Here is a 57,671-nt window from a genome sequence, read left to right on the forward strand (position 1 = left end):
GCCATATCGGATCGCAGCTTTATAGCGGGATCCAGATCACGACCGCGTCGGCCATTTGCGCCGTGCTTGACATGCTCGCGAACGGCGCCTTGCCACAGCAGGGTTTTCTCAAGCAGGAAGATATTGCGCTTGACGCGTTTCTCGCCAATCGTTTCGGCAAGGCCTATGCGCAAGCGGAATCGGCTGGGCGGCTGGTTGCCTAACCATAGCCAGAAACAAAAAGGCCACCCGTAGTGGCCTTTTTATTTTCATGAACTCAACGATCAAATCCATTCGCCCTTGCGCATCACGGGGACAGCGGAACCGTCCTTATTGATACCATCAACATCGATCTCGCCCGAACCGATCATCCAGTCGATGTGAATGAGGCTTTTGTTGCCACCTCGCTCCGCAACTTCATCGGGTGTCAGGATGCCGCCATTGACGAAGCATTTCGAATAGCATTGGCCGAGCGCGATGTGGCTCGCAGCGTTTTCATCGAAAAGCGTGTTGAAGAACAACAGGCCCGATGCCGAAATTGGCGAGGAATTTGGCACCAGCGCCACTTCGCCGAGGCGACGTGCGCCCTCGTCGGTGCCAAGCACCTTGTTGAAGACTTCTTCGCCCCGCGTCGCCTTGGCTTCGACAATCCTGCCGCCTTCGAAGCGGACCTGGATATTTTCGATGAGCGTGCCCTGGTGGGAAAGTGGCTTGGTGCTCGAAACATGACCATGGACCCGCAGTGCGTGGGGTGTCGTGAAAACTTCTTCGGTGGGAATATTCGGGTTGCAGGTAATGCCATTCTTCGCAACCGAAGCACCACCGTGCCATTCATGTTCATCGGCCAGGCCGACAGTGAGGTCGGTGCCGGGTCCCTTGAAATGCAAAGCCGAGAAAGTGTGCTCGTTCAGCCATTTTGTCCGTTTGTGCAAGGCGGCATTGTGATCACGCCAGGCACCGACAGGATCGTCCAGATCGACACGCGACGCCGCAAAAATTGCGTCAGCGAGCATGGTTATAGCTACTTCGGGATCCTGATCGGGAAATACCTGCTTCGCCCAGGATGGATTCGGGTACGAAACGATGTTCCAGTTGACTTCGAAATTGGTGATCTTTTCCAACGCAGGCTGATAGGCGCGTGACTGCGCCCGGTTGGCACGGGAGACTTTCTCCGGGTCCTCCGATGAGAGCAGCATCGGATTGTCACCGGCAACTGCAAGCCGAGCTGTATTGGCAGAAAAGGCTTTCGCCATTCCCTCAAACAGCCAGCCTGTGGCGCGATCGAAACTTTCGTCTGGCGCGTTGCGATAGCGCATAAGAGTGGCTTCTTCGTCGCTGTATAGCGATGTCACGAGACCCGCTCCCGCCTTGTAGGCGTGTTCTGTGATCCGACGCACCAGAGGAACTGCGACAAGCGGGGCCGTGATCAGGAGATCTTGTCCGGGCTGTAACTGCAAGCCAATTTTGATAGCTACTTCCGCCAGACGATCGAGCTTGACGGGATCGACGGCGGGGATTTGGGGAGATGAGGTCATTACGAATCCAACCTGGTCAATTAAAGGTTCTCGTCAGCATAGAACCGGATCAGTCTTGGTATCAAGCGACTGATCTGGAAATCGCTCTTGCAATTGGGGGGGCACAATATCCGAGACTGTGTCCCAGAATTAGCGGGTCAGATATCCTGATTAAGAAAATCAGCGAATTCGCTTTGATAGTCCGGATGCCAGCGCGACAAAGGTGGACGGTTCTTGATAACATCATTGGCTGCCCAGAGGATGCGCCGCTCATCGAGACTACGGGCTACATCGTTGTCCGGGCAAAGGATATAAAAATCACCGGCTGATACACGTTCCAGCATGAAATCGACCGTTTGTTCCGGCGTCCACGCGCCAGCTGGCTTTTCCGTGCGATCTCCTGCAGTCAAGGGCGTATAGACAAAACCCGGAATGAACAGATGAGCCGTTACGTGACAGTCCTTTGTGTTACGTAATTCATGCTGCAAGGCTTCAGTGAAGGTCTTCACGCCCGATTTCGAGACATTGTAAGCAGGATCGCCAGGCGGTGTGGTTATGCCCTGCTTGGAGCCGGTATTAATGATGAGGCCGGGTTTGCCTCGCCGGATCATGTCCGGGCCAAAAACCTGGCTGCCGCGGACTATGCCGAACATGTTTACGGCGATGATCCTGTCCCAGTGATCTGGATCGAAAACGCTGCTGCCAGGCTGGATGCCTGCATTGTTCATGAGGACGGCAATGCCGCCAAATCTGTCATTGACCGTCTGCTGCAGTTTGCGCAGATCTTCGACGTTAGTCACGTCTGTGGCGACAGCGATGACATCATCACCGGTGCTGGCGAGTTCAGAAACCACCGCATAAGCCCGGTCGAGTTTTTCACCTGCAAGATCAGCAATAGCGACCTTTAAACCCATGGAGGTGAAGCGTTTTGCAGCTGCAAGGCCGATACCCGATGCGCCTCCTGTGACTACGGCTACATGGGAAGGTGAAAAGGCAGGATGTACCATGGATTCGTCCTTTATCGTTACGTAGCGCTATCGCGGCAAGCTAACGGAACATGAGAACAGAAGTGTAACAATTAGCCGAAATTCGGAACACGCAAATAATGTGCAAGCGGTGTCACTTGTTCCTTCGAGTCGCGTAAGTCAGACTTTCGCTCGGCGAATGCATCCTTTTGCCGGCGGGCGTCGAGAATCTCCTTTTCCGAGCTTTCGCCCATACTGAGAGCTTTGAGCAAAACCATTCGCGCGCTGTCGGCGATACCCGAGCGATTTTCGTTAAGAGCAATGTCGAGAATGACCCTGCGGAAATCCGTCGGTCCAACAAGTGTTACTGCACGTTCGCGCCGCCCATTTTCGGCGTCGATAAGCGCGTATAGTTTGTCACGGAGATCAGCACCGACATTCTCGTACTGCATGGAGAGATCCGGTGCAGCCGCGGCAAGCTTTTGCTTCTGCCGCTCGCGGTGCCGTCTTTGCCTCTCTGCATTACTGAGTGCCATGGGTTAATGCCGTAACGAATGCGAATCACTTTACACGAACCTGAATAAGCATGCGTGCCGTAGCGGGCAACATTGTGGTTGCGTTACACACAATCTGTTCGCTGGCTTGTTACATAACTTGTTACCTCCAATCATAGCGTTCCACGCGGCATGACGGGACATAGCTGAACACATTGTTAGGAACCTTCGCCTTATCGTTGAGCGAATCAATTGTAAGCGCGGCGTTGCCGAACTTGGGAAGAGTATGAGTATGTTCGAAGCTGAATCCCCGATCCTATGCCAGATCATTGCGTTCCCACTGACGAAGCGTGTGGCGAAAATTCGCGACGTGGCGGCGAAACTCATGGAAAAGACTACGGATCGGCAGGCGGAAGCCTATCGTAACCAAATTGCCGATACGCTGTTTCGGCACCTTGAGCGGATTGGGCTCCAGGAGGACGAGCAGGACGAGCAGGTCGGAGCATTCTTCACAGCAGTCGAGCTGGAACTGTCGCGTTTATACGATCTCACCGAAGACTATGGCGATACATCAGCCTACTAATCTTACGGAACGGTTCGATTGCACTGCAGGCTTTCATTGACTGTGGGCGTGGAAAAGCCCGCCACCTGCGGCGACGGGCTTCTTTCGTCAGGTTGAGCGCCTATTCCACGGAAAGGACGTCACCAGTACGGCGATCCACACTAACGCGCATATCGTTTCCGCGGCGATCCATACCCTCAACGACGAATCTTGACCTCGTGCGCCTTACGTCGTCAACGTCGCGAAGACCTTCGCTTCTGGCGATACGCACCGCTTCGCGCTCACTGATGTCCGAAAAACGGCGATAATCCCGTTCCGGCCGTGGCTCTTGTAGCCGAACACCGTCAGGACCAATCTGAATGGACTGAGCAAAGGCTTGGGGAGCCGATGCTATGGCGATTAACGCCGTTGCTCCGACGATAAGGATTTTTTTCAACATAACAGTCTTCCTTTTTTCAAATCAAATATCCCGCCCATTTGATAGAGTTAACGTTCACCAAGGGGCGGGGTTCCAACTTTTGGGAAAATGCTGGATTGCGCCTAAGCCAAAATACTAGGCGCAATTGCTAACCAAACTTATCTGCAGCGTTTCAAGGAAAAGCTGTCGCCGCTCTCCAACGAATACCAGGTCAGGGTCCTCTTCGTCACGTCCCGCAGCTCGAAGGCATAACCATCGCTCAATTCAACCCGGTAATTGTTGCCATTGCGTTCGACATTCCTGATAGGCGTCCCGTCATACGTCCTGGTGTTGAAATCCCAGAGCCTGCCTCGGCAACTACCGTCAATCTGATCCCACCTGCCGACGAAAGTCATCTCTGCCGCCGGTTTGACCGCTGGCTTGATGGCAGGCTTTGCCATGTTTGCTGCAACTTCGGCAGCTCTTTTCGCGTCGGCGGCCGCGGCCGCCGCTTTTGCGTCGGCGGCTTGCTTTTGTTTTGCATCGTCAGCGCTTTTTTGGTCCGCGCGCAGTTCCTCAATTCGCGCGTCAACCTTTGCAATATTATCGACACCAAGCACGTCGGCACAGTCAAGGAGCGCCATGCGTTTAGAAACCAGGTCCTCAAGGCCGGCAGCGTCGGCGCTCGCCTGCAGGTCGCGGCAAGTAGCGGACCGCTTTTCGGCCTGCGCAGCCTTTTCCTCGGCCGCCTTCGCATCGGCGAACGTCTGCTTGATGGCCGCCATGTGCTGTTTTGAGTCCTCAATCGTCGCTACGACACCATCGACGAAAGTAGCGGCCGGCGCGCACGCTGATTGATCGACTTTCAAATGTTCTGCAGCGGAACGGTCGGCGTCTGCGATAATGTCCGTAGCTTGTTCGTTCCCATTCATTTCCTGGCGGAATTGCGCTTCTTGCGTGGCGGCATTGGCAAGGGATTGAGTGGCAAATGGATGATCGGCAAAGCAATACAGGTCAATGGCTTTGGCATAGGCGTTTGCCTTCGTGAATTTAAGCGCCTGAATGGCATCCCGCGTTTTGTCGTCAACGGCATATGCTGCGCTGGAAAAGGCGGCACAAATAATGGCTGCGGTAATGAACTTCTTCATGGTTGCAATCCTTGCTCGACGCCTGTTCGGCAGGTACGAATTGAAATGCGCTAACCATGAAAATGTTCATGGGTTGAATGATAAAATCCCGCTGAAATATGGTTTGATTTTGTTCGCGCCGCATGAGAGCAGCAACGATCTTTCAAGGCCCTGCCACGCGTAATCGGTTGCTGCGTGGATCAGCTTCACGCGGTATTGACAGATTGCGTGTGATGCTAATCGTGGAAGGGTGTAACGAAGACGCGTTTGCCGAGCATGAAAGAGTCGGCAACATGCCTAAGCGGCGCTAGATCGACATCGGATTCCCCATTTTTGATCAGACTGGCGAATTGACGGTAAAGTGCTGCGTATTCCGTCTCCGATGAAACTGGAACAACCGTATCGTTGATGGTGAGCTTTGAACCGCCTTCAGCCAGAACCATCTTTCCAGCAGACGTTTCGGCAATAATGTCCCACGTTTGCTCGCCTAGTTGCCGCCAATCGAATTCCGCGCGAACAGGAATATTGTCACTGTTCGTGAAATTAAGGTCGGCCGCGATAGGCGCATGTTTGTTTTCCGGAAATTCCAACGTCGCATTCCTGAGAAAAATGCCCGTCGGCAAGATATGCGTTATAATCGATAGCGCATTTATGCCGGGGTCGAAGACGCCGAGACCGCCGGCTTGCCATATCCAATCCTGATTGGGATGCCAGTGGCGGACATCTTCTTTCCAGATGACGTGGACGCTTTGGACATTCGTTGATGCCAGAAAAGACTTTGCAGCTTCAACGGCAGCAGCATATCGGGAATGCCAGCTGGCGAAAAGTGAAACACCCTTCTCAATGGCAATTGCTTCAAGGTCTGCGACCTCGCTCAGCGTTGCTCCAGGCGGCTTTTCGAGAAACACATGCTTGCCAGCGCAGATCGCTTTGTGGGCCGCATCGTAGCGGAACTGAGGAGGCATGCACAGCGAGACCGCGTCGATGAACGGGACGGCATCGAGCATCGCCTCTATCGTCGGAAAATTCGGAATGTTCTCGACCACGCCGTTACGGCTTGCCGCAGCGACAAGCTGCAAGTCGGGATTGCCGGCGATTGAAGGCAGGTGCTGATCGCGGGCAATTTTACCAACGCCGACAATTGCTAGGTTGATTGGTGGCATAGCAAATCCCCTTTTGGAGGGGTTTAGCAATCGAACATGCCCTTAACAAGAGGCACCGTGACGGCAAGCGAATCTCGAGAATGCTACCTGATGCCTCGCTATTGCTCGCGGAAGGCTCGGCTAAACTGATCGGCGAGCGGCTTGGACAGGAAGGACATCGCTGTACGCTCTTCGGTCGAAACAAAGACTTCCACGGGCATACCAGGCAAAAGCTTGCTGTCCCCGAGCTTTTCGAGCTCGTCCGATGGCACGACGACGTCGGCCAGATAATAGACCTGACCGGTCGAGGGATCGCTGCTGGTCGCCGCGGAAACATAGGCGATACGGCCATGCAGTTCCGGCGTTGTGCGCTGGTTGAAGGCCGAAAAGCGCAGTTTCGCCGGCTGTCCGACGAAAACCTGGTCGATATCGGTGGGTGACAGTTTCGCCTCTATCTTCAGCGCGGCATCTGCGGGGACAAGCGTCACCAGCTTCTCCGCCGGGGTGATAACACCGCCGATGGTGTGGACTGCGAGTTCGTTGACAGTACCCGAGAGCGGTGCGCGGATATCGGCGCGCGCGAGCCGGTCCTCGATCGCCACTCGCCGTTCTTTGAGTTCGGAGAGCTTTGGCTCGATTGCGCTCAGTTCACGCTGTGCTTCGGTGCGTGCTGTTTCATCGATGGCTATAATCTGCAGGCGGATTTCGCCCATGCGGGCTTTGGCGCGCGCGATATTGGCTTCAACCTCGCCCCGTTCGCCGAGGAGCTTCGCCATTTCGCGGTCTATGATATATTTTCGCGAGGTTTCGATGAGGCGTTTGTCTGTCAAGCCCTTGATTTTGCCGTGTTCGGTCTTGACCAACGCAATCTCGTCGATCTTGGCATCGCGCTGCGATTCAAGTCCCTTGATTTCCTCGCCGAGCTGATCGATGCCGAGGACCAACTGCTCCTTCTGACTCTTCCGATTCTGGCGATTGCCGTCAAACATGCGGTTTTCACCAAAGAAGACATGGGGGAAATCCTCGATCCGCGAAGTGAGCTCCGACGACATCATGATGGCGTCGAGATTGTCGCGCTCGGCCATCAGCCGCGCCTGCTTCGCCATCAGTTCGACCAGCTGGGTGCGAACAATCGAAAGTTCCGCGCGCGTTTCGGCGTCATCCAGCCGCAGCATGACCTGACCCTTCGTGACAAAGTCACCTTCCCTGACCGCAATCTCGCTGATGATGCCGCCGTCGCGGTGCTGGATCGACTTCAGGTTCTGATCGACCTTGACCATACCCGGTGCGATGATCGCCCCTGTCAGCTGGGCGGTTGCCGCCCAGCCGCCTGCACCGACGAAAAGGATGAGTCCAAGCGTAACACCCGCGATAACCCGAGGCCCTACAGCGAAACTGTTTTCAGAATCGATCTGAGGTCCCAAGCCCAAGTCTTTTTGTTTTTGTCGCCCTAACATGTTTCACTCCCACTCGCGTCACAACGACGTCTTTACTCAAGGGTTTTCGACGATCATCAGCATGTGATGACCCGTCAGATTGATAGTCATTTCGTAGTGTTCATTGCGGTCCATATCGACCTCGATCAGCGTTTGTTGCAGTTCATCCGTTCCTTCGTGACGAACGCGGATCGGCAACGGTTGCGCGTCGGCATCATCGCCGTAGGTTTCCTCGAATCGATCTTCCAGACTGTCGATGACATCTTCGAAGATCTCGTACCTGGACATCTCGATGCGATCACCAACCATGAAGTCGAGGATCTGGTGGATGACCTCGGCACTGGAGCTCCCTTCGGGGATATGAAATTCGAAAGTGTCCGCACCGCCGCCTCCCTCGAGCACCATTGCCGTAGTTCCGACGATCACCTGATCGTTGCCGGTGCTACCAACCACGTTCTCGAATCCGCTGATCACGTCGTGCCCGATATCGAAGCCTGTCGCCGCGCCCGAATCCAGATCGATCAGCACACCTTCCGCCGACTGCGAATAGTCAAGCGTGTCGGAACCCGCCTCACCCGAGTAAATGTCGTCGCTGCCATCAGCCGCCGCCTGCACGATGTCGTCGCCGGTGCCAGCCAAAACGTAATCGGCTCCTGCGCCATCTGAAATGACGTCATTGCCGGCGCCGCCCGATAAAGTGTCATTACCGCTTCCGCCGGAGATGACATCGTCTCCGCCGTTGCCGAAGATGCTTTCGCTGCCTGTGCCGCCGCTGATTTCGTCCGCGCCTGCACCCGCATTGATCACCTCAAAATTGGTAATGCTGTCCGTACCGATTTCCGCGCCGCTGGCGTTGGCCGCAACGACATCGATGACCACGGTCATCAGGGCGGCCGAATAATCGAGCGTGTCGATGCCTTTACCACCATCATAAGTATCATCGACTATATCCAGGGCGGCTGTGACCGTGTCATTTCCGGTTCCGCCGCTTACAGAGTCTTGCCCCGAGCCGTCAGACAGGTGATCATTGCCGTCGCCGCCCGCCACGATGTCAGCGCCACCGCCGCCGTCGATCACATCATCGCCTCCATTGCCATGGATCTCCTCGGCCGCATCGCTGCCTTGAATGTCATCCTGTCCCGCCCCGGCCAGCAGAATTTCGAAGTTCGAGATCGTGTCCTCACCAATCGCGTCACTGGATGCAGTGCCTCCTTCGAGATCGATTTCGCTGCCGTGCAGGACTGCGGTATAGTCGAGCGTATCGAGGTCAGCGCCGCCATCATAAACGTCGTCCGCCTGATCGGTATCAACTACAACTTTATCGTTGCCGTCGCCGCCGCGCACGATATCTTCGTCGTCACCACCACTGAGGAAATCATCCCCGAGCCCTCCGTCGAGAACGTCGGCACCGGCTTGGCCAAGGATGTTATCATTGCCGCCGCCGCCGTCCAGCCGGTCATCGCCGGCGTCGCCATGGATCGTATCCCGGCCGAGATCTCCTGCAACGCTGTCATTGCCCTCGCCGCCGAACAGCAGGTCGTCATCATTGCCGCCGCTGATCGTATCATCGCCGCTTTCGCCGAAGATGGTGTCGCGGCCTTCTTCGCCGAACAGCCTATCATTGCCACTGCCGCCAAAGACCTGATCGTCGCCAAGCCCGGCCAGAACGATGTCGTCGCCAGCGCCTGCAAAGATGAGATCATCACCGCTGCCGGTGATAATATGGTCATTGCCATTGCCGCCATTGACCGTGTCGTTGCCGCCCCGGGTGTCGATATTGTCATTGCCATCACGCCCGTCGACATCGTCGGCGCAGGCTGTTCCGACGAGGATATCGTCGCCTTGGGTGCCGATGATCGGCGGCGCCTTCAGCACAGAGAACTGGGCCGTCTGCAGGATCGACACCTTGCCATCGCTGATCTGATAGGTGACGGTGACCGGACCGAGCATCGCCGCATCGAAATACCAGCCACTTGCGGTCTGCGTCAGTGTTCCCGACGACACGGTAACATTCTCGATGCGGAGAGCATCACCGTCCGGATCGGATGCACCGCGCAGGAGATCGGAAAGCCCGATCAGGGCGACCGCACAGCCAAAGACATCGGCCAGATAGACCGGCCCGTTGACCCGAGGCGCGCGATTGACGGCTTTCTCCTCGTCCGTATCGTCATCCTCGTCGTCATCGATCTCCTCGTAAGGATCGATGTCATGCACCGGCGCAACCTGAACGTTTGAGCCACCGCCACCCACACCGCCGTTGCCAATATTTGATACCCGGCCACCGCGCCAGGCATTGTCGTTTGCCGCGTGGAAGGAGAACGAAACTCCACCGAACTTCTTCAAGAGGGCCGAGTTTGGCAGGTTGAGTTTTTGAAACTCGATCATAGGAGAATCGGAAAGTTCATAGCGCCAATCTCCGCTGCCGAACAATCGGCCACCAGAACCAGCCTTCTCCTTTGCCGCTTCTTCGAGTTTTGTCATCACTTCGGGAGCGCCAGCTGCTGCAACCTCAGGCGATCCAGACTCCTCCGGCGCTTGAGACTTGGCTTCTTCTTGCTGCTCGTCACTGCCCAGCCGCGGGAATGCGCTTTTCAGGTAAAGCGCAAGTCCGGTGAGAAACACCGTAAAGAACAGCGGTGCGTTGGAGCGTTTGTCCTGATTCTTCAGGGCATAATGTTCATGTGACTCATCCGTTTCCGGCTTGGTTGTTTTGGTACCTTTGACATCGATTATCATGCTGAAACCCTCGATGTGACGCGCGGCGCATTTTGTGCGGCAGGTGCGGGTCGGTTGACTGTTTCTGCGGGTGCGGACGATTTGAGAATTTCGTCTTTCGGTCCGAAAGCCACCATCTTGCCATTCTGGATGACGGCGACCATGTCCACTGCGGCCAAGGCGCTTGGCCGATGGGCTATGACGATGGCAATGCCGCCGCGTTCGCGGATGGCCTTGATCGTCTGGGTCAAGGCCATTTCGCCTTCACCGTCGAGATTGGAATTTGGCTCGTCCATGACGACGATGAAAGGATTGCGATAAAGAGCTCGTGCAAGCCCGATGCGCTGACGCTGGCCAGCGGAAAGGGAAGCACCCTGCGGACCAAGCGCCGTACGATAGCCATCCGGCATACGCACGATCATCTCGTGAATCCCGGTGATTTGGGCCGCCTCGACGATCGCTCGTGCGTCCACCTTGGGCTCAAGCCGCGAGATATTCTCTTCGACTGTTGCATCCAGCAGTGCCACATCCTGCGGAAGATAGCCCATGTATTGGCCAAGCTTGCTGTCCGACCACTGCGTCAGTTCGGCATCATCCAGTCGCACACTACCGCGTAGCGTCGGCCAGATACCGGTCAGGGCGCGCGCAAGTGTCGTCTTGCCGCCGCCGCTCGGTCCGATAATGCCGAGCGCCTGACCCGCATTGATCTCAAAACTGACATCGCTCAAAAGCACCCGGCCGGACCCTGGCGCGGCTACTGTGATCTTTTCAACCTTCAACGATCCAACAGGAGCCGGCAGATCCATCGGTGCCTCAATAGAAGACAATGCTACGACGGTTTCCTTGAGCCTGCCAAATGCCGTGCGTGCAGCGACGACGCTCTTCCAGTTACCAATTGCGAGATCGACGGGCGCGAGAGCACGGGCTGAAGCAACCGACGCGGCGATAATTGCGCCAGCGGACAACTCACCCTGAATCGTGAGCCACGCGCCCAGGCCCAGCACTGCAGATTGCAGGATCATGCGAAGTACACGAGATATCGCTCCAAATGTTCCACTGATGTCATTTGTGCGTGTTTGAAGTTCGAGGTGATCCTGATTGGCTTGATTGAAGCGATCGACCGCTCTTCCGGCAAAACCCATCGCCTTCAGAATATCGGCGTTGCGGGCGTTTGAATCGGCGATCCCGTTGCGGGCAATGGCGGCCTGATGGGTTGCGCTTGCCAGGCGGCGGGTCATCAGCTCGGTAGCAATCGTCAGCATCGACAGGATGAATGCGCCGGCAAAGGTGAGGGCGCCGAGATAGGGATGAAGCATATAGACGAAGATGAGATAGAGCGGCATCCATGGCAGGTCGAACAGCGCGACTGGGCCCTGGCTGCCGAGGAAGCCGCGTACCGTATCGACATCACGGCCACGCTCCAGTGCCTCGGCCGTCGAAAAACCAAAGCGTGGCATGTCGATAGCCACTTGATGCGCCATCGGAGCGATCCTGCTGTCGAGACGCGCGCCGATACGCACCAGCACTTGCGAGCGGATAATATCGAACATGCCCTGGAACAGATAAAGACCGATGGCCAGAGCCGACAAGGCGAGGAGCGTCGGAACGCTACCGCTGGTCAGGGCGCGATCGTAGATCTGCAGCATGTAGAAGGAGCCGGTCAGTGCGAGAATGTTGATGACGCCGGAGGTGGTGAAGAGAAACACGAATATCCCGCGAAAGCCTTGCGTCAGCTTCTCGGCATTTTTCCGCTTGGTGCCAGTCAATGGGGTTTTCGGGCGCATTTTTTCTTACCGTTTCTTGTTGAGGCTTTAGGCGGAGCGGTCACAGGTGGACCGCGCTCACCAGTTCAAATCCAATATGTTGGGGTCGCTTGTGGTTTGACACCCCGGTACTTCTTGGACGCCCTAGTAGCGAGGCGCCTCGTCAATACTTCAGCAGCAATCGTCATGACCGCCATGACCAACGCAGCAATTAGCGCCTGCCGGCCAAGAACTGGCAGATACGCACAGACTGCGAGGAGATAGAGAGGGAGCCAGGGCAGGTGCAGCGTCTTTATCAAGCTAGCGCCTTCCAGAACGCCGGAAACGCCGGTATTGCGACGCTTGAACGGCCTTTGGCGAGCCACGTTGCTCGCAGGGCTGGCAAAATCAAATGAACGCATTCTCGTGACCCCCCTTTTGTTATTTGTATAGGGCGGCGAGCCGGTTATTGCGGCTCGCCGTCAGTTCTCGGACTACAGATGGAAGTCCGAGTTGGTCAGGTCGTGGTTGCCCTTGATGCTCAAGCGCAACTCTGCCCCGCTATCGCCATCGACGCTGCCCTGGACGATCGTATATTCGCCGTCCTCGCGGGTTTCATGCGTGACAACCAGTTGTGCGGCACCGCTTAAAGTCGAGCCTGCAACCAGCGTGAAGGACTGGTTCCCGCCCGCGCCGCCATTGGCATCGATACCGCCAAGATCGAGCTTGTCTCCTGGCTGGAAGCCCGCGATCGTATCTCCGTCTGCATCGCCTGCGGAGAGGAAGCGGAAGGTGTCATTGCCTGCGCCGCCGTCGATGACATTGACGGCACTGCTTGCAGTGATCGTATCGTTGCCGGACCCGGTCACGACATTTTCGACATTCCACAGTGTGTCATTGCCCGATTGACTGCTCGATGCACTTCCCCGGCCGGCAAAGCCCGTTCCGAGGTCGACTGTGAGGTTGGCCGTGATCGCTGCCATGTCGAGCGTATCGCCGCCGGCATCGCCGTAATAGTTGTCATTCCCGTCGCTGGCTTCAGCGACGAACATGTCGTTGCCATCTCCACCATGCGCGGTGTCGTTACCGGAACCGGTGTTGATCAGATCGTTTCCAGCATCGCCGAAGATGCGGTCTGATCCGGCATCGCCGTAGAGCATGTCGTTGCCAGCCCCGCCGAGAACATCATCGCTGCCGGCACCGCCGAAAGCCATGTCATTGCCGTCTTGTGCACTGATGAAGTCGTCGCCTTCGTCTCCGCGGATGACATCTACCCCTGCACCACCCATCACCGTGTCACTGCCGCCAAGCGCGATGATCGTTTCGCCATTGACAGTGCCAAGCAGAACGTCCGCATTGGCTGTACCGACAACCGGAGCGCCTGGAGAGTCCGAACCTGGAGCTGGAACATCGTCATCATCGTCTACCGGATCCCCGCCGATCTGGGGCATACCATCGGGCGCAGTAAACGTGATGGTATGTTCAGCGCTGGTCATGGTCGTGACACCGTCTTCAATGGTAACTTCGTAGTCAGCCACTGTGGCACCATTTGGCAGTTCGACGACATCCTGCGGACGTAGCGTTCCGATGATGGTGTCGTTGCCGCCGTTCGATTTGAAGACGATACGGTGTGCCGAGCTCAGGGCCGAGATATCCACCGTGTCATCGCCTGTATTCCCATCAATGGTGATGGTGTTGAAGTTCAGGCTCGTAAACGGCGCATTGAAGTTGCCGATCACCTGGATCGTATCGCCGTTGTTCACTCCTCCATCCGGCGTGTTCGGATTGTTGCCGTTGTTGGCAGTGGTATTGAGGGTGTTCACGGAGATTTCTTCGATATTATCGAGTTCGGCAATGATGGTCGTCGTTAGCCCGACGGTGCGGGTAATGACGATCTCAGTGTTGGCTCCGGACACCGCGATACCGGCCAGGATAGCTTCTGCCCTTGCGTAGATCCGGAATGTCTCGGCCGTTCCGACCACCCCGTTCACGATAAAGGTGTCGATGCCACCGGCTTCGCCGTTGACCATGTCGAAGCCATCGGTAGCACCCGCCGCATTCCAGATGATGGTATCGTTGCCGGTGCCAGCGAGGATGATGTCGTCGCCCGTGCCGCCGCTGATCGTATCGCCGCCGTCACCGGCATTGATGTTATCGTTGCCACCACCGCCATTGATGGTCGTCCCATTGAGGTCACCGACGATGATTTCGCTGCCGGCGCCGCCGTTGATGGTCCCGACGACCCGGGTGACGTTCACCGTCGTTGTCGGATCGGTCAGCGTCCCATCACTGGCGACATAGTTGAAGCTACCTCCGGGGGTTACCCCATCGGACACGGTTACTGTGGTCGCTCCAAGAGTGGCGGCGTTGAGACCGTTCGGGCTGTTCACCGCCGTGATCGTCACCGGAGATCCCTCAGGATCCGTATCGTTGGCGAGCAGAGCCGCCTGCGAGATGGAGAACGCAGTGTTCGCGGCCACATTGGTAATAACAGTGTCGTTGTTCCCGACCGGCGCATCGTTCGTTGCGGTAACAGTGACCGTCGCCGTTGCAACGTTGCTGTTCAATAGCCCGTCGTTGACAGTCACCTGGAGAGTTCTGGCGCCAGGAGTTGGGTTATCCGACGAGTTCGCATATCGCACTTGCTGGATCGCCGTCCGGTAGTTGGCAATCGTGGTTGTTCCGGAGAGGTTCAGAGTGATCTGACCTGCTACGGATGTGTCCACCGATGCTGCAATCCCACCTGGGAGCAAGCCAAGTACCGACAGGACATCACCTGCACTGGCATTGGTCAGAACGACACGGGCCGAAGCCAGGGTCGTACCGTCATCGGTGATCAATACGCCGGAGGCAATTCCAACGCCAAGACCATTTTCATTATAAGTGGTCTGGTAGTTGTTACCGGGCGTGCCGGGAACTGTCGTGGTCGTGCTTGTCGTCGTGGCAATATTGAAGTTGTTGATCCGAACTTCTTCGCCCGCCGTGCTGATCGCAGAGGAAACAAATCGGATGGCCGAGTTCGCCCCCGCTCCCGTGAGGTTCAGGTTCAAATTGCTCGATCCCGCACCGGTGAATGGATTCCCGGAGTTGCTGCCTATCGTTTGCAGCACCGTGAAATTTCCAGGCGCAAACGACCCCGATGCTGAGAACTGCACCTCAATCGTCTCGCCGGCGTCGATACTGTTACCGTTGTTGAACCGATCATAGTCAAACGATAGTGTCGCAGTCGTCAGGCCGCTGAGATTGACCGTTCGAGTGATTGAAGCACCGTCCGAGGCCGCGCCGCCGACGAAGCGCAGTTCGTTGGAATCACCTGCATCGATCTGGATCTGGCCGGCAGTCACGCCGCCGCTGTCATTGGCCTCTACCCAAGGCGTTCCCGTCCAGCCCACGGTGCCATTGCTGTTGTTGAAGGCTGCTGTATCGAAGAAATCACGATATGCATTAGGAGCGGATACGCTCGTCGTCGTGGTGACATCACCGTGAAGATCCAGCGTTGGTGCAACCAGCGAGATATCCTGATCGGTAAAATCCAGGATCTCAACATTGCGGAGCGTGTCGGTGCCGTCGGTCGCAAGACCGCCGGTATGGGCCACCGTGATTGTTCCGTCGGTGTTGAAGTCGATATCGTACTCGGCCCGTGCGCCGGAGAAGATCGCCCGATCAACATCAGCAATGCCGTCGCTGTCGACGATGTTATCGGTAGAACTAAGTTCTTCCTCCGTAGTACTGTTCTTGATCGTTCGAATGATGCCCAGCTGGCCCGGATTGATCGAGCCGTTGAACATGCTGGCGGCGAGCGTCGTCATTGACTTGTGTATGGCGATCGGCGGGCCTGCGTGCTCGGTATCACCGGCGGCGTAGACGGCGATCTGGACGTCGAGATACTTGTCGCCGTCGATGATGTCGTCGCCGGCATTGCCAGTGATGGCATCGCTGCCGTCGCCGCCGAGGATGATGTCTCCACCATCAAAGGTCGTCACGCCGGCGCCGAGAACCTCCTGCAGGCCCTGAATGAGCGCTATACCCTCTGCATCCAGCACGCTGCCGAGATAGCCCGTCGTGCCGCCTGCACTCAGTGGCGCGCGGTCCGCGGCCACGTCCTGTGTGCCCTTCAGTACGTCATTGAACCTCGTGCCGGAGAGTCCTTCCATCGATTCGTACTCGTCCAATGCCGCATTCTGCGGCAGGGTCGGTGCTTCGTCGAAAATGATCGGGATGGACAGGTCGGCGTTCACGCCGGTCAGGTTGTCCTTGTAGGTCGCCCAGTCGAAGCCGGACATGCCCACCATCTTGCCGCGGCCGGCGCTGCCGACCATGATGTCGTCGCCGCCCTCGCCGATATACTCGTCAAAGCCGCCGTCGCCGAGGAACACGTCGTTCCCGTCGATGCCGTCATGGGCGAATACCTCGTCGAAGTTGTCGCCGGGGGCACCATCGAAGGTGCCCGTTTCAATCCAGTCGTCTCCTTCATTGCCGAGGATGCGTTCGGCATTCTTGTTGCCGTAGATGAAGTCGTTACCGGTTCCGGCGAAGACTTCCGAGCCTGCATCGGTGCCGAGGAAAATGAAGTCCTGGCCATCATTACCCATCACCAGGTCGAGACCTGGTCCGGCGTGGACCACGTCATTGCCCTTACCGGCTTTGATGTTGTCATCGCCGCCGGAGTCCTTGATGATGTCGTCGCCGTCCCCACCGTTGATGATGTCGTTGCCGAAGCCACCTTCCATGTTGTCATTGCCGCCATCGCCAAACAACGTGTCGTCGCCGATGCCTGCAATTATGACGTCTGCCAAGTCAGTGCCCCCGAGCACCACATGATTGTCGCCGGTGTAGCGCAGATAGTTCGTGTCAGGCCCGACCGTGCCCGGATTGTTGCGAATGACGAGCTGCGTGAGGATGCCACTGCCGATGGGGTCGAGACCACGATTGTCGGCGCTTTCATCGACCGCCGTGCCGGGGTCGTCCTGCAATATGCCGTCTAGACCTGCGTCCTCGCCAAGGTCAGGATTGTATTGCTTGGTTCGGTCAACCTCGAGGATGAGGCCCGGCGTCGAGAACACGTCCGAAGGCAGATGCGTCGCGTCGGTATTGCGCATGATCATGGCGGCGAAGGAGTTGTTCTCCATCTCACCGAACAAATGCAGACCGTCAAGCCGTTGCAGGTAGTAGAAGCGGTCGCCGCTCTGCAGGTTCTCCATCTGCACTTCGAAGACGAAGTTGAAGGTCGAGCCAAGCATGCCGCCGAACGGCATGGTCTCTTCGGCCAGGCCGCCGATCCAGAGATCGACATTGTTGAGGCCACCGAGCGAGCCGCCCGCATAGGCGCCCGTGGCGTTGAGGAAGTCGAGCGCATCGGCGGGAACCAACATGCCACCGACTGACACGCCAGTGATGATGGTCAGCGCTGCGTCGCGCTTCTCCTGGAGCGTGTCGGCGCCTGTAATCAACGCATGTGTGCCGTAGGAGGCGATGAAGTTGATGATCGAAGCTTCGTTCTTGAGATGGCCGGCGAAATCGACCCAGCTCTCATAGGGCTTGAGCAGGACATTTTGGTTGCTTGCCTCGTAGAATTCGGCGCGAGCGGCATTCAGCGACGGTACGCCCGTATCACGGCCGCGTGCCAGGTTGATCGTCGCGAGGTCAAGCGGCAGGCCGAGCAGGTTGTTGCGCAACGCGCTGGTGACGAACTCGTCGATCTGGTTGCCGACCTGGCGAGTCATACCGCGGATAATCGCTCCGGCGGCAATATCGTCGGTGACCGCATGATTGACACCGTCGAACGCCGTCGGATTGAGGAAACCCTGGATCAGGCTGATGTGATCAGCCGTGAAGGTCGGGTCGAACTTGTCGATCGATTCGGTCAGCATCGAGTGGCCGAAGCGGTAGACCACATGGGCGAACTCGGCCACGATCGATGGATTCAGCGTGGTGTCGAAGCCGTCCGGGACCAGGAAGACGTTGATATTGGGCTGGATCTTACGGGCGAATTCTTCGAACACGAGATGCTGGTACTGCATCTCGGTGCCAAACTTGGCAGCCTGGAACAGGCGTTCGCCATCCCAGATGAGGCCATCTGCTGTGGCGGGAACCGTGGTCACATCATCGATGAGCCACTCATTCAGGAAGGCTACGGCCTCGGCTTCCGACCCGCCGCCATCAAGAATCGCCTGGGCGTCGGCAAGGGTGACTTCCTTGGTGTGCTCTACGAGCCGGTTGTGCTCGGCATGGAAGACATGGTGGACGGCGGTCAGGCCGATGTTCTCGTTGACGCGGCCGTCGCCGGCGATGAAGTGCGCATCGAGCAGTTCGTTGTCATAGACGCCGGGCGCGTTGCCCGGATTGTCCAGCCCGATCGTGATGTCGCCATCGGCAACGCCGCCAGGAACAGCATTATGCGCAATGTCGGCGAGGAAGGCGTGGTTCGTGCGGATGGCGGCTGCTAGGCTAACCGGAGCGGCCGGCGTACCCGAGATCACGACGTCATCCGCGGTATTCGGAATTCCGTCGGGGCCGATACCGGTGATCACCTGGGCGAAGCCCGTTGTCGGATCGGGAATGAAGTTGCCGTATTGATCGGTCCTGAGCAGCGGAACCTTACCCACGTCGTCGTCGGTCAGCAGGATGCCGAGCATATCCCGGGCCTGGACCTTGAGTTCGGCCCAGGTGGCCATGCCGCCATTGCCGCCCTCGATCAACTTGCCGGTCGCCGCTGGCCGGCCATCGCCGTCGAGCTCGTACTGCCGTATGAACACCTGATGCGAGGAATGCGACGTATAGGTCTGGTTCTGGTCGACATAGGAGGTGGTGGTATTGACGGGACGGCCGTCGTCCAGACTTTCGTCCACGCCGACAGTCAGGGGATTGTCACCCAGGACGCCATCGGCGCCGGGTGAAGTCGTGGCGCGCGTCAAAACCATGAAGTTCAGGGCGCCAGGCGCGGTGCTGTAGAGCGGATCATCCGGCTGCAGCGGGATCATCACGGCGCCGTTGCCGCCTTTGTTGACGAGGTCGAGGCCGTGATCGAAGAACTGGCCGAACAGTGTGAACCAGGAGTTGAACGGAGCCGACAGGCCCTCGTCCGGCGCAATGTTGGGGAGGTGGACGTTGGCGCCGTCCAATTCGATGCCATTGGCTGCGAGTAACGCGTAAAGCCCGCCGGGGACGCCGGCTGCGGCATCGAGAGCGCCCTGTGCTGCGGTGAGGGCCAGTGCAGCGTTGGCGGCCGCTGTCTGAAGTGCAGCATTGCCTGGGCTGGCCGCTGCTGCGGCTGCGGCGGCTGCCTCAACGCGCTGGGCATCGGCCACGGCCCTGAATTCGTCTTGGAGGGGAGAATAGGCAGCCGAGATCGAAGCGGTGATCAGCATGCCCGGGTCTTCGACGCCGGCGCGCTGCAGCGCCGTCAGGATCGCCGCAGGATTGCCGAGCGTCTGGTCGACTATCAGATTGGAGATCGTACGAACTTCAGGATCGATGACGTCGCCCGGATCGGCAAACGTTCCCGGACCATCCACGTCGTTGCCGGGGGTGTAGGTGATCGGAATAGGTCCAGATGGTCCCGCGCCATCAGGATCGACCATAATGGTCCGGTATTGCGGAGCGAGCAGCTCGAGGAACTCCTGGTCGGCGGCGCCCCACTGTTCTTGACCGGGCAAGAGATGGTTGTAGCTGCCATCAACGGTCCGCAGGCCCCAGGCCAGATTATAGGTAGGGATGAGCCCGGGACCCGAGCCCGTATCCGGCCCGAACAAGGGCTGCCCGGCGGCGTGCGCCTCCGCGATCTTGATTTGCGTCAGGATGAAATCGAGATCAGAACGAATATAGGTTACCATTTTACTCTCCCTTTGGACCCACACGAGAATCGCCGTCTGCGGCAATTGATTCAGGTTACGTCTGTGGTTTCAGACGCAATTTACTTTGTCCCGTAACTTGGTTTCTCTTGACCGCTCCCGGAACAAAGGGACAAACTGGTTCAAAATAACTTCGACACGAGTTTCGATGGTCGGATAATGTAAGGGGGGAGGCGAACTTGATAGTTCGGAAGGTCCAGTCAAATACACAGACTTTCGTCGGCGGAAAGGTGGGACTTTGGGCCCGCGCCAAAATGTGACCTATGGCCCTAAGGATGAAGGTAGTCCTTCAAAATCCAACACCCTGTTCCGATATTGGCACAGCCTGGGTTTGACAGCACAATTCCTTATTGTGGCGGCGCTCATCGTCTGTGGGTCAATGGCAATATTGGGTGAATGGCTGAGTTCGCAGATCGCCGCGAGCCAGCTTCGAAGCCGCGCAGAAGCTGGCGCTCTCTACGTAGAAGGCTTTCTGGCTCGCCACGTGGAAGAGGGGCCCGATGGATTATATGTAGCCGCAGATCGTCAAAAGGAACTCGATGATTTGCTGATCGGGACGGAGCTGGCCAAGCGTGTCGAAGGTTTCAGGATCTGGCGTCAGGACGGCACCATTATCTACAGCACAGACAAATCGCTTGTGGGAAAGCGGCTTCCATCGGCCGACATCGACAAGGCGTTTGCCGGGACAGTCGTCTCGCAACTCGAAGTTGGACACAATGATGCGGGAGATATAGAGCACAACGATGGTCGCTCGTTGATCGAGATCTACGCTCCCATTTATCGCACGGGCTCACGCGAGGTGATTGCAGTGGGGGAACTCTATGAAGAAGCTGAAGAGTTTATTGTTCAGCGCAACCGGGCTCAGCGCCATACCTGGGCTATTGTCGGTGCGACAACCCTTGCAATCATGGGTCTGCTTTTTCTCATTGTCAGGCGCGCGAGCAATATCATCGAAAGCCAGCGAGTAACGCTGAAGTCCCAGTTGGCGAATGCGCAGGCATTGGCTGAACAGAACACAAAACTTCGAAAGGCTGCCGACCACGCCCGTATGGACGCGACCAAATCCAATGAGACGCTGCTCAACCGCATTGGCTCTGATCTGCACGACGGACCGGTTCAACTGCTCAGTCTTTTGATCCTCAGGCTTGGAGGCAGTTCTTCTGGCCCAGCGAAAGGTTCGGATTTGCCGAAAAGTACCGCCCAGGAACTTCATCCCTCACGGCTGGCGAGCCAAGTGCTTGGGGAGCTGCGCGAACTCTCTACGGGACTTGTTCTGCCAGAGATCGAGAATATGTCGCTCGAAGCGGCGCTTCGTGTTGCCGTGGAACGTCACGAGTATACGACCGGTTCAGTCGTCAGCGCCAGTTACGTTGCCCTGCCTGAAAACGTCGCGCATCCATTGAAGATTTGCCTTTACCGTGTTGTTCAGGAGGGGCTGAATAACGCGTTCCGGCATGCTGGGGCACGTGAACAGCGTGTAACTGCTTCGGCCGAGGACAATGTAATTACCGTTATTGTCAGTGATGCGGGCCCAAGTGCAATACAAGATATCAAAACAACAGGACGCAGACATCCTCTGGGGCTTCAGGGTATTCGTAACCGCGTGGAAGCATTTGGTGGCTCGGTTCAGATCGAGCGGCACCGCGAAAAGGGCACGCAGTTGATCGTATCTGTCCCACTGGAAAGCAACTCAGCCTAAAAACGTTCTAGTGGCGCGACATTGGTTCCCTTTGGCCGCCGACCTCGAGCTTCTGGGCGGCAATGAGGACTTCGAGCCGATTTCGGGCGTGCAGTTTCTGCATCAGAATTGTCATGTAGTTCTTGACAGTCTTCTCTCCGATGCCCAGCCCAACCGCAATTTCGCGATTTGTAAACCCTCGCAGCAGTAGGCGAACGATCTGCTCCTCACGTATGCTCAACTTGATGGGACCCGCAGACATCCGCCGCAAAGAAGCAATTCTCAAGGCCTCGACGACCTTGCAGGCAAAACTTGGAGTGATGTAGGTTTCGCCACTATGGGCCGCCCTTACTCCTTGAATGAGTTCTTCGGCGCTGCTGCCTTTCAAGATATAGCCACTGGCACCAGCATTGAGTGCCCGCACTGCATAGTCGCTTGCAGTCATGGCGGTAAACGCCACCACTTTCGTGCCGCCCGATTTCGTGACGATTTCGGTAATTACTTCAAAGACGTTGCCGGGCATGAACAGGTCGAGGACCATAACGTCCGGACGAAGCTTTCTGTTTATTTGAAGAGCATCATCGGCAGTCGTTCCCTTGGCGACGACCTTGAAATCGTCGTTTACTTCAAAGAGGTTGACCACGCCCGCCAGCAAAAGCGGATGATCGTCGACCAACGCGATCGATATTGAACCCATGATTAATGCCCTCACCATGCCTTTGCGGCTTTTGTGGCTATATTAGGCACTTATTTGGCTGTTCTGTCCTTAAACAATTGGGACTAACCAAAATCGATTGCCTGAAAGCATTGAAATAGTCCGATGGCAAGCAGCTATGAGCATCCGGTTCAGGGAATCGTAAAGATACTGATTTGATCCGTGATGCCGCGAAGAGTAACGGTTTGCGACATCGGCTTGAGACCACGATCCGTGAGGACATGGGAAACACGCGGATCGTTGAGAACCGAACCAGTGGCGAATATCTCGTGCGACGTCGCAAGGTGCTGCACCCGCGAAGCAATGTTAACAGTTTGCCCGAAATAATCCTGACGCTCGTTGAGGCTGACAGCTATGCACGGCCCTTCGTGAATACCGATTTTCAAGAGCAGGTCTTCGCTGTCACGTTCCTTGTTTAGTCGCAGCATGGCATCGCGCATCCGCATCGCCGCCACCAATGCCCGGTCGGGTGTTGGAAAGGTCGCCATTACGGCGTCGCCGATCGTCTTTACAACAGCACCTGCCTCTGCGCCGACAATCTCGTTGAGTACGCCAAAATGGGCCTTCACAAGATCGAAGGCAGCCAGGTCACCCACCCTCTCATAGAGCTCGGTCGAACCGCGAAGATCCGTGAAAAGGAACGTGAGACTGGTAATCCGCAGCTTCTGGTCGACGTCGATAGTATCGGTGCGGTAGATATCGCGGAATGTCTGATTGGAAAGTAGAGACTTGGCGGTAAGGAAGGGGCGGCGTTTGCCCAGCATTGTGTGAAGAGCATCATTGGCCAGGCACACTGATGGAAGCGTGCGAACGTCGGTATGATTCTCGACTGATATCCGCAAGGGGCCCGGCCGCAAGGTGATGGTCTCGCTGTGACGATGCGCGCGGTCAAATACCAGCGATACGGTCTGCCGCTCTTTGGTCGGCTCGCCCGTCAAGTCCAAGAATTGAGCGGCGTGGGTTACCGGTTCAAAGACGATAATGAAAGCTCGTGGCAAATGCAGCGATATAACCGCCTTTTCTCCGGGGGGCAGTTCAAGCGACTCAACAATGAACTCGTCGACTTTTTCCTCAAAATCGTCGTCCGGTAAATCGACTCCCGAGCCCCAATACACCTGCCGGAAATATTCTACCGCGGGCAGTTGGTGGGGATTGTGGGCCCCGATATGGCGTATACGCGGCGTTACGGTGAAGGTAACTTCTACCATTTCGTCGAGCGTCGGCTCATAGCCTGCAGCACAGAGCGCGCAGGTGTATTCATCGCTTTGAACGGTCTTGAGCGAGGTATTCGCATCAAGAACGCCACCGCAGCCAGGGCAAAGAACATTCCACGACATTTCGAACAGGCCGAGATGCGATGCCTGCAGGAAGGCGCTGATCGTCTGCTCTTCGTCAAGTTGTTCGCTGGCTGCGAAGGCCAGCGCATTGATGCGGGTCAGCTTGCGATCCGGCGCTTCGCGCACGAGCCGTTCCAGTGCATCGACAACGCGGGGCGTGGCCGATTGACGGAGCATTGCGAATAAAGGCTGAGCTTCACTCATAGAAAGTATTCTACACCGAAATCGGTGAGCGGACAGCGAATTCGTGGGGAAGTTATGGCGGAGAGGGAGGGATTTGAACCCCCGATGGAGTTGCCCCCATGCCGCATTTCGAGTGCGGTGCTTTCAACCACTCAGCCACCTCTCCGCGTAGGGGGATTGATATCCCCCGATCCATTTGCCGGATGTGAAACCCGGCTGATGCCGCGATGCCCCGAAGGGCTCGGCTTGAGCGTGCGACCGGCTAGATAGCGGGCAAAGCTTCCAGATACAAGAGTAATTTGCGTTAAATTTCTTGACTCAGCAGCGAACCTGATCCTATAAGCGCCGGTCAACTGGCGTGGGGGATTCTCCGCGCCGTTTGTTTTTGAATTCGGGTGCCTTTATTCTTATGCGTAAGAGTGCCTTTCGATCAATCTGTCACGACTGACAAAAAGACGGTTATTGCCGTAAAACGGCATTAAACCGAACCGGACTCCGAAAGGGAAAAAATGTTCGCAGTCATCAAGACCGGTGGTAAGCAGTATCGCGTTGCCGCCAATGACCTGTTGAAGGTCGAGAAAGTTGCCGGCAACGCCGGTGATATCGTTGAATTCGCCGAAGTTCTAATGGTTGGCGTCGGAGCTGATGCAACGATCGGTGCTCCTGTTGTCGGTGGCGCGCTGGTGACAGCCGAAGTCGTCGAGCAGGGCCGTGCACGCAAGGTCATCGCCTTCAAGAAGCGTCGTCGCCAGAATTCCAAGCGTACGCGCGGTCATCGTCAGGAGTTGACGACGATCCGTATCTCGGAAATCCTGACCGATGGCGCGAAGCCTTCCAAGAAAGCTGCTGAAAAGCCGGTGAAGAAGGAAGCTGCTCCGAAGGCTGAAGCTGCTGCTGCGGACGTAGTTGCAGATTCTGGCGAGACGAAAGCCGCCCCAAAGGCCAAAGCTGCGCCGAAGAAGGCTGCTGCCAAGGCTGAGAAGCCCGCATCGGGCGAATAAGAACAAGATTTAGAGGAGCAATCCGATGGCACATAAAAAAGCTGGTGGTTCGTCACGCAACGGTCGTGATTCCGAATCCAAGCGCCTTGGCGTGAAGAAGTTTGGTGGCGAGAAGGTTCTTGCCGGTAACATTCTCGTGCGTCAACGTGGAACCAAATGGCATCCCGGCGTCAACGTTGGCCTGGGCAAGGATCACACCCTGTTTGCACTTGAAGCAGGCACTGTCTCCTTCCGCACCAAAGCCAACGGCCGTAGCTACGTGTCGATCGTCAACCCGATCGCCGAAGCAGCAGAATAGCCGGTCCTGCTTGAAGCACCGGCGTCCCATCGGACCCGGTGTATGGCAACTGCCAAAAGATCAAAGGGGAGATGGGATAACCACCCATCTCCCCTTTCGTGTCTGGAGGATAGACAAATGGTTGCTGAAATACTGGAAGACGATGAAGAACGGCTGGATCTGATAGACTGTCCCGTTCTTGTTACGGAACGTCTCGTTCTGCGAGCGCCACGTAACGAGGATGTGGATGCAATTGCCCGTCTCGCCGATAACCTTCACGTGGCCGAAATGCTTTCCCGCATGCCGCACCCCTATACGAAGGAACATGCGGTGGATTTCGTGCGCCGCGCCAATGCGGGCGAGATCGGCAAATGCGTCTATGCCATTACATTGGCGCAATCGGGCGCGTTCATTGGTTGCTGCGGTATAAATTATCGTCGCAACAAGGATGAACATGCGCCTTACCGCAAGGAAGAGTTGGAGATCGGCTACTGGCTGGGCGAATCCTACTGGGGCAAGGGTTATGCAACCGAAGCCGCGCATGCGCTGGTCGATCTGGTGTTCAGAGCAACACAAGTCGAAAAACTCTATGCTTCTTGCCGCGTGTCCAACAATGCTTCACGTCGGGTGATCTATAAAAGCGGTTTCCAGTATACCAACACCGGTATGATGGATTCGATCACTGCCGGGAATGTTCCTGTCGAACGTTACATGCTCGACAGGAGGACGTGGATCGGTCTTCGCAGCTGGACTTCATAACCAATCTGGTCGTCTCCAACATCGGAGCGACCAGTTTTCATTTCGAGGATTTTACTGTAATGCCTCGGAACATCAAAAGGACTGAACTTTCATGAAATTCCTTGATCAGGCGAAAGTCTATATCCGTTCCGGCGACGGTGGTGCCGGTTCGGTGTCGTTTCGGCGCGAGAAATTTCTTGAGTTCGGAGGTCCCGACGGTGGCGACGGCGGACGAGGGGGCGATGTATGGGCGGAAGCAGTCGATGGTCTCAACACATTGATCGATTATCGCTATCAGCAGCACTTCAAGGCCAAAACCGGCATGCACGGCATGGGGCGCAACATGACAGGCGGCAAAGGTGCCGATGTTATTCTGAAGGTACCGGTCGGAACGCAGATATTCGAAAACGACAACGAAACGCTAATCTGCGATTTCACCGTTGTCGGCCAGCGATATCGTCTTGCCAAGGGCGGCAATGGCGGTTTCGGCAACGCGCATTTCAAGACCTCGACCAACCAAGCGCCACGTCGCGCCAATCCCGGCCTCGAAGGGGAGGAGCGCAATCTTTGGCTTAGGTTGAAGCTGATCGCCGATGCCGGGCTTCTTGGCAAGCCCAATGCCGGGAAATCAACGTTCTTAGCCAGCGTCACTGCTGCCAAACCAAAGATTGCCGATTACCCGTTTACGACGCTCCATCCCAATCTCGGCGTTGCGCGTATCGATGCCAGAGAATTTGTCATCGCCGATATTCCGGGCCTGATCGAGGGCGCTCATGAAGGGGTGGGGATTGGTGACCGGTTCCTTGGGCATGTCGAGCGGACCCGCGTCCTTCTGCACCTTGTTTCGGCACAAGAAGAGAATGTCGCGCAAGCCTATAATACCGTCCGGACGGAACTCGAAGCCTATGGAGCGGGACTAGCCGACAAGCTGGAGATCGTGGCGCTCAGTCAGATCGATACGCTTGACGCTGCGGCGCGCAAGAAAAAGGTTGCAGCGCTCAAGAAGGCGGCCGGCCGCGAGCCCATGCTGTTGTCATCCGTCAGCCGCGAGGGCGTTGAACAGGTGATGCGCGCGCTGTCTGCGATCATTCTGGAATCGCGTCAATCGGAAGCCCCTGTCGAGGCCGATAACCGCTTCAAATATTGAGTCGTAAAATGTCCGTGGAATCAGTCCAACTCCGAGGTGGCGAAGAGCAAGTGAATTCACTACCGAAGCTTGCGTCCTATCGCCGGATCGTTGTCAAGATTGGCTCGGCCTTGCTCGTTGATCGTGTCACCGGCCTCAAGCGTGATTGGCTTGAGAGCCTTGGCACCGACGTTGCGGCCTTAAGCGCATCGGGCGTGGAAATGCTGATTGTATCCTCCGGCGCGATTGCGCTTGGCCGGACGGTGCTTGGTTTGCCAAAGGGCGCATTGCGGCTCGAAGAAAGTCAGGCTGCAGCTGCCGCCGGCCAGATCGAATTGGCCAAAGCTTATGCTGAGGTTTTGAGCCATCACAAATTGCGCGCCGGACAAATTCTTCTGACCCTTGCCGACACTGAAGAACGCCGCCGTTATCTCAATGCGCGCGCGACGGTGGGAACCTTGTTGCGATTGAAGGCAGTTCCCGTCATCAACGAAAATGACACGGTTGCCACCACCGAAATCCGCTATGGCGACAATGACCGGCTTGCTGCACGGGTTGCGACCATGATGGGCGCGGACCTCCTGATCCTGCTTTCAGATATCGATGGGCTCTATACTGCCCCGCCGCATCAGAATCCTCATGCGCAATTTTTACCCGTTGTTGATGCGATTACACCCGATGTCGAAGCGATGGCTGGTGCAGCCGCATCGGAATATTCGCGCGGCGGCATGAAAACCAAGCTGGATGCGGGTAAGATCGCCAATGCGGCGGGAACAGCCATGATCATCGCCTCCGGCACGCGGCTAAACCCGCTGGCCGCCATCGATCGGGGTGAGCGCTCCACAATGTTCAAAGCCAGCTTGACGCCGGTCAATGCCTGGAAAACCTGGATATCCGGCAATCTTGAACCATCCGGGCGGCTGGTGATCGACGAGGGTGCGCTTGTCGCTCTCAAATCCGGCAAGTCATTGCTTGCTGCCGGCGTTCGCGAAGTTGCGGGCCAGTTTACACGGGGCGATACAGTCGCTGTGTTCGGACCCGATGGCCATGAGGCAGCTCGCGGGCTTATTGCCTACGACGCTGCCGATGCCGTAAAGATTGCGGGGCGCAAGACCAATGAGATTGGCACGATTCTCGGTTATGATGCCCGTTCCGCGATGATCCATCGCGATGATCTGGTGGTGCGTGCCGCAAAGCGCGCTGCGACGGCCAAGGAGTAAGAGATGGTGCGACGAGTGGATAAAGACCTGCCGGTTGCCGAATTGATGGCCGAAATCGGCCGCAAGGCACGCGCCGCCGCGCAATCTCTTGCCACTGCGTCTCCTGACAAGAAAACAGCAGCGCTGGCAGCTATGGCAGACGCCGTTGATAGGCGTGCGGCTGACATTCTCGAAGCCAATGACCGCGACATTGCGGACGGCAAAAATGCAGGCATGTCGCCAGCGTTATTGGACCGGCTCAAACTTGACCATAACCGGGTTGCCGGGATTTCCGCGAGCATTCGTGCAATAGCCGGTCTCAAGGATCCGGTTGGAGACGTCATTGCCGAATGGGATCGCCCGAATGGACTGCATATCGAACGCGTCCGCACTCCCCTCGGCGTTATTGGTGTGATCTACGAGAGCCGGCCGAATGTAACTGCGGATGCAGGTGCGCTATGCCTTAAATCCGGTAACGCTGTGATCTTGCGCGGCGGTTCGGATTCCGCACATTCGTCGAAGGCTATCCATGAAGCCTTGCTCGAGGGACTCGCAGCTGTCGATCTTCCGGAGGCCGCGATCCAATTGGTGCCGACCACCGATCGCGCTGCCGTTGGCGAAATGCTCAAAGGTCTTGATGGAAACCTCGACGTGATCATTCCGCGCGGCGGCAAAAGCCTGGTTGCCCGGGTACAAGCTGAAGCCCGTGTGCCGGTGTTTGCCCATCTTGAGGGTCTTTGCCACCTCTACATCGATGCCTCTGCTGATTTGGCGATGGCGCGCAAGATTGTCGTCAATGCCAAGATGCGCCGTACCGGCGTATGCGGTTCGGCCGAGACGCTGCTTGTCGACAGGCTTGTTGCACCAACCCATCTGGTGCCACTCCTTGAAGACCTACGTTCAGCGGGTTGCGAAATTCGTGGTGACGACGGAGTCGTGAAGCTCTTCGCGAGTGCCAAACCTGCCACTGAGGGAGATTGGTGCACTGAATATCTCGATGCGATCATTTCAGTGAAGCTCGTTGATGGTGTGCACGGCGCAATACAGCATATCAATCATTATTCCTCACATCATACCGAAGCTGTCGTTGCCGAAGACCCTCGCATCGTGGAGCGGTTTTTCAACGAGATCGACTCGGCCATTCTTTTGCATAATGCCTCTACGCAGTTTGCTGACGGCGGTGAATTCGGCATGGGCGCCGAGATCGGAATTGCCACCGGCAAGATGCATGCGCGGGGTCCAGTGGGGGTCGAGCAGCTGACCTCGTTCAAATACCGTGTGCGCGGCAGCGGCCAGACTCGTCCGTGACGATAAAGGCAAGTTTACAAACGAGCTTTCCAGGCGTCAGTAAGGCGCATCTGCGCATGCCTTTCGTCGAAAAGGGTATGACGGTGGGGCTGTTTGGCGGTTCCTTCAATCCGCCACACGCAGGTCACGCGCTGGTGACTGAAATTGCACTGCGCCGCCTGAAGCTTGACCAGCTCTGGTGGATTGTCACGCCGGGCAATCCGTTGAAGGATACGCGCCATCTGGCGCCATTGGCAGATCGCCTGGAACGCTGTGAAAAACTGATTCACGACCCCCGTGTGAAAATTACGGCATTCGAAGCCGCCCACAATATACGCTACACCGCCGACGCGCTGGCTATGATCAAAGCCCGCAACCCGGGTGTGCATTTTGTCTGGATCATGGGTGCGGACAATCTTGCGGACTTCCACCTCTGGCAGCGCTGGCAAAAGATCGCTTTGACCTTTCCGATTGCTGTTATCGATCGTCCGGGATCCACTTTGGCGTTCCTTTCATCCCGTATGGCCAAGACGTTTGGTTATGCGCGTATCGATGAGGACGACGCGCCGATCCTGGCCCGTTCACGTGCGCCAGCTTGGACTTTCATTCATGGGCCGAGGTCATTGCTGTCATCGACTGCTATTCGCAACGGTGTGATGAAACCAAAGACGTGAAGCAGCGTTTCAACTACGCGCCCCACCATACGGAGCATGGCCGCAACAGCGAGTTAGTTCGATATGACGTCTTGAAACTGTCATGCGACTCTGCCTATCTTATTGGTGTGCAGTACGGGTACAAACTGCGTTACGTTGTTCTTAAGGGAAAGGAAATACACTGAGAACAGCATTTCAAAAGAAGGATGCCTTGGCACCTTCACCGGCAGAGATGAACGGTATCAATTCCGTATCTCTTGCCCTTCAATCGGTCCTTGCCAGTCTTGAAGACGCAAAGGCCGAAAATATTATTCCCATCGACCTTCGAGGCAAGTCCGTCATTGCTGATCATATGATCATCGCATCGGGACGTTCGCATCGTCATGTAGCGGCGGTTGCGGACCAACTTTTGCGTGCTCTGAAAGAGAGCGGGCATGGCAACAACGCCAAAATCGAAGGTCTTTCCGGCGGCGATTGGGTGTTGATCGACACGGGCGACATCATCATTCATATTTTCCGTCCCGAAGTTCGTGAGTTCTACAACCTCGAAAAGATGTGGCAGGCTCCCGAACTCGACGGAGAGACCGTCCACTAGCAGGTGGATCGGAGCGTCGAACAACACGGTGCTCTGAACTGTTGATAGATTTTGCCGGTTCTGAACCGGAGGAGGGGTTTCGGGCTGCCAAAGGCCTGGAACCCGGAGTGAGCCATGCGTATCACTGTCTTTGCCGTGGGCCGGATGAAGTCTGGCCCCGAACGAGAGCTGGCAGATCGCTATTTGGACCGCCTGAAAAAGACGGGTGTTCCGCTCGGGCTTGAATTCACATCCGTTATCGAAATTGCGGAAAGCAGAGCGTCTCAGGCAGAACTGCGCAAGCAGGAAGAGTCTGCGAAAGTTCTTGAGGCACTCGACCAAGGTGGCGTGCTCATTCTCCTGGACGAGCGCGGTAAGACGATGCCCTCAGAGGCCTTCGCGGCATCGGTTGCGAGGTTTCGCGATGATGGCAAGCGTCAGCTCCTGATGGCGATCGGTGGCCCTGACGGACACGACGCTTCACTGAGGGATCGTGCCGATGTCGTTTTGGCACTTGGCGCGATGACGTGGCCGCACCAGATTGTTCGTATTCTCGTTGCAGAACAACTTTACCGGGCGACGACAATCCTCGCGGGTCATCCCTACCATCGCAGTTGAAATTCATTCAGCTCTCATTCATGCCCACAACTCATAATGGCGGCTCAGAGATCATTACGAAAATATAATGATCTCAATACTGTTCGGGCGAACCGCTCATCTCCATTTCTTGCTAAGATGGATCGGGAAAAGTGTCGTTCGTCGGCGCAAAAAGGTGGACGGTTGATGAGCAAAATAGCCAAGCAAGGCAAGGCATCCCCTGCCGAGTCCAACGTGACCTTCATTCCGGCCACCTTAAAGCCGGATCGAAGAAAGAAGCGGTCCCGTCTGTGGATATGGCTTCCCGTCATCCTCGCGGTAGCAGGGGCAGGTTATTACGCATGGATAAACTACAGCGCATCAATAGCGAGTACTGCCGTGATCACTCAAGCGGTCGTACGTGGTGACATCGAGAATGCAGTTACCGCCGTCGGCACGTTCGACTCAATCAAGTCGGTAGATGCCGGCGCTCAGGTGTCCGGGCAGCTCAAGGTGCTGCATGTCGAGATTGGCGATACGGTCACCCAAAATCAGCTTATTGGCGAGATCGATCCTGCCACCATACAGAACAGGATTGAAATCGATCAGGCGGAACTCGCCAATCTGCAGGCACAGCTGATTTCGAAGAACGCGCAGCTGGTGCTGAAGCAGGCCAATATCGACCGCCAGCGCAATCTTGTGGCGACGCGCAGCGTTTCACAATCTACGCTGGATCAAGCTATCGCCGACCTCGCGGCGGCCGAAGCGGATGTGAATGCCCTGGCAGCACAGATACGCAAACAGCAGGCGACATTGGCCGGTGATCAGGTCGATCTCGGTTACACGAAGATCTATGCGCCCATGGCGGGCACGATCGCTGCTGTCCCGGTTAAAGAGGGCCAGACTCTGAATGCCAGCCAAACGGCGCCGACGATCGCAACGATTGCGGATTTGTCGACGATGACGGTGAAGGCACAAGTCTCGGAGGCTGATGTCAGCAAGCTCAAGATCGGCATGGATGCGTATTTCACTTTGCTGGGGCAGCCAGGCAAGCGTTACAAGGGAAAGTTGCGGCAGATCCAGCCGACCCCAGATATCCAGAACAATGTCGTGCTCTACTACGCTTTGTTTGATGTTCCGAACCCTGATGGCGATCTCATGATTTCAATGAGTGCGCAGGTGTTTTTCGTACAGTCGGCTGCAAACGATGTGCTTGTTGTGCCAAGTTCTGCAGTTAGCAGTTCTGACGGATCGCGTCGCGCGGGAACCGGCGACAAAGCTCACAAGGCTGAGGTTGTGGTCGTGACCACCGCTGGCTCTCAGGAAACTCGCAAGGTAGAGGTGGGTGTCCGCAACCGTGTCAGCGCCGAGATCAAGAGTGGGCTGAAGGAAGGTGAACTCGTGGTCGTCGGCCAGGGAGGCGAAAGCAACGGCGCAAGCACGAGCCGTAATTCGGGTAATCGCTCGCAGCGCGGCATGCGTATGCCGCCGATGTTCTGACGATGACCGCCCTCATCTCGCTCAGAGACATAAGCAAGACGTATCACAATGGCGACCTCGCCGTTGAGGTCCTTCACGGAATATCGCTTGATATCGAGGCGGGCGAATTCGTCGCGATCATCGGGCAATCCGGTTCGGGCAAGTCGACGCTGATGAATATTCTCGGCTGTCTCGACCAGCCGACCAGCGGTGCTTATCTGCTCGACGGCGAACACGTTTCTGGCTTTGAGCCTGATGAACTTGCCGGATTACGCAGGCGCACATTTGGCTTTGTCTTCCAAAGCTACAATCTCATCCCGACCGCCAGTGCGCAGGAGAATGTCGAAGTCCCGGCCGTCTATGCGGGCGCGTCGGCGCGCGACAGGCATGACCGGGCAGAGGCGCTGCTCAGCTCATTGAAGCTTGGGGACCGGCTCGATCATCGTCCGAACCAGCTTTCTGGCGGTCAGCAGCAACGTGTCTCCATCGCGCGGGCTTTGATGAATGGCGGTCGGGTCATCCTTGCGGACGAACCGACCGGCGCTCTCGACAGCCAGAGCGGCGACGAAGTCATGGCGCTGCTGCGTAGCATGAACGAGAGTGGTCACACGATCATAGTCATTACCCATTCACGCGAAGTTGCGGAACAGGCCGACCGGCTCATCGAATTGCGGGACGGCCGAATTATCTCGGACCGGACCAAAAAGGGTCGCAGCAATCCCGAAGCCGCAACAGGCCTCAAGCAAAAGGCTTTCGAGGGTGTTGCCGCAATCGCCGATATTTCCGAAGCTATCAAAATGGCCCTCCGTGCATTGCGGGCCAACCTGTTCCGCACAATTCTCACACTGCTCGGTATTGTCATCGGTGTCGGTTCTGTTGTGGCTATGCTCGCTATCGGCACGGGTGCGCAGAACTCTGTACTCGACCGGATTTCTTCGATGGGATCCGATCTTTTGGTGATCCGCCCGAACATGGCCAATTTCCGCGGCGGTACGGGTGGCAGCGTCGTGACCCTGATTCCAGCTGATGCAGATGCCATCCTCGAACAGCCAAATGTTGCTTTCGCTGTTCCGGAAATGACGAGCACGGTGACGGTACGTTATGGGAATGTCGATTATCAGACGACGGCCAATGGTACGGTTCCGCAGTTTACGCAGGCGAAATCCTGGACAGTGGGTAAGGGCGAGTTCATCAATCAGGATGACATGACCAATTACGCCCCGGTAGCAGTGCTTGGTCAAACTGTGGTCAAGACGCTCTTTGCCGACGGAACGGATCCCATTGGCAAGTATGTACTCGTCAACAAAATTCCATTCCAGATCATCGGCGTGATGAGCGAAATGGGCGCAGGCATGGGCGGCAACGATCAGGACGATACGGTTCTGGTTCCCCTGACGACTGGAAGCATGCGGCTTTTCGGCCAGCGCAACGTGCGGACGATTACCGTGCAGGTAAAGGACGGGGCGGCGATCGACGCCACGCAGGAGACGATCCAGTCGCTTTTGGACAAACGTCACCAGAGACAGGACACCCTCATCACCAATATGGCCTCCATTCGCGAAGCTGTCACCGAGACATCAAATACGCTGAAGCTGTTTCTTGGCGCTGTCGCGGCAATATCGCTCCTCGTCGGCGGAATCGGGGTCATGAATATCATGCTGGTAAGTGTCACGGAGCGAACTCGCGAGATCGGAGTTCGCATGGCAACGGGCGCGCGGCGCCGCGATATTCTGCTGCAGTTCATAATAGAGGCACTTGTGGTTTCGGCGATCGGTGGGGCGATCGGCGTCGCGGCAGGCATAGGGACTGGAGTACTGGCAAAGCTTCTCGGTGCACCGATCAGCTTCACGATCGGGCCGGTGGCGTTAGCTTTTGCCTGTTCATTCTTGACGGGGCTCGTCTTCGGGTACCTGCCGGCCAGGAACGCCTCGCGGCTTCAGCCGGCAGTAGCACTCAGCTCAGAGTAAACGCCTAAAAGTCGAGTTCAAGTTCGACGCCATTGTCACGCCGGCGGCGAGGGTACCGGTCGTCGTATCGGTCATCCTCCCGGTACCTGTCCCGGCCGCGTCTAGAATCGGTGAAGACCGCAGCACAACCCTTATCTACCCAGATAGCGCCGCGATTGTAGCCCCAGCTGTCGCCAGCTATGCAAGGTCTCTTGGAAATCTGCCTTGCAATGCGCGGGCGGCGCATGTCTGCATCGCATTCCCTGTATCTGAACTTACGCGATTCGCATCTGACGGAATCTTGCGCCTGTGCGGGCAATACAGGCAAGAATTGCGCGCCGCCAAAAACTACAGCGAATGCCAGGATATATCGGTACATTTTCCCTCTCCGATACCGTTTCGAATCACCATTATGGTGCACCATTTTAAAGTCGAGTTGGCGATTTTTGTTCCGCGCTGGTTAATCATTATTTGGCCTGTGAAACTGTACCTCATTCAGGAGAATCGCGCGTTTTCACGGTTCACTATATCGGAAATGAAATTCGAGACCGCTGCGATGCGGCGAAGTGTACGAACGGATTCGTGATAGGCCAACCAGTAGGACCGGTGAATGGTGCGTTCGGGCAGAACTGGCACAAGGTCTTCATGCTCGCGCGCAATGAACATGTGGAGTATTCCGATGCCTGCGCCAGCCCGCACCGCCTCGACCTGTCCAAGTGCACTTGAAATTTCAAAGGCTGCTTTCCAGTCACGAGTGATTTCAGGCGCGTAGTTCAGCGACGGACTGATGACGAGGTCATCGACGTATCCTACAAGGCGATGCGCCGAGAGTTCATCCACCGTCTGCGGCGCCTTGCGCTCGGCCAGGTAGGAACGGCTGGCGTAGAGGCCGAGGCGGTAATCGACAAGCTTGCGCGCTACGAGGCGTCCCTGATCGGGGCGATCGACCGTGATTGCGATGTCGGCTTCGCGCCGGGAAAGCGAGAACGATCGGGGAACCGGCACCAACTGTATTTTCAGGTCTGGATATCGGGCTGTGAGCAACGCCAATCTCGGTGCCAGGAAGGTAACGCCAAACCCATCCGGCGCCCCAATCCGAACTGACCCGGAGATGGCGACGTCGGCATCGCCGAGTGAAGAGCGAATGGATAACATTTCCGCTTCCATGCGCTCCGCAGACAATAGAAACTCTTCACCTGCGTGCGTGAGTTCACACCCATTGGTCCGCCGGGTGAGAAGCTTTGTATTAAGATCGTTCTCCAGCGCTGTCAGCCGTCGCGCAACTGTCGCGTGGTTAAGCCCTAGACGTCTTGCCGCCCCGAGAATCTGTCCGGACCGTGCAACAGCCAGGAAAATACGTACATCATCCCAATTCATAAAAGCCTCCAGCTCAAACTGGTACTTCAATTTTTGCACAACGGATACGCTTTTGCTTGGCTTGCAATAAAGTTTTTGAAGCGCGATGATAGTAACAACAGAAATCCAACTATTACCGGGAGGTTATTCGCTATGCGTGACGTAGGACATTTTATCGGTGGCAAGCATGTCGCCGGAACCAGCGGTCGTACGACTGAGATTTTCCAGCCAATGGACGGAACTGTTCAGGGCCGCGTTGCACTTGCGACACCGGCGGAAGTCCGCGCTGCAGTAGAGAATGCAAAAGCTGCGCAGCCCGCCTGGGCCGCAACCAACCCGCAGCGTCGGGTACGTGTCATGCGCAAGTTCCTCGAGCTGGTCGAAGCCGAATATGACTCGTTGGCCGAACTTCTAGCGCGCGAGCATGGCAAGACAATCCCCGATGCCAAGGGTGATATCCAACGCGGTCTGGAAGTGGTTGAGGTGTGCCTGGGTGCGGCGCATATGCTGAAGGGCGAGTTTTCTGACAGCGCCGGAACTGGCATTGATGTCTATTCAATGCGACAGCCTCTCGGGGTAGTTGCCGGCATCACGCCGTTCAATTTCCCTGCAATGATCCCGCTATGGAAAGCTGGCCCGGCAATCGTGTCTGGTAACGCCTTTATTCTGAAGCCTTCAGAACGCGATCCGGGCGTGCCTATGCGCCTTGCAGAGCTTTTCATCGAAGCGGGGCTTCCTGCAGGCATCTTCAACGTCGTCAATGGTGACAAGGAAGCGGTCGATGCGATCCTTGACGACCCGGACATCAAGGCTGTCGGCTTTGTTGGGTCAACCCCGATTGCTCAGTACATTTACACGCGCGCTACGGCGAACGGCAAGCGTGCCCAGTGCTTTGGCGGCGCCAAGAATCACATGATCATTATGCCGGATGCTGATATGGACCAGACCGTCGATGCACTGATTGGTGCGGGATATGGTTCTGCCGGCGAGCGTTGCATGGCCATTTCCGTGGCGGTACCAGTTGGCAAGGACACGGCTGACCGCCTTGTCGAGCGGCTGATTCCCCGTGTGGAAAGCCTCAAGGTTGGCCCTTCGACCGACATGTCGGCCGATTATGGTCCGGTTGTCACCAAACAGGCGCTGGAGCGCATCCAGGGTTATGTGAATCTCGGCGTGGAAGAAGGTGCCAAACTCGTGGTCGATGGTCGTGGTTTTACGATGCAAGGTTATGAGAACGGTTTCTACATGGGCGGTTGCCTGTTCGACCATGTGACGTCAGACATGCGGATATACAAAGAAGAGATCTTCGGACCGGTTTTGGGTATCGTTCGCGCTGACACTTATGAGGACGCGATCCGTCTGCCAAACGAACATGAATACGGCAATGGCGTTGCAATTTTCACGCGTGATGGCGATGCGGCCCGCGATTTTGCCTCTCGGGTTCAGGTCGGAATGGTCGGTATCAACGTGCCGATCCCTGTTCCGATTGCCTATTATACCTTCGGCGGCTGGAAGGGCTCTGGTTTCGGCGATCTCAACCAGCACGGACCGGATGCGTTCCGCTTCTACACCAAAACCAAGACTGTCACGTCCCGCTGGCCTTCCGGCGTCAAGGACGGTGCCGAGTTCGTTATCCCCACGATGAAATGAAACAAGAATGCCGCCGGCCTCCGGCGGCATTCTTTGTCTAAGGTGCCAGGGTACGCAAATGATCGATAAGTTTGGTGGCCTCTTCAGAAGCTCGATCCGGTGCCCCGGCAATGATAGCATCGATTAATGCCTTGTGAGCGCCTCCGGATTGCTGAAGGCTTCCGGGTCTCTGCAAACGGAACCAAAAACGCCGGCTATGGGTTTGAAGCGGTGATGCAAGCCGGGCAGCAAACGGGTTTTCCGCCGCTTGGCCAAGCACAGTATCGAAGATTTTGTCCGCCATAAGGAAGCGACCGACATCATCGGATGCAAGAGCGGTGCTCATGGCGTCAGAGGCTTCCCTCAATCGCTTGTGGTGGAGAGCTGCACCATAGCGGGCGGCATCACGGGCGAGGACGCGTTCAACCCCCTCGCGGGTGTCCAGTATTTTACCGAAATCCTGCAAATTCAGCGGGGCGATGGCGATGCCGGAACGGGGCCGGATTTCCATGAGGCCTTCCCAAGCAAGCTTTTGTACTGCCTCGCGCACCGGAGTGCGGCCCATCCCTGTGATATCCGTCAGTGCCCTTTCGTTGACGATCGAGCCGGGCTCCAGTTTCAGTGTTACGATCATCTCCTCCAACTGGCGATAGGCGAGCTCTGCCAGGCTCTCGCCCGTCTGTGCAACCGTGTGGATGGTCGTTTGATACATAAGTCGTTCTCTCGGATTGACAGCTATAAACGTTACAGATATATTTGTGATATATCAAGAAGGAGCAAGTGTCATGTGGTCAGGTGTATTTCCAGCAGTTACCAGCAAATTCACTGAGAATGATAGTCTCGATCATGGTGAAATGGAACGCTGCTTTGCACTGCTGATGGATGCAGGCTGCGACGGATTGATCGTGGCAGGGTCTCTCGGCGAAGGGCCGATGCTCAGCCATGACGAGAAACTTGAGGTCTTGAAGACTGCGCAGAGCGTTGCCAAGGGACAGCCCGTGCTCCTGACCATCAATGAAGCAGCAACGCGTGATGGTGCCGCGCTGGCAAAACGTGCTGCCAAAGCTGGTGCGGATGGCCTGATGCTCGTTCCAAGCCCGATCTACCACACAGACCCCGACGAAACAGTGACGACGCTGAAAGCTGTGGCGGCGGCAGGCGACTTGCCGGTAATGATCTATTCCAATCGCATCGCTTACCGCGTCGACGTAACGAGTGAAATTCTGACGGAACTTGCGTCGGATCAGCATTTCGTCGCGATCAAGGAATCTTCCGATGACATTCGCCGCACGACAGATATCATCAACATGTTCGGTACCCGGTATGACCTCTTTACCGGTGTAGACAATCTCGCGTTTGAAGCGTTGACCGCAGGCGCGATCGGTTGGGTTGCTGGCCTCGTCACAGCTTTTCCGAAGGAAACTGTTGCTATCTACAAACTGGTCATGGCCGAACGCTATGCCGAGGCGCTGGAAATTTATCGCTGGTTCCGCCCGCTTCTCGACCTCGATGTTTCCACCTACCTCGTACAGAACATCAAATTGGCGGAAGTGCACGAAATCGGCACCAATGATCGAGTCCGCCTGCCGCGTCAGCCGCTGCGTGGCGAACGACGTGCTGCTGTCGAGAAGACCGTCATGGACGCGATCGCATCCCGTCCGAAACTCCCTGCGCTCTGAGCCAGTCGGCTGATTGATGGGCGGCCAACGTTCGGACACAAAGGAAATTGTTATCATAGGTGCCGGCATTGTCGGCATCGCCATTGCTTCCTATTTGTCGGAAGCTGGTCGTAAAGTTCTTGTCATCGACAGGCAGGGTATCTGTGAAGGGACAAGCGCCGGCAACGCCGGGGCATTGGCATTTTCCGATATTCTTCCCATGGCTTCGAAGGGCATTCTTGCCAAGGTACCGGGTTGGCTTGTCGACCCCCTCGGGCCATTTTCAATTCGTCCATCATATCTGCCGAAGCTGGCACCGTGGCTCTACCGCTTCTGGCGCGCCAGCCGTGCTGACGCGCTGGAGCGGACCGTACAGGCGCAGGGCGCTCTAATGCGGTTTGCCGAGCCGGAAATGCTCGGTTTAATGGAGCGGGCAAGTATTCGCCATATGGTGCGCGAGGATGGTTCACTTGAACTCTATGAAAGCGAAGAGGAACTGAATGCTGCCCTGCCGGGCTGGAACGCTCGTAAGCGAGCGGGCATTCCCTTTGAGCATCTGCACGGCGAGGAGCTTGCCACAAGCCAACCCGGTCTCGCATCGCGCTTTGTTGCTGGCACCTTTGTGCCTGGCTGGAAGACGGTCAGTGATCCCCAACATGTGGGTAAGGGCCTGTGGCTTTACGCGGCACGTCTTGGTGCTGAATTTCTGCACGCTGAAGCCACTGCTGTTGCAGCAAGCGAAAGAGGCGCGACGATTCAGCTGACAGACGGCACACGTATTAAAGCTGCAAAACTGATTATTGCCGCTGGTGCGTGGTCGCATCGGCTGGCAAAGAGTTTGGGGGATGCAATTCCTCTGGAGACCGAGCGAGGTTATAACACAAGTTTGCCGGTGGGGGCGTTCGATCTCAAGCGCCAGCTCATTTTCTCGGGCCACGGCTTTGTGGTAACGCCACTCGAAACTGGTATCCGTATCGGCGGCGCAGTCGAATTTGGTGGACTGGATCTGCCACCTAATTATAAACGATCCGACGCGATGTTGACGAAGGCGAAAATGTTTATGCCTGACCTTGATACTTCGGGCGGCAGGCAGTGGATGGGATATCGACCGTCCTCGCCAGATTCATTACCGGTTATCGGCTATGCAAGAACCAGCAAAAATGTTCTCTATGCTTTTGGTCACGGCCATCTTGGACTGACACAATCGGCGGCGACAGGACGCTTGATCACGGATTTGATTGTTGGAACAAAGCCTGCAATTCCGATCGGACCATTCAGCCCGCAACGTTTCTAAGGAGTATCATGGCGCGCCATTCCTTTTTCTGTGTCGATGGTCATACTTGTGGCAATCCAGTACGTCTGGTAGCGGGTGGCGGCCCCAATCTTTCCGGTTCGACGATGATGGAAAAGCGGGCGCATTTTCTCGCAGAATTCGACTGGATCCGTACAGGACTGATGTTCGAGCCGCGGGGGCACGACATGATGTCAGGATCGATTCTCTATCCTCCTACCCGTGACGATTGCGATGTGGCGGTACTGTTCATCGAAACGTCGGGCTGCCTTCCCATGTGCGGACATGGAACGATCGGTACGGTGACGATGGCGATCGAACACGGCCTAATAACACCGAAGACACCAGGTATCCTCAAGCTCGATACACCCGCCGGCCTTGTGGTCGCCGAGTACGAACTAGACGGCCAGTACGTCTCCAGTGTGAGAATCACCAATGTTCCTGCATTTCTCTATGCCGAGAAGCTGGAAGTCGAATGTCCGGATTTGGGAACGTTATTCGTCGATGTTGCCTATGGTGGGAATTTCTATGCGATCGTCGATCCCCAGGAGAATTTCACTGATATTGCCGACTATCGAGCGCTCGATCTTATCGGCTGGAGTCCGATACTCCGAGAGCGCCTCAATGAGCGCTATTCGTTTCAGCATCCGGAAAAGCACGATATCAATACCCTCAGCCATATTCTTTGGACCGGCGCACCGACCCAACCAGACGCCCATGCACGCAACGCAGTTTTCTATGGGGATAAGGCGATCGATCGTTCGCCCTGTGGAACCGGAACATCCGCCCGTATGGCGCAGTTAGCGGCGAAGGGGAAGCTGAAACCAGGCGATGATTTCGTGCACGAATCTATAATCGGCTCGCTGTTTCATGGCAGGGTCGAAAAGGCCATCAGCGTGGCCGGAAAGCCCGCAATCATTCCGTCGATCGCAGGGTGGGCGCGCATGACCGGATATAACACCATCTTCATAGACGACCGCGACCCCTTTGCTCACGGCTTTGTGGTCAAATAGTTCCTTTTGGATCACCGGGCAATTAAGGCACGACTAGTCAATTCGTCTAACACAAGCGGAAATGCCGGAATTTCTATTGCATTGCACATCAAATTTGGTGAAAATTTCCAGAGAATATATGCCAGCAAATGTAACGTTGTTGTGTCAGCCAAAAAAGCAGTTGCTTTCTATAACGCAGACGCTAGGTGTAGAGGCATTGGGGTAATGGGAACCGGATAAAAAAACCGGATAAAAAACTTCCCAATAAAATGAGGGGTATCGTTGCGATGGAGTACTTCATCCAGCAATCGATCAATGGATTGACGCTTGGTTCAATCTACGGACTGATCGCCATCGGTTATACGATGGTTTACGGAATCATCGGCATGATCAACTTCGCTCATGGTGATGTTTTTATGCTCGGCGCCTTTATGGCGATGATTGTTTTCCTTGCCTTGACTACTTTTATTGGCGGTGTGCCGGTCGTTCTGGCGCTGCTGCTGATGATGATCGTGGCCATGCTGCTGACAGGGTTGTGGAGCTGGACAATCGAGCGCCTGGCCTACCGGCCCTTGCGCGGTTCATTCCGTCTCGCACCATTGATTACAGCGATCGGCATGTCCATCGCCTTGTCTAATTTCGTGCAGGTCACACAGGGTCCCCGCAACAAGCCGATCCCGCCGCTCGTCAATGGTGGCATCACGATTTACGGCACGAACATCACTGTCGCCTACAAACAGATGGTCATTATGTTCGTAACAGTGATCCTGCTTGCCGCGTTCTGGTATCTTGTCAACAAGACGACGCTCGGAAGAGCGCAGCGCTCCTGTGAACAAGACCGCAAGATGGCGGCTCTGCTTGGAATCGACGTAGACAAGACCATTTCCATGACCTTCGTTATGGGCGCCATGCTCGCGGCAGTCGCCGGCACGCTTTATCTCATGTTCTACGGCGTCATCTCCTTCACCGACGGTTTCACCCCTGGCGTCAAAGCTTTCACTGCCGCGGTGCTGGGCGGTATTGGCTCACTCCCTGGTGCTGTGGTTGGTGGTCTGCTGATCGGCCTGATCGAGGCTCTTTGGTCGGCCTATTTCTCCATCGACTACAAGGACGTTGCCGCATTCTCGATTTTGGCAATTGTTCTGATCTTCCTGCCTTCCGGCATTCTCGGTCGGCCCGAAGTCGAAAAGGTTTAAGCGTATGGCCGACGTCCAAAAAATAGAACCGGATTCCGTCTTCGCAAAAGCTGTGAAGGAAGGGCTCCTCGCCGGTGCTCTCGCCTTCGGATTATTCTTTCTGATCGTCGGTTTCCGCACCGATCAGAATATCCGGAATGAGCTTGTTCTCAACCAGCGTTGGGGGCTGCTGGCGATCTTCGTGCTTGTCGCTGCCATAGGGCGGTTCTTGCTGACCGCTTACATTACACCCTGGAGCGAAGCGCGCAGCAAGAACAAGCGTGCTGCCGTCGAGAAAGAACAATCCGCATTCCGCAAGAGCTTCCCCAAGATTGGACTCGGACTGCTGCTCATCTATCCGTTCCTCGTGATTCTGATCCTCTGGGCCTATAACGGCTCTATCATGGGTGGCCTGCAAGGCTCACTGAAGTATGTCGATAATTTCGGCATTCAGATTCTGATCTATGTGATGCTCGCCTGGGGTCTAAATATTGTGGTCGGTCTCGCCGGATTGCTCGATCTCGGTTACGTCGCCTTCTACGCTGTGGGTGCCTATTCCTACGCCCTGCTCTCAACCCATTTCGGCTTATCGTTCTGGCTGTTGCTGCCCATGGCGGGCATTTTCGCCGCCCTCTGGGGCATCATGCTAGGTTTCCCGGTTTTGCGCCTACGCGGCGACTATCTGGCGATTGTAACCCTCGCTTTCGGTGAAATCATTCGTTTGGTGTTGATCAACTGGACCGTCGTTACCAAGGGCACGTTCGGTATTTCGGGTATCGCCAAAGCAACCTTGTTTGGCATTCCTTTCACCCCTGGACCAACCGGTTTCGCAGCGCTGCTTGGTCTTCCGAACTCCGGCGTCTACTACAAGATTTTTCTCTACTATCTTATTCTGCTCCTTGCGCTCCTGACTGCATGGGTCACCATTCGCCTGCGCCGTATGCCTATCGGTCGTGCGTGGGAGGCTTTGCGTGAGGATGAGATCGCCTGCCGTTCGCTCGGCATCAATACGACGACGACGAAACTGACAGCGTTCGCCACTGGCGCAATGTTCGGCGGATTTGCTGGTTCCTTCTTCGCGGCACGGCAGGGATTTGTCAGCCCTGAATCCTTTGTGTTCCTCGAGTCCGCTATCATTCTTGCAATCGTGGTTCTAGGGGGCATGGGATCACTGGTCGGCATCGCTATCGCTGCGGCAGTGATGATCGGCGGCACCGAACTCTTGCGCGAGTTGGAATTTCTAAAGCGCATCTTTGGACCGGATTTCACTCCCGAACTCTATCGTATGCTCCTGTTCGGTCTCGCGATGATCGTGGTCATGGTGTGGAAGCCGCGTGGTTTTGTTGGCAATCGAGAACCGAGTGCCTTCCTGCATAAACGCAAGATGGTGTCCAGCGAGTTTACCAAAGAAGGCCACGGCTGATGGTTTCGGAAGTGCAAAACAATCCCACTGCAATCTTGCGCGTTGAGCGGCTCTCGATGAAATTTGGTGGCCTCATCGCGATCAACGACCTGAACTTCGAGGCCAGGCGCGGCGCGATTACTGCCCTTATCGGCCCCAACGGTGCAGGCAAGACCACGGTCTTTAATTGTATAACCGGCTTTTACAAGCCGACCGAAGGTATGCTGACGATGACCCGTCAGAATGGTGAGGAGTATCTCTTGGAGCGGATGGCCGATTTCGTCATCACGAAGAAGGCCAAGGTCGCGCGCACGTTCCAGAATATCCGCCTGTTTTCGGGATTGACCGTTCTGGAAAATCTCCTCGTCGCTCAGCACAATCCGCTGATGTTGTCGTCTGGTTTTACCATCCTCGGCTTGCTAGGCTTTCCTACCTACAAGAAGGCGGCTTCGGATGCGATCGAGAAGGCCCGTTTCTGGCTGGAGAAGATCAATCTGGTAGAACGCGCCGACGATCCGGCTGGTGATCTGCCCTATGGTGCGCAGCGGCGCCTCGAGATCGCTCGTGCAATGTGTACGGATCCCGAACTGCTCTGTCTTGATGAACCTGCCGCAGGTCTCAATGCGCGCGAGTCTGCTGAGCTCAACAAACTTCTGCTCGACATTCGCGATGAGACCGGGACTTCGATCCTCCTCATCGAACATGACATGTCGGTGGTGATGGAAATCTCCGATCACGTTGTTGTTCTCGAATACGGCACGAAAATCTCGGACGGCACGCCTGAGACTGTGAAAAACGATCCAAAGGTCATTGCTGCTTATCTTGGTGTCGAGGACGAAGAAGTGGTCGAACTGATCGAACAGGCGGAAGCCGCTGGCGTCGATGATATCACCGCGGCCGTAGACCTGCTTTCGACCGAGGCGCTGCTCGAAATAGAGGAAGCGCATCCGGATATGGCTCCGGCCGCACTTATTCCTTCCGCTCCTGCTAAGGTCAGGCGGACCAGAGCTACGGCTGCAAAAAAGCCCACTGTAAAGTCCGCCACAGACACAACTGCTGCCAAGCCTGCAGCAGCGAGTACCGTGAAATCGAAGCCAACCAACCCAGCAGCAAAACCCCCTGCGGCAATCAAACCCGGTGCAACGGCGAACGCACTTGCAGAGCCGCGTGGCGGCAAGGCAGACAAGCTTATCGTCATCAAGGGCATCGGGCCGGTCAACGAGCGCAAACTCAACGAACACGGAATATTCCACTTCGACCAGATCGCTGCATGGAAGAAGGCCGACATCATCGCCGCTGAGGCCTACCTTGCTTTTGATGGGCGGATCGCGCGTGAAGACTGGATTGGACAGGCCAAGAAGTTGGCAAAGCAGAGCCAGGTAACTCCGGCGCCCAAAAAGACCGGAGGGGCTAAATAATGCCAGAAAAGCAAGCCCTTCTCAGCGTTGAAGGCGTTGAAACCTACTACGGCAATATTCGTGCTTTGAGCGGCGTGACAGTCCACGCGGATCCGGGTGAGATTGTCGCTTTGATCGGTGCCAATGGCGCCGGAAAGTCCACCTTGATGATGACGATCTTCGGGATGCCGCGCGCGCGTACGGGACGTGTCATTTTTGACGGCAAGGACATCACCCAATTGCCGACGCATGAAATCGCGCGGCTACGGATTGCGCAATCACCGGAAGGCCGCCGCATTTTTCCCCGCATGACGGTGCAGGAAAATTTGCAAATGGGTGCAAGCCTCGACAAGCTTGAGTTCTTCGATGAAGATTCGCGCATGGTGTTCGATTTATTCCCACGGTTGAAGGAACGCATCAATCAGCGCGGCGGCACGCTTTCGGGCGGCGAACAGCAAATGCTGGCAATCGGGCGGGCGCTTATGGCACGTCCGCGCCTATTACTGCTGGACGAGCCCTCATTGGGTCTCGCGCCACTGATCATCAAGCACATTTTCGAAGCGATCAAAGAGTTGAACAAGACCACCGGATTGACGGTCTTCCTGGTTGAGCAGAACGCGTTCGGGGCTCTGAAGCTCGCCGACCGCGGCTACGTGATGGTGAACGGTATTGTGACGATGAGCGGATCGAGCGCGGAACTTCTTGCAAATCCGGAAGTGCGCGCCGCGTATCTTGAAGGCGGTCGCCACTAACGAGAGAAGGGCCTTCTTGAAGGGCCTCAAGGGGAATATTGCCATGCAGGGCATCTTATACGAAGAACCTTCAATCTGGCTGTTCATACTGGTTACCTGCCTTATGGGCGGCTGGGCCGCGTGGATGGCAGGACGAGCATGCGCCAAAACATGGCGCCCCTTGATAATCGTCATATTCTACATGCTGCTGTTAGGCATCGCTGTCCGGTTCATCCACTTTGCTCTTTTTGGTGGAACGATGTTCACGCTTCACTACTACATCGTGGATACGATTGTGCTGACCATCATCGGAATCCTCGGCTATCGCTATACCCGTACCAACCAGATGGTCCGGCAATATCATTGGCTCTATGAAAAAACTTCTCCATTCGCCTGGAAAGACAGAACGAGAGCTTAACCTATCTCGCTGATGCGAAATGAATCAGCGTGACAACCGCCGGGAAATCGGCAAAATGTAATCTTCAAGCGACGAAAAAAGAGCCGTCGCGAGGGGTTTGGTAAGTACCTAGAAAATGGGAGTTTTCAAATGAAGAAGTCACTGTTATCGGGCGTTGCGCTTGCTGCAATGCTCGCCTTGAGCGGCAATGCGTATGCCGACCTTCTGATCGGTGTCGGTGGACCGTTGACCGGACCAAATGCTGCTTTCGGTGCGCAGCTGCAAAAGGGTGCAGAAGCGGCCATCGCTGAAATAAACGCAGCCGGCGGTATTAATGGCGAGCAGGTTAAACTGTCACTGGGCGATGACGTTTCGGATCCGAAACAGGGCATTTCCGTTGCCAACAAGTTTGTTGCTGACGGTGTGAAGTTCGTTATCGGCCACTTCAATTCCGGCGTTTCGATCCCGGCATCTGAAGTCTATGCTGAAAACGGCATTCTGGAAATTACGCCTGCGGCGACCAACCCGGTCTTCACGGAGCGCAAATTGTGGAACACCTTCCGCACTTGCGGACGCGATGATCAGCAAGGCGTTGTAGCCGGTACATACATTGCCGAAAAGTTCAAGGACGCCAAGATTGCGGTTGTCCACGACAAGACACCATATGGCCAAGGCCTCGCGGATGAAACCAAGAAGACGCTGAATGCCAAGGGCATGAAGGAAGCGATGTACGAAGGCGTTAACGTCGGCGACAAAGACTTCTCCGCGCTGATCGCCAAAGCAAAGCAAGCCGGTGTTACAGTTCTCTATTGGGGTGGCTTGCACACGGAAGCTGGCCTGATTATCCGCCAGCTCGCTGACCAGGGCCTGAAAGTCACGTTCATCTCCGGTGACGGTATCGTCTCGAACGAACTTGCTTCCATCGCTGGCGATGCCGTAGCGGGTACTTTGAACACGTTCGGCCCGGATCCGAGCAAGAATCCAGCCAACAAGGAACTCGTCGAGAAGTTCCGTGCGCAGGGCTTCGAGCCGGAAGCCTACACGCTCTACGCCTACGCAGCAGCACAGGTCATCGCTGATGCAGCAAAGGCAGCTGGATCGAACGATCCTGAGACCGTTGCGAAAACGATGAAGGAAAAGGGCCCGTTCAAGACCGTCCTTGGCGATATCGCCTTTGATGAAAAGGGCGACCCTAAGCTTCCAGGCTACGTTATGTACGAATGGAAGAAGGGCGAAGACGGCAAGTACAGCTATTTCCAGCAGTAAGCCTTCCGTTTGAGACGATAAGTGAATGCCCGGCCCAGTGCTGGGCATTCGCATTGATACCCATCGCATTTGCCGTGTCCCGACGGAACATCGCAGCGCTTATTAGCTCGCATAGAATAGAATACCAGCTATTTTTTTCGTAAGTCTTTCGTTTATCCGCCCAAGACCTATGCCGGTGATCAAGCTCCGGATATGGTAATATTGCCCACCAATTTTTGACGTCATTTTAGAATGGAGTTTTGTATGACGAAGCTACTTTTTCCCGGCATGGTTGCAGCAACAATGCTCATATTCACCGGTTACGCTGGCGCCGATATACTCATCGGCGTTGGGGCTCCACTCACTGGACCGAATGCGGCCATGGGTGCGCAGATCAAGCGAGGGGTCGAGGCTGCTACGGCTGCTATCAACGATGCTGGCGGTATTAATGGTGAGAAGATCGATCTAGCCTTTGGCGATGATGTTTCCGATCCGAAGCAAGGTATTTCCGTCGCAAACAAATTTGTGGCCGACGGCGTGAAGATCGTTATTGGTCATTACAATTCGGGTGTATCGATACCAGCGTCGGAGGTTTATGCGGAGAATGGCATCCTGCAGGTAACCCCGGCGTCGACCAATCCGAAATATACCGAGCGCGCTCTCTGGAACACATTCCGAACCTGTGGCCGCGATGACCAGCAAGGGAAGGTCGCCGGAGCATATATCGCCAATCATTTCAACGACGCCAAGATCGCCATCGTCAATGACAAAACGCCCTACGGCCAGGGTCTCGCCGATGAAACCAAGAAAGCACTGAACGCCCAGGGCCTCACCGAAGTGCTCAACGAGGGCGTCCATACCGGTGACAAGGATTTCTCGGCGCTGATCAGCAAAGTGAAGGAAGCCGGCGTTACCGTGTTCTATTGGGGCGGTGTTCACACGGAAGCAGGGCTGATCATGCGTCAATTGGCAGACCAGGGCCTTAAAGTCCAATTTATTTCAGGGGCGGCGATCGTTTCAAATGAGCTGGCTTCGATAGCAGGCGATGCCGTCATCGGTACGCTCAATACATTTGGTCCGGATCCACGCAACAACCCGGCGAACAACGAACTGATCGAGAAATTCAGGGCCGATGGTTTTGAACCGGAAGCATTCACGCTGTACGCCTACGGCTCCCTTCAGGCCATCGCTGCTGCCGCAACCGCCGCAGAAACAAATGATCCGGAACTGATAGCCAAATCATTGAAAGGAAAGGGGCCATTCAAGACGGTACTAGGTGATCTGGCGTTTGACGAAAAGGGCGATCCGAAATTCCCGGGCTACGTCATGTACGAATGGAAAAAGGGCCCCGACGGCAAGATCGGCTATTTCCAGCAATAAGCTGACTAACTGATATATGCGTGAAATGCTCGGCCGAGCGCCGGGCATTTTGCTATTGGACATTTGAGGTTCTTATGTTCAATATGTATTTGTTTGCACTGCAGCAATCCTGAGAAATGTTGTTGCAGCCCAATCCATTTCAAAGCGCTTTTTCGCTGTCTGGAGTTTTCGCCTTGCCTATCAAGAAAATACTCGTCGCCAATCGATCAGAGATTGCTATCCGCGTTTTCCGTGCGGCCAACGAACTTGGCATGAAAACCGTGGCGATCTGGGCGGAAGAAGACAAGCTTGCGTTGCATCGCTTCAAGGCGGACGAGTCGTATCAGGTGGGTCGTGGTCCGCATCTGGCCAAGGACATGGGCCCCATCGAGAGCTACCTCTCAATCGAGGAGATCATCCGGGTTGCGAAGCTTTCGGGCGCCGACGCTATCCATCCAGGCTACGGTCTTCTATCGGAAAGTCCGGAATTTGCCGACGCTTGCGCGGAGGCCGGCATCATCTTCATCGGACCAGAACCGGAGACTATGCGCCGGCTTGGTAACAAGGTTGCCGCGCGCAATCTGGCAATTGAAATCGGCGTTCCGGTGGTTCCCGCCACCGAGCCGCTGCCTGACGACATGCAAGCTGTCAAGGCAATGGCCGAACAGATTGGCTACCCGGTGATGTTGAAGGCATCATGGGGCGGTGGTGGGCGCGGCATGCGTGCGATTTTTTCGCCGGATGACCTTGCCCGCGAAGTCACCGAGGGCAAGCGTGAAGCCAAGGCCGCTTTTGGCAAGGATGAGGTTTATCTTGAAAAGCTCGTGCAACGCGCCCGTCACGTTGAAGTACAGATTCTTGGCGACACGCATGGCAATGCGGTGCACCTTTTTGAGCGCGATTGCTCGATACAGCGACGGAACCAGAAGGTAGTCGAACGCGCTCCAGCGCCTTACCTCACGGACAGCCAACGCAAGGAAATATGCGACTACGGTCTGAACATCGCTAAGGAGACAAGCTACATCGGCGCGGGCACCATCGAGTTCCTGATGGATGCTGATACCAATGAGTTCTACTTCATCGAAGTGAACCCACGAATCCAGGTCGAGCACACTGTCACCGAGGAGGTGACTGGCATCGACATCGTCAAGGCGCAGATACGCATTCTTGAAGGTGCGGCGATTGGCACGCCGGAGTCGGGCGTACCCGCGCAAAAAGATATCAAGCTCAACGGCCACGCCTTGCAGTGCCGCATCACTACTGAGGATCCGGAACAGAATTTCATTCCGGACTATGGTCGCATCACCGCCTATCGAGGCGCCACGGGTTTCGGCATCAGACTGGACGGTGGCACAGCCTATTCCGGCGCGGTGATCACGCGATTCTATGATCCACTGTTGGAAAAGATTACAGCTTGGTCGCCAACAGCGGAAGAAACCATCCACAGGATGCATCGTGCGCTGCGCGAGTTCCGTATTCGCGGTGTCGCCACTAACCTTACCTTCCTTGAGGCGATCATCACACACCCGAGATTTCTCGATAATTCCTATACGACCAAATTCATCGATACGACGCCCGAACTCTTTGAACAGGTGAAGCGGCAAGACCGTGCAACCAAACTTCTGACCTATCTTGCGGACGTAACCGTAAACGGTCATCCGGAAACCAAGGGCAGGGCCGCGCCCTCCAAAGATGCGGCGCTGCCGCGCGTTCCTTTCGTCGAAACGCCTATCCCCGACGGCACCAAACAGTTGCTTGATCAACTCGGGCCGCAAAAGTTTGCCGAGTGGATGCGCAATGAGAAGCGCGTGCTGTTTACGGACACCACGATGCGCGATGGGCACCAATCCCTCTTGGCTACGCGAATGCGGACCTATGATATTGCTCGCGTTGCCGGTACTTATGCACGCGCCCTGCCACAGCTCTTCTCGCTGGAATGCTGGGGCGGTGCTACTTTTGATGTGGCAATGCGGTTCCTGACGGAAGACCCGTGGGAGCGCCTCGCTGAAATCCGTGAGGGCGCGCCGAATATCCTTCTGCAAATGCTGCTGCGCGGCGCCAATGGCGTTGGTTACAAAAGCTATCCGGATAATGTTGTCAAATATTTTGTAAGCCAAGCGGCAAAAGGCGGTGTGGATGTTTTCCGCGTGTTCGATAGTTTGAACTGGGTTGAAAACATGCGTGTCACCATGGACGCGGTCGTTGAGGAGAACAAGCTCTGCGAAGCAGCCATCTGCTATACGGGCGATATCCTCAACTCGGCGCGGCCAAAATATGACCTGAAATATTACGTCGACCTGGCGCAGCAGGTGGAGAAGGCCGGGGCCCATGTCATCGCCCTCAAGGACATGGCGGGTCTTTTGAAGCCAAATGCTGCGAAGGTTTTGTTCAAGGCGTTGCGCGAAGCAACCGACCTGCCGCTGCATTTCCACACGCACGATACGTCGGGTGTTGCCGCAGCAACTGTTCTTGCAGCGGTGGATGCAGGTGTTGACGTGGTTGACGCTGCGATGGATGCACTCTCCGGCAATACCTCGCAGCCATGCTTGGGTTCGATCGTTGAGGCATTAAAAGGTACCGAGCGCGATCCCGGCCTCGATCCCGAGTGGATACGCCGAATTTCGTTTTATTGGGAGGCGGTGCGTACGCAATACGCGGCTTTTGAAAGTGACTTAAAGGGGCCGGCCTCCGAGGTCTACCTTCACGAAATGCCCGGGGGGCAGTTTACCAATCTCAAGGAACAGGCTCGCTCGCTTGGACTTGAGACGCGTTGGCACGAAGTTGCGCAAACTTATGCGGACGTCAACCAGATGTTCGGCGATATCGTCAAGGTCACTCCATCCTCCAAGGTTGTCGGAGATATGGCCCTGATGATGGTCAGCCAGGATCTGTCTGTCGCCGACGTGGAGAACCCCGATAAGGATATAGCATTTCCCGATTCAGTGGTGTCGATGATGCGCGGTGATCTCGGTCAGCCGCCGAAAGGTTGGCCGAAGGACATTCAGAAGAAGATTCTGAAAGGTGAAAAGCCATTCACCGACCGGCCGGGTGCACTTTTGGCGCCCGCGGATCTCAATGCCGAGCGGAAAGAAATCGAGACTAAGCTGGAACGGAAGATCAGCGATCAGGAATTTGCCTCGTATCTCATGTACCCCAAAGTGTTCACGGATTTTGCAGTAACGCACAATACATACGGCCCGACGAGTGTACTGCCGACGCATGTCTACTTTTACGGACTGGCGCAGGAGGAGGAAGTGTTTCTCGACATCGAGCGCGGCAAGACGCTCGTCGTGCGCAACCAGGCAGTGGGTGAACCCGATGATAAAGGAATGTGCACCGTTTTTTTCGAGATGAACGGTCAGCCGCGGCGCGTGAAGGTCCCCGATCGTGCGCGTGCCGGCAGTGGCGCTGGCGTAAGACGCAAGGCGGAGCTTGGAAATGACAAGCAGGTGGGAGCGCCCATGCCGGGCATTATCTCAACTGTGGGCATTGCAAGTGGACAGAAAGTCAATGCGGGAGACGTTTTGCTCTCCATCGAGGCGATGAAGATGGAGACTGCCTTGCGCGCCGAACGAGATGGCACAATTGTGGAAGTACTCGTGCGTGCCGGCGATCAGATAGACGCAAAGGATCTTCTCGTCGTTTACGAATAGGCTTGTGGCAATTCGCAGGCATGAAAAAGGCCCATATGGGCCTTTTTTGTTTTTGGCTTGCGTGCAAAATCCCCATTCATGCAAATATGCGCATAATCTATTGCCGATATAGGCAAATGTGGTTATGGTGACCGCATGTGCAGGGGTGTTCTATGCTGAAGGATTTATCGCCGGACGAAAGAAAAAGTATGATCCTCCAGAGGATCAATGAGTCCGGCCGCGTGCTGGCGAATGCGGTCGCATCAGAATTTGGCGTCTCAGAAGACTCCATACGCCGCGATCTTCGGGAACTGTCCGAACAGGGCCTCGTCCAGCGATTCCATGGAGGCGCTGCAAGAAGCAGATCAGGTCCCCGAAGCTTTCAGCAGCGTGCTCGCGATGAGACCGCCGGCAAGAAGGCAGTCGCTGTCGCGTGCGCTGCCCGCATCCCGATGAATACAACGATGCTTCTCGATTCCAGCACGACGGTGTTGGAATTCGTTCGTGCACTCCCCAGAGATCTTCAGGTATGCATCATTACCGGTTCCCCGGATATCGCTTCGGCGGCGCTCGACCATCCCTGCTGCGAGGTCATTCTTCTGGGTGGAAGCCTAAACCGGCTGACGCGCAGTGCCATCGGGCAATCCACGCTGGCCGAAGTCCAATCGATGCGTGTTGACTATTGTGTTCTCGGTGCATGCGCCGTCGATGAAGAGTTGATGCTGCGTGCCGAGAACTATGATGATGCACGCATGAAACTTGCCCTTGGTCAGGCATGCAATGAGATCATTCTCCTGGCAACAAGCGAAAAGCTTGTCAAGCAGGCTCCCTTTGCCATTGGCCCGGTATCGCTCGTATCCACCCTTATAACCGACCGGACGGCAGATCGGTCGATTCTGGAGCGGATAAGCAGGGCGGGCGTCGAAGTGATCGTCGCAGACGATCAACTCGGGTGACCGGAATGTCTTCGCAGTATCAGCGCACAACAGGTGATGATCCAATGGATGCCTCTGTCTACCTCAGGAAAGCTGTTTATGGTCGGTGGGCCGTCGCCTGCGCGTTTTTCTTCAACGGCTTCCTCGTCGGCAGCTGGGCGCCGCAAATTCCCGTATTTATGGTACGCCTCGGGATCAGCGAATTCACGCTCGGATTGCTCATCCTGGTTTTTGGTATAGGCGCACTCGCTGCCATGCCGTGGTGCGGTTATCTGATCAGCCGTTTTGGATCGCGGGCGGTCGTAAAAGGCTTTGCGATTTTCTGCTCCTTCTCGCTATTGCTCGTCGCTCTCGCCCCAAACGTCTCGACAGCTGCGCCAGCCCTGTTTCTCTTCGGTGCTGTGATTGGCGGCATGGATGTGGCGATGAATGCAAATGCGGTGGAGGTGGAGAAAAAGCTTTCGCGGGCGGTCATGTCGTCATCACATGGATTTTGGAGCCTTGGCGGGTTTGCCGGCGGTGCGCTGGGTGGATTGGTGATCGAAGCGCATGGCCACTTGGCTCATGCGCTGGTGGTTACGCTGATCGCTATCCTGCTCGGGATCGTGGCTTTCGGCTACATGATTACAGAAGACGCGCCTGTGGCACAGGAAAAGCACAAGCTTGAGTTCCCGACCAATCCATTGATCTATCTCATCGGATTGATGGCGTTGTTTTCCATGGTGCCCGAGGGTTCGGTGCTCGATTGGGCTGCGCTCTATCTTCAGCAGGAGCGTGGCGCAGACATTGCAACCGCCGGTTTCGCCTTCGCCGCCTTTTCCGGAACAATGTCGATCATGCGCTTTCTCGGCGATGGCGTTCGCAACCGCTTCGGTGCAGTGAAAACATTGCGCTATTCGGCACTTATCGGCGCAACCGGCATGTTGATAGCCAGTGTCGCTCCCAATTCCTGGATTGCGATACTCGCATTTGCATTCGCTGGGCTCGGTATCGCAAATATGGTCCCAATCGCCTTCTCGGCAGCAGGAAATCAAAAAGGGACGTCTTCCGGGGTGGCACTCAGCATGGTGACGCTCATGGGCTATTCGGGTATTCTTGTTGCCCCGTCGGCCATAGGTTTTGTCGGCGGCAGAACCGGATTCGGACCAGTCTATATGGTGCTCGCCGGATTGCTCATCGTTGTGTTTCTGATGTCCAATCTGGCAAAGAGCGCCGATGTAGACCGATCCTAAAGCAATTCCAGGAAAAGTGGGAACCAATTTTCCGTCCGGAATTGCATAAAAACAAAGAGTTAGAGCAATTCCGTGATTCGAAGAAAAACGGAATTATTCGAGAGACGACTAAGCGCGCCGGGCGACAGTGGCGGGCTTTTTCCGCTGCAGGAGAAAATCGCTCACGCGTTTGCCGGGCTTGTGAGACTTCAGTCCGACGCTCATTTCCGGTGTCAACTCGCTGGTCAGATCGAGTGTGGCATGTTCGCCGACAGCATCGAAATTTTCCTCCAGCCAATCGCCTGCGGCTGCTCGGCCAAGATCGCGCAAATATTCAAGGAACGCCCATTCGGCGTTGATTTTGGACGACGAAGACAGGCCCTCGAGCGCTTCGTCGGCGTCGATGCGGTGCATTCGAATGTTGCGGTATTCACCATGCTCCAGCCTTCCAGCTTTGATCAGCGAATTGACGAATGCAATCGAACGGAACTCACGTAGAAGGGCAGCATTGAAGGTAATCTCATCGATGCGGTCGGTTATTTCGCGTGCTGTCTTGGGGGTGCCGCGTCTTTCGATCGGATTGATCTGGACCAAGAGGACGTCTTCACTCTCACTCGAATAGAAGAACGGGTACAGCGCCGGATTGCCGCCATAGCCGCCATCCCAATAAGGTTCGCCGTCAATTTCCACTGCCTGAAAAATATATGGAAGGCAGGCTGACGCCATGACCACATCTGCATTGAGTTCCGATTGCGAAAAGACACGCAGCCGCCCGCTCTCTACATTAGTCGCAGAAACGAAGAGCTTGAATTGAGAACAGGCCCGTACCCGGTTGAAATCGATTTCCTTTTCAACCACGTCCCGTAGGGGGTTGAGATTGAATGGATTGAACTCGTAGGGAGAAAACAATCGGGAAAACTGTTCGAACAGGTTGTAGCCGAGTCCATGTTCAACTGACCAGTTGCCGAAGAATCGATCCCATGGAGTGCGCTGGACAGGGCTGAATTGCCCTGTTCGCCCCACCGCCCGCCAGAATTCGTGCAACTTTGCCCGGGCGCCTTCAGCTCCATTGTGTGACCACCCGTCGGCGAGGGCTACGGCGTTCATTGCACCTGCACTGGTGCCGGATATGCCTTCGATTGTCAGTCGGCCATCCTCGAGGATGCGGTCGAGAACGCCCCAAGTGAAGGCCCCGTGCGAACCACCGCCTTGAAGCGCGATGTTGATTGTCTTCGATTTTACCTTTGTCACTGCGCTGTCCAGCCACCATCGACGGAAATGGAGGTTCCGGTGATCTGCGCGGCGGCGTCGCTGGCGAGGAATACGACGGTTGCGCCAATTTGATCCACAGTCGCAAACTCCTTGGTAGCCTGCTTGTCGAGCATGACCTCGCGGATAACGGTCGCACGATCCATATCATGCGCTTTCATCTGATCAGGTATCTGCGCCTCGACGAGCGGCGTAAGTACGTAACCGGGACAGATTGCATTGCTCGTGATGTGTTTTTCCGCAACTTCCAGCGCAACAGTCTTGGTAAAGCCAAGGACGCCATGCTTAGCCGCGACATAGGCGGATTTGAAGGGCGAGGCCCTCAGCCCATGAGCTGACGCAATATTTATGATGCGCCCCCACCCAGCCTTCTTCATGTAAGGCAAGGCGGCAGCGGTCGTATGGAAGGCAGACGTCAAATTAATCGCGATGATCGCATCCCATTTTTCAGTAGGGAATTCGTCAACAGGGGCGACGAACTGAATGCCAGCATTATTCACAAGAACGTCCAGAGTGCCAAAGGCCTCAGCTGCTTTATCGATCAGGGCACGGCATTCAGCACCATTCGACATGTCTGCCTTGATGTAGGCAACACTGACACCATGTTTATCGGCGATTTCTCGAGCGAGTGCATGATCTTCGGGCCGATCAGTGAATGAGTTGATCACAACATTGTATCCTGCCGCAGCAAGAGCATGCGCGGAACCGAGCCCAATGCCGGAATTCGAGCCTGTAACGACTGCGGTCTTTTTGGCCATGATTATTTCCTTGATTGATCAACCGTGCGTGCAGAAGGCCGACAGAATATATTGCATCGCAGCAAAATTGCTAGATGTGCAGTATGAACACTTTGTCATCCAAGCTCTGTAGTGCAGGTGTAGCCATCCTCGGTAAGTACGGAGTTGACAAATGATGATAGCTGCGCCACCTGAACGGCATATCTGGAGCTTGACGATGTCAGACTATTACTCGCAACCTTTTGGCCGCCGGTCGTCGGTCGGTGTCGATGTGGGCGGCGTCATGGTGGGTGGCGGCGCGCCGGTTGTCGTTCAATCGATGACCAATACGGATACCGCCGATGTGGATGGTACTGTGGCGCAGGTTGCCGCTCTTTCCAGAGCGGGCTCGCAGATCGTCCGCATTACAGTTGACCGTGATGAATCGGCTGCAGCTGTACCGAAGATACGTGAACGCCTTGACCGGCTGGGTCTCCCGGTCCCGCTCGTGGGTGACTTCCACTATATCGGCCACAAGCTTCTGGCTGACCATCCCGCTTGTGCCGAGGCGTTAGCCAAGTATC

At 56.0% G+C, this 57,671-nt stretch carries 47 protein-coding genes and 1 tRNA gene (2 of these 48 running past the window's edge); 29 read left to right on the forward strand and 19 right to left on the reverse strand.

Annotated elements, in window-relative coordinates:
- Positions 1 to 203, forward strand: partial view of a saccharopine dehydrogenase family protein gene (locus C7476_RS20580; protein WP_114431731.1) — the end only. The gene continues 901 nt to the left of window position 1, outside the view; only the last 203 of its 1,104 coding nucleotides appear in the window; its start codon lies beyond the left edge, outside the window; it ends in the stop codon at positions 201 to 203.
- A 60-nt stretch (positions 204 to 263) separates the two neighbouring features.
- Here the strand turns inward: C7476_RS20580 and C7476_RS20585 are convergent, their stop codons facing one another.
- The 3 genes from C7476_RS20585 to C7476_RS20595 form a co-directional block, all read right to left on the reverse strand.
- Positions 264 to 1,514, reverse strand: a complete 1,251-nt coding sequence (locus C7476_RS20585; protein ID WP_114431732.1) for an aminopeptidase — start codon at positions 1,512 to 1,514, stop codon at positions 264 to 266.
- A gap of 137 nt (positions 1,515 to 1,651) precedes the next feature.
- Positions 1,652 to 2,500 (reverse strand): SDR family NAD(P)-dependent oxidoreductase, encoded by an 849-nt coding sequence (locus tag C7476_RS20590; protein WP_114431733.1) that lies wholly within the window; start codon positions 2,498 to 2,500, stop codon positions 1,652 to 1,654.
- A 71-nt stretch (positions 2,501 to 2,571) separates the two neighbouring features.
- Positions 2,572 to 2,994, reverse strand: a complete 423-nt coding sequence (locus tag C7476_RS20595) for a hypothetical protein (protein WP_114431734.1) — start codon at positions 2,992 to 2,994, stop codon at positions 2,572 to 2,574.
- Between the two features lie 244 nt (positions 2,995 to 3,238).
- On the opposite strand from C7476_RS20595, the gene C7476_RS20600 reads away from it, so the two are divergent.
- Complete coding sequence (locus tag C7476_RS20600; protein ID WP_114431735.1) at positions 3,239 to 3,535, forward strand: DUF6074 family protein; 297 nt, start codon at positions 3,239 to 3,241, stop codon at positions 3,533 to 3,535.
- 100 nt (positions 3,536 to 3,635) lie between these two features.
- Here C7476_RS20600 and C7476_RS20605 read toward each other — a convergent pair whose 3' ends face one another.
- The 8 genes from C7476_RS20605 to C7476_RS20640 form a co-directional block, all read right to left on the reverse strand.
- Entirely contained in the window at positions 3,636 to 3,953 is a 318-nt protein-coding gene (locus tag C7476_RS20605) for a PepSY domain-containing protein (RefSeq protein ID WP_114431736.1), read from the reverse strand.
- Positions 3,954 to 4,090: 137 nt separating this feature from the next.
- Positions 4,091 to 5,059, reverse strand: coding sequence for a hypothetical protein (locus C7476_RS20610; protein WP_114431737.1), 969 nt, complete (start codon positions 5,057 to 5,059; stop codon positions 4,091 to 4,093).
- A gap of 215 nt (positions 5,060 to 5,274) precedes the next feature.
- Positions 5,275 to 6,201: a Gfo/Idh/MocA family protein gene (locus C7476_RS20615; RefSeq protein WP_114431738.1), complete on the reverse strand. Its 927-nt coding sequence runs from the start codon at positions 6,199 to 6,201 to the stop codon at positions 5,275 to 5,277.
- A 98-nt stretch (positions 6,202 to 6,299) separates the two neighbouring features.
- The gene (locus tag C7476_RS20620) at positions 6,300 to 7,637 is read right to left on the reverse strand and encodes an HlyD family type I secretion periplasmic adaptor subunit (RefSeq protein ID WP_114431739.1); all 1,338 of its coding nucleotides are present in this window, start codon (positions 7,635 to 7,637) and stop codon (positions 6,300 to 6,302) included.
- A 36-nt stretch (positions 7,638 to 7,673) separates the two neighbouring features.
- On the reverse strand, positions 7,674 to 10,352 hold the full coding sequence (locus tag C7476_RS20625; RefSeq protein ID WP_114431740.1) for a calcium-binding protein: 2,679 nt from the start codon (positions 10,350 to 10,352) through the stop codon (positions 7,674 to 7,676).
- Complete coding sequence (locus C7476_RS20630) at positions 10,349 to 12,115, reverse strand: type I secretion system permease/ATPase (protein ID WP_114431741.1); 1,767 nt, start codon at positions 12,113 to 12,115, stop codon at positions 10,349 to 10,351. Before C7476_RS20630 ends, C7476_RS20625 begins: the two co-directional genes overlap by 4 nt.
- A 65-nt stretch (positions 12,116 to 12,180) precedes the next feature.
- Entirely contained in the window at positions 12,181 to 12,495 is a 315-nt protein-coding gene (locus tag C7476_RS20635; protein ID WP_147274694.1) for a 6TM ABC transporter family protein, read from the reverse strand.
- A gap of 72 nt (positions 12,496 to 12,567) precedes the next feature.
- Positions 12,568 to 19,905: a peroxidase family protein gene (locus tag C7476_RS20640; protein WP_114431743.1), complete on the reverse strand. Its 7,338-nt coding sequence runs from the start codon at positions 19,903 to 19,905 to the stop codon at positions 12,568 to 12,570.
- A gap of 397 nt (positions 19,906 to 20,302) precedes the next feature.
- On the opposite strand from C7476_RS20640, the gene C7476_RS20645 reads away from it, so the two are divergent.
- Positions 20,303 to 21,622: an ATP-binding protein gene (locus C7476_RS20645; RefSeq protein ID WP_147274695.1), complete on the forward strand. Its 1,320-nt coding sequence runs from the start codon at positions 20,303 to 20,305 to the stop codon at positions 21,620 to 21,622.
- Between the two features lie 7 nt (positions 21,623 to 21,629).
- Here the strand turns inward: C7476_RS20645 and C7476_RS20650 are convergent, their stop codons facing one another.
- From C7476_RS20650 to C7476_RS20660, 3 genes are all read right to left on the reverse strand, one after another.
- Positions 21,630 to 22,298, reverse strand: coding sequence for a response regulator (locus C7476_RS20650; RefSeq protein ID WP_114431745.1), 669 nt, complete (start codon positions 22,296 to 22,298; stop codon positions 21,630 to 21,632).
- 149 nt (positions 22,299 to 22,447) lie between these two features.
- The gene (locus C7476_RS20655; protein WP_114431746.1) at positions 22,448 to 23,857 is read right to left on the reverse strand and encodes an adenylate/guanylate cyclase domain-containing protein; all 1,410 of its coding nucleotides are present in this window, start codon (positions 23,855 to 23,857) and stop codon (positions 22,448 to 22,450) included.
- Between the two features lie 55 nt (positions 23,858 to 23,912).
- Positions 23,913 to 24,002 (reverse strand) — tRNA-Ser (locus tag C7476_RS20660).
- A 343-nt stretch (positions 24,003 to 24,345) separates the two neighbouring features.
- Between C7476_RS20660 and rplU the strand changes: the two genes are divergently transcribed.
- The 11 genes from rplU (at position 24,346) to C7476_RS20715 (ending at position 34,713) form a co-directional block, all read left to right on the forward strand.
- Positions 24,346 to 24,837, forward strand: coding sequence for a 50S ribosomal protein L21 (gene rplU / locus C7476_RS20665; protein WP_114431747.1), 492 nt, complete (start codon positions 24,346 to 24,348; stop codon positions 24,835 to 24,837).
- Between the two features lie 25 nt (positions 24,838 to 24,862).
- Positions 24,863 to 25,135, forward strand: a complete 273-nt coding sequence (rpmA, locus tag C7476_RS20670; RefSeq protein ID WP_112531041.1) for a 50S ribosomal protein L27 — start codon at positions 24,863 to 24,865, stop codon at positions 25,133 to 25,135.
- 117 nt (positions 25,136 to 25,252) lie between these two features.
- Positions 25,253 to 25,873, forward strand: coding sequence for a GNAT family N-acetyltransferase (locus tag C7476_RS20675; RefSeq protein ID WP_114431748.1), 621 nt, complete (start codon positions 25,253 to 25,255; stop codon positions 25,871 to 25,873).
- Positions 25,874 to 25,964: 91 nt separating this feature from the next.
- Complete coding sequence (gene obgE / locus C7476_RS20680) at positions 25,965 to 26,999, forward strand: GTPase ObgE (protein ID WP_114431749.1); 1,035 nt, start codon at positions 25,965 to 25,967, stop codon at positions 26,997 to 26,999.
- 50 nt (positions 27,000 to 27,049) lie between these two features.
- Positions 27,050 to 28,198: a glutamate 5-kinase gene (gene proB / locus C7476_RS20685; protein WP_425374014.1), complete on the forward strand. Its 1,149-nt coding sequence runs from the start codon at positions 27,050 to 27,052 to the stop codon at positions 28,196 to 28,198.
- A gap of 3 nt (positions 28,199 to 28,201) precedes the next feature.
- Positions 28,202 to 29,485, forward strand: coding sequence for a glutamate-5-semialdehyde dehydrogenase (locus C7476_RS20690; RefSeq protein WP_114431751.1), 1,284 nt, complete (start codon positions 28,202 to 28,204; stop codon positions 29,483 to 29,485).
- A 56-nt stretch (positions 29,486 to 29,541) separates the two neighbouring features.
- Positions 29,542 to 30,138, forward strand: coding sequence for a nicotinate-nucleotide adenylyltransferase (locus tag C7476_RS20695; protein WP_114431752.1), 597 nt, complete (start codon positions 29,542 to 29,544; stop codon positions 30,136 to 30,138).
- Positions 30,139 to 30,349: 211 nt separating this feature from the next.
- Positions 30,350 to 30,712, forward strand: a complete 363-nt coding sequence (gene rsfS, locus C7476_RS20700) for a ribosome silencing factor (RefSeq protein WP_112531036.1) — start codon at positions 30,350 to 30,352, stop codon at positions 30,710 to 30,712.
- A 114-nt stretch (positions 30,713 to 30,826) separates the two neighbouring features.
- On the forward strand, positions 30,827 to 31,309 hold the full coding sequence (gene rlmH, locus C7476_RS20705; protein WP_114431753.1) for a 23S rRNA (pseudouridine(1915)-N(3))-methyltransferase RlmH: 483 nt from the start codon (positions 30,827 to 30,829) through the stop codon (positions 31,307 to 31,309).
- Between the two features lie 165 nt (positions 31,310 to 31,474).
- Positions 31,475 to 32,767, forward strand: a complete 1,293-nt coding sequence (locus C7476_RS20710) for an efflux RND transporter periplasmic adaptor subunit (RefSeq protein WP_114431754.1) — start codon at positions 31,475 to 31,477, stop codon at positions 32,765 to 32,767.
- Positions 32,768 to 32,769: 2 nt separating this feature from the next.
- Complete coding sequence (locus tag C7476_RS20715; protein WP_114431755.1) at positions 32,770 to 34,713, forward strand: MacB family efflux pump subunit; 1,944 nt, start codon at positions 32,770 to 32,772, stop codon at positions 34,711 to 34,713.
- 4 nt (positions 34,714 to 34,717) lie between these two features.
- On the opposite strand, the gene C7476_RS29515 is transcribed toward C7476_RS20715, so the two are convergent.
- Entirely contained in the window at positions 34,718 to 35,116 is a 399-nt protein-coding gene (locus tag C7476_RS29515; RefSeq protein ID WP_114431756.1) for a DUF3011 domain-containing protein, read from the reverse strand.
- A gap of 71 nt (positions 35,117 to 35,187) precedes the next feature.
- Positions 35,188 to 36,069 (reverse strand): LysR family transcriptional regulator, encoded by an 882-nt coding sequence (locus C7476_RS20725; protein ID WP_114431757.1) that lies wholly within the window; start codon positions 36,067 to 36,069, stop codon positions 35,188 to 35,190.
- Positions 36,070 to 36,201: 132 nt separating this feature from the next.
- Between C7476_RS20725 and C7476_RS20730 the strand changes: the two genes are divergently transcribed.
- A complete protein-coding gene (locus C7476_RS20730; RefSeq protein WP_114431758.1) occupies positions 36,202 to 37,698 on the forward strand; it encodes a CoA-acylating methylmalonate-semialdehyde dehydrogenase in 1,497 nt (498 codons plus the stop codon).
- Between the two features lie 37 nt (positions 37,699 to 37,735).
- Here C7476_RS20730 and C7476_RS20735 read toward each other — a convergent pair whose 3' ends face one another.
- On the reverse strand, positions 37,736 to 38,389 hold the full coding sequence (locus tag C7476_RS20735) for a GntR family transcriptional regulator (RefSeq protein WP_114431759.1): 654 nt from the start codon (positions 38,387 to 38,389) through the stop codon (positions 37,736 to 37,738).
- Between the two features lie 73 nt (positions 38,390 to 38,462).
- Here C7476_RS20735 and C7476_RS20740 point away from each other — a divergent pair, with 73 nt between their 5' ends.
- From C7476_RS20740 to C7476_RS20800, 13 genes are all read left to right on the forward strand, one after another.
- Entirely contained in the window at positions 38,463 to 39,356 is an 894-nt protein-coding gene (locus tag C7476_RS20740; RefSeq protein WP_114431760.1) for a dihydrodipicolinate synthase family protein, read from the forward strand.
- 16 nt (positions 39,357 to 39,372) lie between these two features.
- Positions 39,373 to 40,629 carry an NAD(P)/FAD-dependent oxidoreductase gene (locus tag C7476_RS20745; protein ID WP_114431761.1) on the forward strand — a complete coding sequence of 419 codons (1,257 nt, stop codon included), beginning with the start codon at positions 39,373 to 39,375 and terminating at the stop codon, positions 40,627 to 40,629.
- Positions 40,630 to 40,637: 8 nt separating this feature from the next.
- Positions 40,638 to 41,639 (forward strand): 4-hydroxyproline epimerase, encoded by a 1,002-nt coding sequence (locus C7476_RS20750; RefSeq protein WP_114431762.1) that lies wholly within the window; start codon positions 40,638 to 40,640, stop codon positions 41,637 to 41,639.
- A gap of 266 nt (positions 41,640 to 41,905) precedes the next feature.
- Positions 41,906 to 42,814 (forward strand): branched-chain amino acid ABC transporter permease, encoded by a 909-nt coding sequence (locus C7476_RS20755; RefSeq protein ID WP_114431787.1) that lies wholly within the window; start codon positions 41,906 to 41,908, stop codon positions 42,812 to 42,814.
- 4 nt (positions 42,815 to 42,818) lie between these two features.
- Positions 42,819 to 44,216 carry a high-affinity branched-chain amino acid ABC transporter permease LivM gene (gene livM, locus C7476_RS20760; RefSeq protein WP_114431763.1) on the forward strand — a complete coding sequence of 466 codons (1,398 nt, stop codon included), beginning with the start codon at positions 42,819 to 42,821 and terminating at the stop codon, positions 44,214 to 44,216.
- Entirely contained in the window at positions 44,216 to 45,613 is a 1,398-nt protein-coding gene (locus tag C7476_RS20765; protein WP_114431764.1) for an ATP-binding cassette domain-containing protein, read from the forward strand. The genes livM and C7476_RS20765 overlap by 1 nt, the downstream gene beginning before the upstream one ends.
- Positions 45,613 to 46,344 (forward strand): ABC transporter ATP-binding protein, encoded by a 732-nt coding sequence (locus C7476_RS20770; protein WP_114431765.1) that lies wholly within the window; start codon positions 45,613 to 45,615, stop codon positions 46,342 to 46,344. The genes C7476_RS20765 and C7476_RS20770 overlap by 1 nt, the downstream gene beginning before the upstream one ends.
- Before the next feature lie 43 nt (positions 46,345 to 46,387).
- Positions 46,388 to 46,741, forward strand: a complete 354-nt coding sequence (locus C7476_RS20775) for a DUF6867 family protein (RefSeq protein ID WP_114431766.1) — start codon at positions 46,388 to 46,390, stop codon at positions 46,739 to 46,741.
- 129 nt (positions 46,742 to 46,870) lie between these two features.
- The gene (locus C7476_RS20780) at positions 46,871 to 47,986 is read left to right on the forward strand and encodes a branched-chain amino acid ABC transporter substrate-binding protein (RefSeq protein ID WP_114431767.1); all 1,116 of its coding nucleotides are present in this window, start codon (positions 46,871 to 46,873) and stop codon (positions 47,984 to 47,986) included.
- A 243-nt stretch (positions 47,987 to 48,229) separates the two neighbouring features.
- The gene (locus tag C7476_RS20785; RefSeq protein ID WP_114431768.1) at positions 48,230 to 49,345 is read left to right on the forward strand and encodes a branched-chain amino acid ABC transporter substrate-binding protein; all 1,116 of its coding nucleotides are present in this window, start codon (positions 48,230 to 48,232) and stop codon (positions 49,343 to 49,345) included.
- A 116-nt stretch (positions 49,346 to 49,461) separates the two neighbouring features.
- Positions 49,462 to 52,977: a pyruvate carboxylase gene (gene pyc, locus C7476_RS20790; protein ID WP_181872536.1), complete on the forward strand. Its 3,516-nt coding sequence runs from the start codon at positions 49,462 to 49,464 to the stop codon at positions 52,975 to 52,977.
- 188 nt (positions 52,978 to 53,165) lie between these two features.
- A complete protein-coding gene (locus C7476_RS20795) occupies positions 53,166 to 53,912 on the forward strand; it encodes a DeoR/GlpR family DNA-binding transcription regulator (RefSeq protein ID WP_245426440.1) in 747 nt (248 codons plus the stop codon).
- 44 nt (positions 53,913 to 53,956) lie between these two features.
- Positions 53,957 to 55,123, forward strand: coding sequence for an MFS transporter (locus C7476_RS20800; RefSeq protein WP_114431789.1), 1,167 nt, complete (start codon positions 53,957 to 53,959; stop codon positions 55,121 to 55,123).
- Between the two features lie 108 nt (positions 55,124 to 55,231).
- On the opposite strand, the gene C7476_RS20805 is transcribed toward C7476_RS20800, so the two are convergent.
- Positions 55,232 to 56,353, reverse strand: a complete 1,122-nt coding sequence (locus C7476_RS20805; protein WP_245426441.1) for a patatin-like phospholipase family protein — start codon at positions 56,351 to 56,353, stop codon at positions 55,232 to 55,234.
- The gene (locus C7476_RS20810; protein ID WP_114431771.1) at positions 56,350 to 57,129 is read right to left on the reverse strand and encodes a 3-hydroxybutyrate dehydrogenase; all 780 of its coding nucleotides are present in this window, start codon (positions 57,127 to 57,129) and stop codon (positions 56,350 to 56,352) included. The genes C7476_RS20805 and C7476_RS20810 overlap by 4 nt, the downstream gene beginning before the upstream one ends.
- Before the next feature lie 196 nt (positions 57,130 to 57,325).
- On the opposite strand from C7476_RS20810, the gene ispG reads away from it, so the two are divergent.
- Positions 57,326 to 57,671, forward strand: partial view of a flavodoxin-dependent (E)-4-hydroxy-3-methylbut-2-enyl-diphosphate synthase gene (ispG, locus tag C7476_RS20815; protein ID WP_425374015.1) — the beginning only. It continues 911 nt past the right edge of the window; 346 of the gene's 1,257 nt are visible here — the first part of the coding sequence; it begins with the start codon at positions 57,326 to 57,328; the stop codon falls past the right edge of the window.

This window comes from Phyllobacterium bourgognense (assembly GCF_003337575.1).
GTDB lineage: Bacteria > Pseudomonadota > Alphaproteobacteria > Rhizobiales > Rhizobiaceae > Phyllobacterium > Phyllobacterium bourgognense.

What these genes read in the sequence shown, in the direction of transcription:
- C7476_RS20635 (WP_147274694.1), bottom strand. Translation starts at nt 12,495, where the DNA reads ATGCGTTCATTTGATTTTGCCAGCCCTGCGAGCAACGTGGCTCGCCAA.
- C7476_RS20630 (WP_114431741.1), bottom strand. Translation starts at nt 12,115, where the DNA reads ATGCGCCCGAAAACCCCATTGACTGGCACCAAGCGGAAAAATGCCGAG.
- pyc (WP_181872536.1), top strand. Translation starts at nt 49,462, where the DNA reads ATGTTGTTGCAGCCCAATCCATTTCAAAGCGCTTTTTCGCTGTCTGGA.
- C7476_RS20800 (WP_114431789.1), top strand. Translation starts at nt 53,957, where the DNA reads ATGGATGCCTCTGTCTACCTCAGGAAAGCTGTTTATGGTCGGTGGGCC.
- C7476_RS20795 (WP_245426440.1), top strand. Translation starts at nt 53,166, where the DNA reads ATGATCCTCCAGAGGATCAATGAGTCCGGCCGCGTGCTGGCGAATGCG.
- C7476_RS20775 (WP_114431766.1), top strand. Translation starts at nt 46,388, where the DNA reads ATGCAGGGCATCTTATACGAAGAACCTTCAATCTGGCTGTTCATACTG.
- C7476_RS20590 (WP_114431733.1), bottom strand. Translation starts at nt 2,500, where the DNA reads ATGGTACATCCTGCCTTTTCACCTTCCCATGTAGCCGTAGTCACAGGA.
- C7476_RS20605 (WP_114431736.1), bottom strand. Translation starts at nt 3,953, where the DNA reads ATGTTGAAAAAAATCCTTATCGTCGGAGCAACGGCGTTAATCGCCATA.
- C7476_RS20750 (WP_114431762.1), top strand. Translation starts at nt 40,638, where the DNA reads ATGGCGCGCCATTCCTTTTTCTGTGTCGATGGTCATACTTGTGGCAAT.
- C7476_RS20730 (WP_114431758.1), top strand. Translation starts at nt 36,202, where the DNA reads ATGCGTGACGTAGGACATTTTATCGGTGGCAAGCATGTCGCCGGAACC.
- C7476_RS20710 (WP_114431754.1), top strand. Translation starts at nt 31,475, where the DNA reads ATGAGCAAAATAGCCAAGCAAGGCAAGGCATCCCCTGCCGAGTCCAAC.
- C7476_RS20675 (WP_114431748.1), top strand. Translation starts at nt 25,253, where the DNA reads ATGGTTGCTGAAATACTGGAAGACGATGAAGAACGGCTGGATCTGATA.
- C7476_RS20765 (WP_114431764.1), top strand. Translation starts at nt 44,216, where the DNA reads ATGGTTTCGGAAGTGCAAAACAATCCCACTGCAATCTTGCGCGTTGAG.
- rplU (WP_114431747.1), top strand. Translation starts at nt 24,346, where the DNA reads ATGTTCGCAGTCATCAAGACCGGTGGTAAGCAGTATCGCGTTGCCGCC.
- C7476_RS20695 (WP_114431752.1), top strand. Translation starts at nt 29,542, where the DNA reads ATGCCTTTCGTCGAAAAGGGTATGACGGTGGGGCTGTTTGGCGGTTCC.
- obgE (WP_114431749.1), top strand. Translation starts at nt 25,965, where the DNA reads ATGAAATTCCTTGATCAGGCGAAAGTCTATATCCGTTCCGGCGACGGT.
- C7476_RS20785 (WP_114431768.1), top strand. Translation starts at nt 48,230, where the DNA reads ATGACGAAGCTACTTTTTCCCGGCATGGTTGCAGCAACAATGCTCATA.
- C7476_RS20690 (WP_114431751.1), top strand. Translation starts at nt 28,202, where the DNA reads ATGGTGCGACGAGTGGATAAAGACCTGCCGGTTGCCGAATTGATGGCC.
- C7476_RS20625 (WP_114431740.1), bottom strand. Translation starts at nt 10,352, where the DNA reads ATGATAATCGATGTCAAAGGTACCAAAACAACCAAGCCGGAAACGGAT.
- C7476_RS20645 (WP_147274695.1), top strand. Translation starts at nt 20,303, where the DNA reads ATGGCAATATTGGGTGAATGGCTGAGTTCGCAGATCGCCGCGAGCCAG.
- C7476_RS20810 (WP_114431771.1), bottom strand. Translation starts at nt 57,129, where the DNA reads ATGGCCAAAAAGACCGCAGTCGTTACAGGCTCGAATTCCGGCATTGGG.
- C7476_RS20745 (WP_114431761.1), top strand. Translation starts at nt 39,373, where the DNA reads ATGGGCGGCCAACGTTCGGACACAAAGGAAATTGTTATCATAGGTGCC.
- C7476_RS20640 (WP_114431743.1), bottom strand. Translation starts at nt 19,905, where the DNA reads ATGGTAACCTATATTCGTTCTGATCTCGATTTCATCCTGACGCAAATC.
- C7476_RS29515 (WP_114431756.1), bottom strand. Translation starts at nt 35,116, where the DNA reads ATGGTGCACCATAATGGTGATTCGAAACGGTATCGGAGAGGGAAAATG.
- C7476_RS20725 (WP_114431757.1), bottom strand. Translation starts at nt 36,069, where the DNA reads ATGAATTGGGATGATGTACGTATTTTCCTGGCTGTTGCACGGTCCGGA.
- C7476_RS20655 (WP_114431746.1), bottom strand. Translation starts at nt 23,857, where the DNA reads ATGAGTGAAGCTCAGCCTTTATTCGCAATGCTCCGTCAATCGGCCACG.
- C7476_RS20650 (WP_114431745.1), bottom strand. Translation starts at nt 22,298, where the DNA reads ATGGGTTCAATATCGATCGCGTTGGTCGACGATCATCCGCTTTTGCTG.
- C7476_RS20735 (WP_114431759.1), bottom strand. Translation starts at nt 38,389, where the DNA reads ATGTATCAAACGACCATCCACACGGTTGCACAGACGGGCGAGAGCCTG.
- C7476_RS20595 (WP_114431734.1), bottom strand. Translation starts at nt 2,994, where the DNA reads ATGGCACTCAGTAATGCAGAGAGGCAAAGACGGCACCGCGAGCGGCAG.
- C7476_RS20610 (WP_114431737.1), bottom strand. Translation starts at nt 5,059, where the DNA reads ATGAAGAAGTTCATTACCGCAGCCATTATTTGTGCCGCCTTTTCCAGC.
- livM (WP_114431763.1), top strand. Translation starts at nt 42,819, where the DNA reads ATGGCCGACGTCCAAAAAATAGAACCGGATTCCGTCTTCGCAAAAGCT.
- C7476_RS20780 (WP_114431767.1), top strand. Translation starts at nt 46,871, where the DNA reads ATGAAGAAGTCACTGTTATCGGGCGTTGCGCTTGCTGCAATGCTCGCC.
- rsfS (WP_112531036.1), top strand. Translation starts at nt 30,350, where the DNA reads ATGAACGGTATCAATTCCGTATCTCTTGCCCTTCAATCGGTCCTTGCC.
- C7476_RS20740 (WP_114431760.1), top strand. Translation starts at nt 38,463, where the DNA reads ATGTGGTCAGGTGTATTTCCAGCAGTTACCAGCAAATTCACTGAGAAT.
- C7476_RS20620 (WP_114431739.1), bottom strand. Translation starts at nt 7,637, where the DNA reads ATGTTAGGGCGACAAAAACAAAAAGACTTGGGCTTGGGACCTCAGATC.
- C7476_RS20615 (WP_114431738.1), bottom strand. Translation starts at nt 6,201, where the DNA reads ATGCCACCAATCAACCTAGCAATTGTCGGCGTTGGTAAAATTGCCCGC.
- C7476_RS20585 (WP_114431732.1), bottom strand. Translation starts at nt 1,514, where the DNA reads ATGACCTCATCTCCCCAAATCCCCGCCGTCGATCCCGTCAAGCTCGAT.
- rlmH (WP_114431753.1), top strand. Translation starts at nt 30,827, where the DNA reads ATGCGTATCACTGTCTTTGCCGTGGGCCGGATGAAGTCTGGCCCCGAA.
- rpmA (WP_112531041.1), top strand. Translation starts at nt 24,863, where the DNA reads ATGGCACATAAAAAAGCTGGTGGTTCGTCACGCAACGGTCGTGATTCC.
- C7476_RS20600 (WP_114431735.1), top strand. Translation starts at nt 3,239, where the DNA reads ATGAGTATGTTCGAAGCTGAATCCCCGATCCTATGCCAGATCATTGCG.
- C7476_RS20755 (WP_114431787.1), top strand. Translation starts at nt 41,906, where the DNA reads ATGGAGTACTTCATCCAGCAATCGATCAATGGATTGACGCTTGGTTCA.
- C7476_RS20715 (WP_114431755.1), top strand. Translation starts at nt 32,770, where the DNA reads ATGACCGCCCTCATCTCGCTCAGAGACATAAGCAAGACGTATCACAAT.
- C7476_RS20770 (WP_114431765.1), top strand. Translation starts at nt 45,613, where the DNA reads ATGCCAGAAAAGCAAGCCCTTCTCAGCGTTGAAGGCGTTGAAACCTAC.